Consider the following 57,671-nt stretch of genomic DNA (forward strand, 5'->3'; position numbering starts at 1 on the left):
AACGTTTTCAGCCGCAGGTGGTGGTAATGAATATCGGCAATGCAACCAACGATCTCTATGGCCCGATTATCATGGGAAAAGAGGATACCCAGCGCACGCTGAATATCCTGCCTGACGCAACGCTGGTTGCCTCACACATGGAGGCGATCAACCACTGTTTGCTGACGCGCGCAGAGCTGCGAGCCTGGACTACCGAACAGGGTATTGCTGACCAGGTGCTGATCCCGGAAGATGGTGACACAATGACGTTCTGAGCGTCGTGGCACTAACCCGGCACAATTGTGCTGTGAGGTCTCAACACTACGCTGCCACACAATAAGGGGAGAGGATGGCTGTTCTGAAAGTCGCGGTGCTGGCAACGGCCGGTTTTAGTCCGTTTCATTTTTCAGTTCCCTGTATTCTGTTCGGCTCAGCCCTGCCGCAGCCGGATCTGTTTCATGTTGATATCTGCGCACTGAAACCAGGCCCGGTCATCTCAGAGATGGGGTTGTCAATTACGGTGGAACAGGGTCTTGACCCGCTTGATCAGGCGGACATTATTATCGTGCCCTACTGGCATAATCCGGCTGAAAAACCTGCGCAGGCGCTGCTTGATAAGCTAGTGGCAGCCTGGCAGCGCGGCGCAGAGATCGTTGGACTATGTCTGGGCACTTACGTACTGGCTTATGCAGGTTTGCTCGATAAGCATCGTGCTGCCACTCACTGGGAATTTGAGCGTGACTTCAGCGAGCGCTTTCCGCAGGTTCACCTCGACAGTAATGCTCTTTATACCCGAGACGATCGTCTGATCACCTCTGCCGGCACCGCGGCGGGCATCGACTGCTGTCTGGATATCATCCGTCACCACTATGGCAGCGCCATGGCTAATCGGGTAGCCAGACGCATGGTGGTGCCGCCTTACCGTGAAGGCGGTCAGGCGCAGTTCATTGAGCGACCGGTTCCAGAAACAACGCGTGACAGTAAGATCAACGCGTTGCTGGCGTCCCTGCGACAGAATCTGGATCAGCCACAGGATCTTGACTCACTTTCGCGGACGCTTGGCATGAGCAGGCGAACGCTGACGCGTCATTTTCACAAGGCGACAGGCATGTCCCTGGGAGAGTGGCTGACAGCAGAGCGTCTGCAACGCAGCCAGCTATTACTCGAAACCACCGGCATCAGCATTGAATGTGTGGCAGAAGAGGCGGGTTTTGATTCGCCCGTGTCATTTCGTCAGCGTTTTAAATCCCGGTTTGGCGTCTCTCCCAGTGAGTGGCGCCGGACATTTCGGGGGCCGCATCCGGTGATGAGTGATGAGACATTACGACAGGACGATGAGTGACCAGGCCCGGATGAATTTCTGCGCCTGTGACTTTGCCTGCCGGAATATTCCCGCGTAATGACGGTCACTATTCCGGCAGAAATAAATGCGACTACAGCAGGAAATCATCCAGCGACTGGCCGTTTTCAATGGCCGCCTTAATTACGGAGGGCGTTCGGCCCTGACCCGTCCAGTAACGAACCTGACCATTTTCGTCATTGTAACGGTATTTCGCCGGACGCTTTGCGCGTTTCTTTTTGCCGGTTACCGAGGGGGATGCGCTATTCACCAGCTCCGCCGGGTTAATCCCTTCTTCCATTAACAGCTCCTGGTAGAACGCCAGTTTTTCTGCTTTCTCACGGGCTTCCGCTGCCCGCGCGTTTTCCTCTTCACGACGTTCATTTACCACGGTCTCTAATTTCTGGCGTAACTCTTCCAGCATATCTAAAGCCATATTGCGCGCCTCTGCACGAAGCGTGCGGATATTGTTCAGGCTGCTCAGGTTCTTACTCATAACAAATCCTCAAATACTCAACTTAATCAATGAAGTGCAAATTATTCAGCTGGCAAGGGTAACATTTACCCACGTGATATTTGAAGCGCTAGTGTAGCCTTATTCGCTATTAATCCTCTATTAAGGGTGCTAGTTGAACCAATAAAGAAGAAATTTTAAGCGAAATCTGCTGGTTAATTGCGGATTATCATTGTTGAAACAGGATTGTGGGATTTGCATTTTTGCTTTTGATTAACTGTGCTTAAATCAGTCAACAGGGTTTATTAAGGACAGGCATGAAGTTTCGCCAAAAAAATGAGGGTTCAGCGCCAAAAATCTCGCCGCTGCTAAGAAGTATTATCCTTTCAGGCGTATTGCTCAGCGTGGCGGTGATTGGCTTAAATGTGTGGACGCTGCGGGAAGACTGGAATGAAACCGTCGATAAAGCTGAAGATACGGCGGTTAATCTGTCGCTGTCACAGGCGCGCCAGGCGGACGATACTTTTTTGCAGACCGAGCTCTCTTTGCGCGAGGTGCAACGCGAGCTCGAAAAGCAGATTGCCACAACCGGTGTAGATGGCGAGTCGCTGAGCCAGACGATGCGCCTGTTGCAGAGCCACCTGCCACAACTACACGGCTTGTTCTACTATGATGCGCAGGGGAAATGGATAGCCACTTCTATGAGCCGGATACCGCCTGACATCAATAATTCCGATCGTGAATATTTCGATTATCACCGCACCAGCCCGCGCGATACCCTGCACGTCGGCCCGGTGCTTCGCAGCCGCACCACTCACGAGCTGGTGATCCCGGTTACGCTGCGTGTGAACGATGCCTTTAACGGCTTTCGGGGCGTCTTACTCGCCACCGTCAAAGTGGACTATTTCCGCCGTTTCTACAGCTATTATGAACTTAGCGAAGGCGATGTACTGGTACTGATGCTGGCAGACAGTACCGTGCTTTACGCCCGTCCGATGCCGGATAGCTACATCGGCAAAAACCTCTCAGTGAGTCCGCTTTTCCTCAGGATGCTGGCCCATGCGGATAAAGGCAGCGGTCAGTGGACCGCTGCGCTTGATGGTAAAAAACGCATCTTTGGCTTTGTCCGCTCACAGCGATACCCGCTGGTGGTGGCCGCGGGATATGACAAGCGCGCGCTGTTTAACCACTGGCTCAAAAGCTGGGTACATGATCTGATTCTGAGCCTGGCGCTGCTGATTGTTATTCTTTTACTGGGTGCATTTGTACTGCGTCAGGCACGGCATACGCTGCGTTATCAGCTTGAGCTGACCCGATTACGCGATGATCTGACCGCGGCTAATCGCGCACTGGAAAATCTGGCACAGAGTGATGGGCTGACGGGTGTTGCCAACCGGCGCCATTTTGATCACATGCTGACTGAATGCCTGCAGAACGCGGAGCGCAGTGGCCAGCCGGTGTCATTGATCCTGCTCGACATCGATTATTTTAAACGTTTCAACGATACCTACGGCCATGTGGCGGGTGACGACTGCCTGAAAAAAGTGGCTACTGTTCTGAAGAACGCCGCCCGCCGCAAAAACGAACTTACGGCCCGATATGGCGGCGAAGAGTTTGCCATTATTTTGCCCGGACAGCCGTTGTCAGCCGCGTTGAACTTCGCTGAATCGATCATAGACGCTGTTAACAGGCTCGATATTCCGCATCTCACCACGGAACTGCCGCAAAAGCACGTCACCCTGAGTGCAGGCTGCGCCGTCTATCTTGCTTCAGACTCACAACAGGAAAAAGAATCGCTGATAGCGCGCGCGGATGAGGCTTTGTATCACGCGAAACGGGCAGGGCGTAACCAGGCCATGTGTGAAGAACGTAGCGGCTGAGCATCCGTGATCAAATCCTGAATCCTGCCTGTGGCATGGTGACTGCTCAACTTAAACAGGGAGCGGCCATGTCAAACGATACCGGTTTCACTCATCTTGCTTTACAGGTACGGGATTTAGAGAAGAGCGTAGATTTTTATCAGCGTTATGCCGGGATGCAGGTGATACATCAGCGTGAACCTGGCATTCCTGAAGCACAGAAAGTGGCATGGCTGTCGGATTTAACCCGACCTTTTGCGCTGGTGCTGGTGCAATCTGACAACAATGAAGATACACCGCTGGGTCCATTTGGTCATATAGGCGTGGCCTGTAGCAGCCGTGAAGAGATAGATGAAAAAGTGGCACTCGCACGTCTCGAAGGTGTGTTGCGACGCGACGCGCAGCAATCTGGTGTGCCAGTCGGCTACTGGGCATTTTTTGCCGATCCTGATGGCAATACGCTTGAGCTCTCTTATGGTCAGCAGATCGGACTGGAAATTATCACAGCCCGCAACACACAATCGCTGAATAAATAAAGCGGTTGAGAGAACAGAATGAATCCCATTATCTGTTGCGTGACTGCGTAAAGCTTTTCAGTTATTGAGTTCAGGGTAACGCCTGAGCAGGATTATGGATGGAGAGACAATATCAAGATGAGAAAGGAAAGGGTACAGGCTGGCCGGTAATTGAGATGCTTGAGCCTGACGATTTATGGTGAAAAAACCGCCTGCCTGACGCAGGCGGTGTTTCATTATGCATACTGAATTAAATCAGGAAATCATCCAGCGATTTACCTGCATCAATGGCAGATTTAATAGCAGATGGGGTACGGCCCTGGCCAGTCCACTGCTTAACCTCACCATTTTCGTCGGTGTACTGATATTTAGCCGGACGAGGAGCGCGTTTTTTCTTCACGGCTGGTGCAGTCGGCATACCATTTAACAGTTCGTTAGGATCGATACCTTCCTGCAACAGTAATTCACGGTATTTTGCCAGTTTCTCAGCTTTTTCACGATTAGCTGCTTCAGAAGCCTGTGCTTCTTCACGTCGCTCACTCACCACAACCGACAGTTTTTCCAGCATTTCTTCCAGGGCAGCAAGGTCAAGCTCGCGAGCGTTTGCGCGAAGGGTACGGATATTATTCAAGCTGTTGAGAGTGTCACTCATCAAAGTCACCATAGTCATGTTCAGATAATAAAATACAGAGCGGGTTCACGCTGATGCTTTTCGTCAGACCTGCTTTTTTAAGATGCTTGCCTTCGAAGAATCAAAATACAGAACCGATAGTTCAACGCCAACATATTAATCGCTTTCTCAAAGAGTTTAAACTGTAATTAACGTAAGACCCTTAAACAAAAGTAAAGTTACTCTTTTTTTTACACTCTTCGCTCAAAATGTCAAAAAGGTGCCTCATCTGATGATGTTCAATAATTTAGTTACGTTATGGAAAAACCGGGCTTTCACGTCGCTTTTCCAGCGGAATCGCTTCGCTAATCACGGAGCTGCTTTGTTCCGATAGGCAGTCACCGTGCATACTTCTCCAGATAAAGCTGGATATGTCCATGAGGCCACCATAATAGGGTTGTAAAGGACGCATAGCAAAATTACTAAAAAATAACCATCAGGCGGCTGATTTATTCAGACTATATGTAAGGCCATGAAATCAGATTAATTTATCACTTAAATAACGTTCTGGTTAAGGCGATCATCACCAGACGGGTTATGGCTTGGTTTTAAAAGCCCGGAGAGACAAACCCCAGTAAAGGGGGATAAAACAGTCAGAATCACGCGTGGCCTGTATGACCCTGGATTGATTATTTACGGGCGTAATGACTTTTTAGCCGCCGTATGGGGCCAGAGAGGATGTCCGCTAATCAAGGCAACCTGAGCCACATCATCCGGGTACCATATTGCCTTATGCGCCGATGAAGCGGTAAACAGTGCGATCTCAATTGCCCTCAATACTTACTCACAAGCAAGCTAAACTGTATAAGAGACGCTATTGTCAGCGTTATAAGGGATTCTCAGGAGAGACTGGCGTGTTCAAAGGCAATAAAAAGTCATTACCGGTTCGCTACTGCAAAACGTGTAATAAACCGATGTCATGGCGAAAAAAGTGGGAACGATGCTGGGACGAGGTGTTGTATTGCTCGGAACGGTGCCGGCGGCAGCGTACTGATCGGCAAGAGGATGATACAGAAATAAAACCTGAACCTGACCTCTGACGCTGATCAAAGCTGGCCAGGGATTGACCTGGCCTCAGTCAGGGGAATGGGGCTATTGCTGTACCTCGATCTGTTGCCAGCCTCTTTTAAACATACAATCTTTAACCAGTATCTCTCGCTGGCTTTCATTGGCGTCGCTGGTGGAGTAATCGGTGTCAGTGGTTTTATATTTACTGTCTTTTGAGGTGTATTTACCGCTAACAACATTGTCAGGGGGTAAATCCCGCAGTGCCTGGGCCCGACAGGCTGTTTCCGCTATTGTTTCCTGCTGTTCAGATGCATCAGGCTTGACCCATTTATACTGCACACATCCGGTCAGACAGAGAGTAAATAACATCAGCATAAGAGGTTTCATAATCTGTTTCTCAGTGCTCCCCGCCTGAGTTGAGACGAGTGATTGAGTAAGGAAACCGATCGGCAGGGTTTCCTCACCACAAAAAAAGGGAAGAGTCATCCGACGTTAAAATGTCAGGCCGCCACCGATATAAGGACCATCGATCAGGGTATGACCCGGACGTCCATCTTTGCCATCAACACCCGCATAGCGATAGCCCACTTTTAAAACCAGTGGATCCACAGGTGACCAGCTGACACCGCCATTGGCCTCAACGAAATTCTTAACGCTGTTGGTCAGCTGTTCCGGGGCGGAATAACCTTCTCCATACAACGCAAAATTAGCGGGCAGATTGATTTTCACACCGCCGCCAACAGGAAACGCAACGCCGTTATCTCCTTTTTTGCCGCCGATGTAAGCGGCTTTAACGCCAGCCGTCAGCATCACAGGTCCAATTTCAAGGTTATAACCGGTACCCGCCTGACCAATCTGAACACCATCCGCCGTATTTTTGATCCACTGACCATCAACATAAAGCCCGCCGGATGAACGGCCGATTTCTGCGTCCAGCACCGAGGTGTTTTTACTTTGTTCGGCATTCAGGCCAATGGCCATGGCAGAGGAGGATGCACACAATAATAAGCCAAAGCCAATTACAGAAATTTTCATTGCTCAGTTTTCCCACAGAATCAGATTTTCAGGATAATGATTAAGATTGCTATTAAAGCAGGTTTACTTTTGCACAATCTCTTTAACATCGTGCTGTTGTAACTGATGCATGTTTCCATCCGTGTCTTTATAAGAGATCATGCCTGTTTCTTTATCTTTTGCGGGTTTGCCATGAGTCGTAATCATGTGCCCATCGTTGGTGGAGATCACATAATTGCTTGAGCAGGCGGAAAGGGACATAACAGAAGTTATCATCGCAATAGCAAAAGCGAATTTCTTGCCAGAATTAAAAGATGTCATTTTACTTTCCTGTCGTTTCTTTTTAAGAAGATGCGGCATTATTCGCTGTGATTGTTAAACGACATGCTAACAATCCGGCTGTTTGCCTCTTTATCAGGATGATAATGATCTGGATCAATATCATGGGTTGCTCAGGAGTATGCAACCATGGCGGGTATTGATTGTTTTGCGACCAGTACTTGCGGAAGCGAAGGCAGAAGGTTGTACTGAGAGAATCAGGAAGAAAACCAGCAAGGTAGAGGAAAAGAAACTTAAGCTCGAATCCGCAAAAATGAATCTGAAAGAAGGACAGGCTGATGCTCAAAGACTGAATTAAACTGATTTACTCGTAGGCTCACGCTGGCGAATCTCCGAACATCGGTAAATTCCGCATGTTCCTTTATCTCTTGTCAGTTTGGGTGGGCATCAGGCTATCACCACTCTCCTCTTCTTTTTATGCATTTTCAGACAGTATCAGGCAACATTCTTACCCTTTTAATGCCAGAAAGGGCTGCATTCCGAATGGGAGCCGTTGTCGATACACTGCATACTCAGCGTTACTGGGTTCTGTTAATATCATAGGGAACCAGGCATAAAAAAAACCACTCAGTTGAGTGGTTGTAAAAAGAAAAAAATAGTTAATGAGCAAAACTGCGATACATAATGTTTTAATACTGGGATATATCTATGCCAGGAAATAATATCCGTTAACAGACATGTTAGCTATGGGATTTATATGAAATGATGCAAAGTGAAAGCGTAACAATGACCATAATACACTGAATGTTAAAAATTCACCACTCACGTAACTGTTTATCGATTAATTTATTTTTTTAACAACATGGATTAAACTTTGATTGTTTTTCTGATGCGGATTTATCGTGCGCATCATGCTCATTACATTTTTAAAACACATGGAGGTAATCACTTTTCTTAAGATCCCGTTAAGATCTGCATCGTAAATTAGCCCGACAATTTTAACGGAGATAAATATGAAAAAGTTTCTTTTAGCAGCATTGTTTGCCGGTATGAGTTTTGGAGTTGCTGCACAGGAAGGTTTTGTTAATCCAGCAGGGCAGGGGTATTCTCAGGGCGGATTTAAAGGTCCGACACCCGGCGTCTCTTCTGTCGCTCAGGTTAAGACGCTGCGTGATGACGCATGGGTCGTTCTGGAAGGTAACATCATCAGACAAGTGGGGCATGAACTTTATGAGTTCAAAGATGCTACCGGAACGATTAATGTCGATATTGATGACAAGCGCTGGATGGGACAATCGTTATCACCGAGTGATAAAGTCCGTCTTGAAGGTGAAGTTGATAAAGACTGGAACAGTGTTGAGATTGATGTAAAAACGGTTCGGGTTCTTAAGTAATCCTTATTCGCTCATCACCTGGCGGTGGCCTGAAAATCAGGGCACTGCCATTGTGAAAATGATCCTTCCAGGACGCCTTTCTTTCATTACAGCGGCCGCAATTTAGTTACAACACCCTATTTGAGCAGATTACGTTACCGGCGCTATCCTGCCAGATTGGTTTTTTTGATTAAACCTGAACGGAGCCGTTCTGTGAATCCGAGTGCTCATTGACTAGCCGCCCCGCACGGCCCGAAGGGCCGTAGTAGTTATTTACGGCATATTGAATGATGTAACTAAATGGATGCTCTCTGCTAGAGTGCGGGAATGATTCAACATTCTCCACATCCGCCTTTAACTGTTGAACCCGCGCCTGGAAGACCCCCCATTTAATGCGCTGTTGACCTGCCGTTGACCCTGACGGCAGTTTTCTTCTGCCTGCCCGATGCCAGATCAAAAACCGAAACGAGTATCATTTATAGAATGAGTGCTTCTTACTTTTAGGCAGGGCGTGATATGGCAATTAATATGGGCAGTACCTACCGAATCCTAGGCTATCAGCCATCGGTAAATCCCGCCTGGCGCCAGAAATTACTGACAATGGGCATGCTTCCCGGCGCAGTTATTGAGGTCATTCGCGTGGCGCCAATGGGCGACCCAGTGCAGATCTCTACCCGCCGTGTCAGCCTGGCGGTGCGGCAGCGTGACCTGGACGACATCATCCTGGAGGAAATCGTCTGATGAAGAAGATAACCATCGGGCTGATTGGTAACCCCAACACTGGCAAAACCACGCTGTTTAATCAGCTCACCGGTGCCCGACAGCGGGTCGGGAACTGGGCTGGCGTCACGGTTGAGCGCAAAGAAGGTCAATTTTTTACCGCGCAGTCAGATGTCAGGCTTATCGATCTGCCAGGCACCCGATCGCTGACAACACTATCTGCTGAAAGTTCGATAGATGAGAGCATCGCCTGCCAGTATCTCTATCAGGATCATGCCGATGTGGTGATTAATGTCGTCGATGCCTCCAGTCTGGAAAGTAATCTGTTCCTGACCTTTCAGCTGCTGGAACTGGGCGTGCCCTGCATTGTCGCCCTGAACATGCAGGATATTGCCACCAGCCAGAACATCACTATAGATGTCGCAGCGCTGTCAGCTCATCTGGGATGTCCGGTCGTTTCACTGACCTCAACCAAAGGTGATGGCCTTGCCCAGCTCAAAGCGCTGATTGACCAGCCCCATATTTACCGCGCACCGGAACGGGTACGTTATCCGGCTGCGATTGAAACGGCCATTGAGCAGCTTTGCCAACAGATGCCCGCCGCCATAGCCCCACAAAAACGCTACTGGCTGGCCTTGCAACTGCTGGAAGGGGATATCAACAGTCAGAAACTTTGTCCGGCGCTGGTTCCGCATTTGTCCGAGATTATGCAGCAGGCCGGTGGAGAGACCGGCGTACAGATTGCCGATTATCGCTATCGCACCATCAATGCGCTTTGCGCGGCAGTGAGTAACATTCATCACGCAATGCCCGCAGGTCTGACCCGCAGGATCGATAAAATTGTGCTGAACCGCTGGCTGGGCATTCCGATATTCCTGGCAGTGATGTATGTGATGTTTGTTCTTTCAATTAACATTGGTGCCGCGCTACAGCCACTGTTCGACAGCAGTTCGGTGGCGATATTCATTCATGGTGCGCAATGGCTGGGCTATGTCTGCCACTTCCCTGACTGGCTGACGGTTTTCCTGGCGCAGGGTATCGGTGCCGGTATCAATACCGTGCTGCCGATCATTCCGCAGATTGGCCTGATGTTCCTGTTCCTCGCTTTCCTTGAAGACTCCGGCTACATGGCGCGCGCCGCTTTTGTGATGGATCGTCTGATGCAGTCACTGGGCCTGCCGGGAAAATCCTTTGTGCCGCTGATTGTCGGCTTTGGCTGTAATGTCCCGTCGGTCATGGGGACACGGACGCTGGATACACCGCGTGAGCGTCTGCTGACGGTGTTGATTGCGCCTTTTATGTCATGTGGCGCACGGCTGGCGATTTTTGCGGTTTTCGCTGCGGCATTCTTTAACACCCACAGTTCCAGCCTGGTTTTCTCCCTCTATCTGCTGGGAATTGTGGTGGCCATCGCGACCGGGCTGGTGCTTAAGCATACCCTGCTGGGCGGAGAAGCCTCGCCGTTTATCATGGAGTTGCCGGTCTATCACCGGCCTCACCTCAAAAGCCTGCTGTTGCAGACCTGGCAACGGCTGAAAATGTTTGTGGTGCGAGCCGGACAGGTGATTATCCTGGTGAGCATGCTGATTGGCGTACTGAGCAGTTTTGCCTTTAATGGCCAGATGGTTAATGACATTAACCACTCTGCGCTGGCGGCGACCAGCAAAGCGATCACCCCCGTGCTGTTGCCGATTGGGGTCACTCAGGATAACTGGCAGGCAACAGTGGGGCTGGTGAGCGGCATCATGGCGAAAGAGGTCGTGGTCGGCACGCTCAACAGCCTTTACACCACAGAGGCAATCCAGAGCAGTCCATTTGATCCGCAGGCTTTTGACCTGCCTGGTGAGCTTAAAGAGGCGCTGACAGAGACCTGGGCGGGGTTAACGGCTGCCTTCAGAATTGATGCGCTGGCCCATCCCATCGATGCCAGTAAAGGCGATGGTGAGATGGCGACTGGTTCGATGGGCGTGATGTCTGCCAAATTTGGCAGTGGTTTTGCCGCTTACAGTTACTTAATTTTTGTCCTGCTCTATGTTCCCTGCGTCTCGGTCATGGGGGCTATTGCGCGGGAAGCCGGTAAAAAATGGATGATGTTCTCATTCTTCTGGGGACTCAACATCGCCTACACCACGGCCACGCTGTTTTACCAGACCGTCACTTTTGCCGACCATCCTGCATTCAGTGCGACCTGCCTGATAAGCGTGCTGGTGCTGAACGGAATCATCCTGCTGGCATTGCGAAAAGCGGGAAGCCGGGTGCAGTCAATACCGGTCATGCTCAGGGAGGAAAAGGGGAGTTGCAGCGGCTGCCACGGCGGCTGTGATAAGCAGAAAGGCTTTGCCCGGTAAAAATAAGTACTGATGGCATTCACTCTTTCCGCTGCCGGCGATTCCTGGCCGCAGCGGACAGGTGAGGATTGTCCTGTTGATTATTCTTACGATTTGAAGCCAGAATAGTGGGATGATTAGCGTATGAGCAGTGACAAAGGCAACATGACAATTAACCCGGCCAGAAGCATTATCCTGCCCGCTGAAGGCAGATGTTTACCAAAGCAACTCTGACCATGCACTGCAGCATGCCCTTATTATGGATAGCGGCTCCTGTTTTGCAGACAGATTCGCAGCATGCGGTATGGCAGTAAGAATAAATCAACTAAATCAGCCGGATGAGCGCTGTTGATCCCCGCTTCAGCGTTCATCCGTACCGGCTTACACACAGGCTGTCCACTTTTTCTGTGGATAACTTCAGCCTGAAAAAGGACTTTATTCTCTTTTCAGGAGCCATCAGCCAGGATAATCAGGGTCACCATATTGCTCCATAAACTCCACCATGGCACCTTTGTGTGCATCCACATGGCGAATATAGCGCATCAGTGTTTCTGGTTTTTTCCACGTGCCTTCCTGCATGATCCTGGCAATCGGATAACCTTTATCTGCCATATCCTGCGCAGCTCCTACCCTGGCGCTGTGGCCACTCCAGCCGGTGTAGCGATTTTTGTTGGCCTTTACTGCGCCCTCTTTTCCGGCAGTGCGCCATGCCCGGCTAAAAATCTGTTCCAGTGCCCTTGTGCTCATCGGCTTTTCGGCAATCAGTGGCCGGCCAGACCGATGTACTGCAGTAAACAGCCAGGCATCGGGCTGGCTGGATAGCCCGGACGCTTCAATCCACTCTTCCAGTCGCTGAGTTGAACGGGCGCTGAGCGCCTTAATCAATCCGCCGGTCTGCACAATAGTTTTTGTCCATGCCACATCCAGAATGATGCGACCATCACCGGCACGCATCACATCCCGCACCCGCAAACGCGACAGTTCACTGATACGCAGTAGCGTTGCATAAGCCACATGTAAAAAAGCCAGATCGCGAAGCGCCTGAAGGTTATCAGAACCTGACCATTCTTCATCCAGCGCCAGTAGATCACTCAGCCTGAAGGGCACGGCCTGGCCTGCCCGCTCTCCGTTGATCACCGCCACACGATTTATCTTCTTCATCGTACGGAAAACCAGCGGAGAGACATTGGGCACCGGCAGCCCGGCGTTACGGTGTAACATCGAAATTAACGCCGCGTGTGAAGTGACGGTTGAGGAGGCCCGGCCGCTTTCAGCCAGAAAAGAGAGATAGTCACGCAAATCGTCTGCGCTCATCGGCAGGAAGCTGCGCTGGTTATCTTCCGACCAGCGATTGCAGATTCGCATTACGCTAAGCAGCTGTCGCCAGGTGTTAGGTGAGAAAGCCTCTTTATCCTGAACGAACTGCCGGAGCCGCTCGGTGATATCGCTATTCCGGTCAACCGTCAGAGGGGTTAACGGCACTAACTCACTCATATTTGCTCACTTATCAACCAAAGACGCCGATGATCGCGCTACGTTAATTCTGAGAACTAAGCAGGGGGATAACCGGTCAGAATTTACGTAGCGTTGTCATTTTCAAGGAGAACTTTACTGCTATCCATCTTAACCTAGCACCATCCCTATGTCATGACTTCGTATAAGAACAATTATACGAAGTCAGTATGGCGTAACTGATCCCGTCTGGCTTTTAACGGATTGACGCTCATCGCAGTCAGTCAGGGAAGGTACAGGTCACACGCTTTATCGATAGCTGAACGTAACTCACTGCGAGTTGTTCAAGTGAAACCACGATGCAAAAAAATGTCTCAAACTAAGTCGCGTTTAAACCAGGGTATGAACGGTTTAATCATTATTTAAATAAATCAGCGCATCACGATGCTTTATTTTTCCAGCGCAATAATGAACAGGACCATCAAAATAGAGATGTTGAAAAATGGCAGACGACGTTAATTAGTTAGTCAGTTAAATTAATAAATCATAAAAAGATTCCATATAACACTGCTCAAAGGCAATACCCTTTGAAAGTTTTTATAGAGTACATAAATTAAACACTACTTCCCGATATTACGTTCATAGCTCTGAACAGGCGACATGGCATTTACGCTACCAAAAGAGATCCAGGCATTAACCCTCAGAACAAAAAACTAAATACCAGCTTATCGCCGATTTAAATACCAGGCAACACTTCTTTTCATCTATCTTGTTCCCCTGCATATCAAAAGCGTCGATAAGTATATGCATCAGCTTTTTAATCGAATAAAGCGGCTAATGTATTTATCGCAGCAGTATTATTCTGGCTGATCAGCCGGATTAAGACGTATTAACGAGTTATACACATTTTATGGCGGCGTCTGGAAGAACGCACAGAACGCTGGCTTCACCCAGGGTAAACATGAGGATATTTTCATGAAAAAAACGTTATTATCGCTGTGCCTTTTAGGTCTTTCCTTCGCCCCAGTTGTTACGCAGGCACAACAGTCCGTGACCTGTGTCAGAGCCTCAGAGCAGGATGTGGCCAACCTGTTTGACGCCTGGAATGACTCTCTGGCAACCGGTGATGCAACAAAAGTCTCTGAATTATATGTCAGCGATGCCGTTTTGCTGCCGACCATTTCAAATCAGGTACGTCTGACCGATCAGGAACGTATCGATTATTTTAAAGATTTCCTGAAAAAAGGGCCGAGCGGTAAAATTGATTCCCGGACTATCAGAATTGGTTGTAATAAAGCGATTGATACCGGCGTTTATACATTTACTTTTAAAGATAACACGCACGTCACAGCACGTTACACCTTCACTTATGTCTGGGATGGTAAGGGCTGGAAAATCTCAACCCATCACTCTTCAGCTATGCCAGAGCCTGTAAGCAAGCCTTAACAGACGCGCTGATGAAAAAATAGCCAGCGTCATGATGTGATGCTGGCTCTTTTCCCTTTACGCAAAAATAAACGTTCGGGCTTGAAGATAATAACGCCTGGCTCATACTTAATAAATGGCAATTAATATCCTTCGCATTTAGCGTGTCTGTTTCCTGTATCACGGACAGTATAAGTGCTATTAAATGGCCAGCGTCAGTTTCTCATCCGAATAAAATGAAATCTGTCGGTTTGGTGTTTCCATTTCAGGCTGATCAATTCCCAAACGCAAATATCTGCCCATGAAATAGCGGTTTTACACTCCATTTCCATTGCCTATCTGCCAGATGAAGGTCGGATCGGTGCCGTTCACCTCCCAGTCACCCACGTTACGTAGCTTGTAGATCACCGGATTGTGCGACGACACCGTTCGTGCATTACGCCAGTGGCGGTCGAGTGCCTTGCTGACTCGGGTATCAGATGCACCCAGCGCATTGAAGAATTCTGTTGCCGCACGCGTCACCAGCTCAACGGCCACCGCCTGTGCCTGAGCGGACTCTACTTCGGCCAGCACGTTTGCCGCATGAAGCTGTGCCTCATCTGCGCCACTAAGTTGCAGCTCAAATGCCCGCTGCAACGAGTGGGTCGCCCGGTCGACGGCGGCTTCGGCTGCCCATGCCCAGCTGCTTATCTGACCGACCACCTGCAACACCTGCACATCCTGCTTCACCTGCGAAGCATTACCATGACTGTAAATGCGTTTACGCTGCGCCACACCCCGAGCAGCATCGCGCACCACCGCCCGCCCGATGCCCGCCAGCGTGGCCAGTAAGACATGCTGATAGAATGCCGTCTGATAGCGGAAACGCTCACTGAAATCATAGACATGGGGCAGTTCAACCCGGGCCTGATGAAAGCGCGTCGTACCACTGCCGGTCAGTCGCTGCCCGAAGCCATCCCAGTCATCATCGCGCTCCACCTCATTCTGGTGGGTGTTCACCAGGGCAATCACGTCACGACCGTTATCTGCGCGCTGAGCATAGACATCAATCCAGTCTGCATAGAGCGTGCCGGTGCTGTAGAACTTCTCACCGCTGATCCGCCATCCCCCCTCATCGGGAGAAACCTGAGTGTTGACCTCACCCAGCTTAACCGCGCCGATCTCGCTCCAGCCGCTGCCCACCAGCTCACCGTCCACAAAGCGGCGGAACCAGCGACGCCGATCCTCACTGGCTGGCTGGTTCAGGCGATCCTCAATAAATGCGAAGTGCGCACGCAGCGCCTGTGGCAGGTTGGAATCTGCCTCAGCCAGTTCGGTCAGCAGAGCAAATAACTGCGGCAGCGAAACCCCAAAGCCGCCTTCTTCTTTAGGGATACGCAGGGTGCCAAAGCGCGCCGCTTTCAGCCAGCGAATCGGTTCATGCAACAGTGTGCGTTCGGTTTCACGGGCACTTGCCCCCTCAGCGATGCGGGCGAACAGCGGCCTGAAATGCTGAACCAGTTCGTCAAATTCGGTACGATTTAATTCAGACATGATCCTCTCCTGAGTCGGGTTGTTCATCGATGTCCTGTCGGGTCGGTTCAAAACGAATGATTAACAGGAAAATAATCGGGATAAGTGCGGCCAGTGAGACAATCCAGAACATATTGGTGCCGTAACGCGCCTGCAAAATTGGCAGAATAAACAGCGCCAGCGCGCTGCCCACACCGGAGAGCGAACGACTAAAGCCGACACCGGTGGCGCGTATGTGGGTCGGGTAGGAGAGCGCCGGATAGATCATCAACTGCGCGCCGGGTCCGAATCCCTCTGCAAAGAGCCATAAACCCAGCATCAGCACCGCAAACACCACGCCAGCTGTCGCCTGCGGATGACCGATCAATGCCAGCGAAATCAGTGCGATAAACTGCAGCGCAAATCCGGCGATCGCGACATGCCGTGAGGGAAATTTCCACGCCAGTCGCATCCCCAACAGCCCGCCGGTAAAGGCGAACAATGCATTCAGTCCCAGCGAGGCAGAGATAGTTTCAAATACGCCCGCGCCGAGAAATTGCGCCAGGATAGAGGGCAGGAAGAAAGCGATGGCGGTGTATTCAAATGAAATACAGACGTTCATCACCGCACTGACGACCGTGCGCTCCAGATAAGGCTTCTGAAACAGTACGCGGAAACGCACTTTCGGCTTCGCTTTCACCGCATCGGTTTTAGCGGGCGGCTCCTCATGCGCAACAATGCCGTAAGAGTCACGCAGAATACGCACCGCACCGCTCAGGTCGCCCTGATTCGCCGCCCACAGCGGTGACTCATTCATAAACTTACTGCGCACCGCAATAATCAGTAGCGCCGGTACGGCGCCAAACAGCAGCGAGGCGCGCCACAGCCAGTCGATATGTTCGGCGGGCAGCAGGAAATAGAGTGCAAAAATAATAAAGAAGCAGGCAGACGAAGCGGCATACCACATCGGGCACCAGGCTGCGAGGCGCGATGCTTTATTGCCCTTGCCGGAGAACTTAGAGAATTCTGCCAGATAGGCCATGGCAACCGGCAGATCGATCCCGACGCCGATGCCCATCAGAAAACGGGCACCAATCAACACCCAGACGTTGGGGGCCAGACCTGCCGCAATGGCGGAGACGACAAAAAACAGCATGTCCGCCATAAACACTGAGTAACGGCCATATTTATCGGTCAGCCAGCCGCCGACCAGATTACCCACAATGGTGCCGATCATGATTGACGACGTCACCAGGCCCGTGAGTACCGGGGTTAAACCAAACTCCTTCACCACATCATCAATGCCGTAGGAGAGGGTAGTGAGATCGTAGGCATCAAGAAACACGCCGCCCAGCGCCAGGAAAACAATCCAGCGCGCATAGCTGTTTTTTTCGGTGTTACTGTTAATCAGCCGGGCCACATCACTCACCGATCGAACCGGTTGAGAGTGAGGCGGTGGCGCAGTTAAGGTGTTGTCAATTTCTAATGTACTCATCGTATCCTCGTTATTATATTCAGCAGGTAGCGAGGGTTTTATATGAATTACTTGCATAGTTAACAACCAACAAAATCAGATAACTATTATAATTAATTCAATAAGATAGGATTATATCTCACCCACACCAGACCCCGCATGAAATATAAAATTCATCCGGTAGCGTTCAGCGAAATGTTGTTTTTTATACTGCTGAAACGGGTGAAGTTTCAGCAGTATATGGCAGACCTGTTTAGCAACGGTTAACAGCAATGACCGGTCCGGTAATGCCTGTCATCAACCGGCGACAAGACGTACTCTTATCTCTTTGCACTTTGCTATGCGCCGGTTATTCATGCCGGACAGCCAGCCGTCTCTGTTATGAAACTTCCACCCTTGCTGCTCGCTGTTCCACATCCGCACTCCGGCGATAACCGGCACCCGGATGCGGCAACGCCAGCCGTGGCCCCTGGCCAAATAACTTTTCACGCAGCGTACCGGGCTGATACTCCTGCTTGTAGACGCCACGCTTTTGCAGTTCCGGCACCAGCAGTTCCACCACGTCAGTAAAGGTTTCGTGCGTCACGGCGTAGGCGAGGTTAAAACCATCGACATCTGTCTCTTCGACCCAGCTTTGCAGCTCATCGGCCACCGTTTCGGCGCTGCCCACCAGCAGCGGGCCAAATCCGCCGATGCCCACCCAGTCTGCCAGTCCCTGCACCGTCCACTGGCGGTTGGGATCGGCAGTGGAGAATGTCTCAACCGCCGACTGAATCGCATTGGTGTGCAGATGTTTCAGTACCTGATCCGGCTGATACTGCCCGAAATCAATGCCGGTCCAGCCTGAGATCAGCGCCAGCGCGCCTTCGTAACTGACATAGCGCTTGTACTCCTGCCATTTGGCCTGCGCCGCCAGGTCGGTTTCGCCAACAATGACTGTCTGCAGGTTGAAGATCAGTATGGAGCGGGGATCGCGTCCCGCTTCAGCGGCTCTCCGGCGAATATCCGTCACGGTTTTCTTCAGCAGAACTTTCGAAGGTGCCGCCACGAACACGCATTCGGCATGCTCCGCCGCAAACGCTTTACCGCGGCTGGAGGCGCCCGCCTGATATAGTACCGGCGTGCGCTGCGGCGAAGGTTCACACAGATGGATGCCGGGCACCTGGAAGAATTTACCCTGATGATTTATCGGATGGATTTTATTCGGGTCGCTGAAAATATGACGTTCACGATCGCGCAGGACCGCGCCATCTTCCCAGCTTCCCTCCAGCAGCTTATAGATAACCTGCAGATATTCATCGGCATAGTCGTAGCGCGCATCGTGATCGGTCTGGGCCTGATGTCCAATATTACGCGCACCGCTTTCCAGATAGGAGGTTACAATATTCCAGCCAATGCGGCCTTTGGTCAGATGATCCAGCGTCGAGATCCGCCGCGCAAACGGGTAGGGGTGTTCAAACGACAGTGAGGCGGTCAGGCCAAAGCCCAGATGTTCCGTCACCAGCGCCATCGGCGTGATTAACGCCAGCGGATCGTTTACCGGCACCTGCGTGGCGTGCCGAATCGCGGCCTGGTTATTGCCATTGAGCACGTCGTAGACCCCAAGCACATCAGCAATAAACAGTCCATCAAACCTGCCGCGCTCCAGCAGGCGTGCTAAGTCGGTCCAGTACTCCAGATCTTTGTACTGCCAGGAGCGATCCCGGGGATGCGCCCATAAGCCGGGCGATTGATGACCGACACAGTTCATATCGAAAGCATTCAGGCGAATTTCACGTTGCGATGACATAGCGACTCCTGGGCGGATGCGGCAATCGCTTGCCGTCCACCTTTTAGTGATTGTTCCGGAAGGGTGATTCAGTAGATGAGTGAGCCGGGACATCGCTCGCTGAGGGGCAGCGGCGTAGTGGAGAGTAGCTGCCGTGCTACGGACTCAGCATGTTCTGCAACCTGCGGTAATCCCATGAGTTCGCCAAAGCGACCACGCGCGGCAGGCCCGGCTACATAGAGATGAGGATTGGCATCACCCTGCGCATTCAGCGTCTGTGACAGCGCGTTAACCTGGATGCCCAGCGCCAGCGGGTCGGGCTGAATCACGCCGTCGCCGTGGAGCTGGCGCAGCAGCGCGTTACTTTTAAGCAGTGCGTTGTGCGCTGGCCCGGTGGTGACAATCACTTTTTCCACCACCCGGATTTCTGATTGCGCTCCACGCCGGCGCAGCGTCAGCTGAAGATTGTTTCCCACCGCTTCCGCGCCCATCAGACGCGCCGCCAGCAGTGACAACTGACCGCTCGCCTGCTGCTGGTTGAGTATCTGGCTTACCTGCGGGGCAATCCGGTAGCGGTGAACATCCCACCAGGGGCGTAGATGGTGCAGAAAACGCTGCTGCTCATGCAGTGAAAGGCTCTGCCAGATACGCTGGCCGTTACGGCGGATATCATCCAGCACCAGCTGCCAGGGGAGATTTAACGCGGCTGCCTGTTTTACCTCCTGACGCACCCGATGTAACCAGCCACGTGCGCTGGCGGGCTGTGGCTGACTGTAATCCAGGGTGTAGCTCTCATCGCTGCCGCTCAGGTTGGCTCGCGGCAGCTGTCCACGGCGTGAGAAGGCGGTAATCTCTCCGCGATGCTGCTGGCGATGCAGCGATGCCACCACATCGGACATGGTCAGGCCTGAACCTATAATCGCTACCCGATCGTCAGGTGCGACCTGTGCCAGCGCGCCATTCTGCCAGGGATTGGCAATCAACCCCGGATGCCCCTGTAAGGGCTTCAGCAGCGCAGGCAGGTCCGGCGGTGGATGGCTGATGGCCAGCACCACCTGATCGGCCCGGATCTTCTGCCCTGAGGCTGTTGTGACTACGCCATCCTGCAGCGCAACCGCGCTGTCACGCAGATGACTAAGTTTTACCGGCGAATGCTGCTGCTGATGCACAAACTGCGTATTGACCCAGCGACCAAACTCACCGCGTTGCGGGTAGACATTGCCGTCACGCCACAACGCGTCCGGGTCGGCCTGAAAGGCGGGCGATGCGCGATAGTCGCGGTCAAATATGCCCTCCTCATCCCCTGCAAGCTGCATTCTGGCGGCTGGCACATTGATGCGGTGGGCCGGATCGGTGGTGCCGTATGCCACACCCTGAGCAAGCTGCGCTCGTGGTTCAATCACCGTCACGTGCCACCCTGCCTGGCCAGCCCGGGCCAGATGGATCGCCAGCGCGGTGCCGGTAAAACCACCGCCGATAATGACTATCTGCTGCTGTGACATAAGCGAACCTTCTCTTCTGTTAACTGGCGCTGGCCTGTTTATCAGGACGACGGTCGCCGCCAATGGTTTCACCAAAAGGACCGGTGTTCACGCTGCGCTGTCTCTTTTCGGCGTTGGCAGCCAGCGGTAACAGCGGCATCACCAGTTCAGCGAAGCGGTGCGCCTCTTCAAGGTGCGGATAGCCGGAGAAAATAAAGTTCTCGATCCCCAGCGCCTGATACTCCCGGATGCGATCGGCTACCTGCTGCGGACTCCCCACCAGCGCAGTACCCGCACCGCCGCGCACCAGGCCGACGCCTGCCCAGAGATTGGGACCAATGCGCAGGCTGTCTCGCGAGCCCTGATGCAGCGCGCTCATCCGCGCCTGTCCGGCTGAGTCCATGCGGGCAAAGATCTTCTGTGCGGCGGCAATGGTCTCTTCATCCAGATGAGAAATCAGCCGCTCGGCCGCCGCCCAGGCTTCCTCTTCGGTTTCACGGACAATGACATGCAACCGGATGCCGTAGGAGAGGCTACGGCCACTCTCCTGCGCCCGCTGACGAACCACCGCCAGTTTTTCCGCTACCTGTTCAACCGGCTCACCCCACGTCAGATAAGTGTCGATCTGATTCGCCGCAACGTCGATAGCGGCATCAGACGAGCCACCAAAATAGAGCGGTGGGCCATTTTCCTGCACCGGCGGAAAGAGGATCTCAGCGCCTTCCACGCGGATGTGATCACCCGAAAAATCGACCTTCTCGCCTTTCAGCAGGCGGGAGTAGACCTCAAGAAACTCTCTGGTCACCTGATAGCGCTCTTCATGACTCAGAAAGATGCCGTCACCTTTGTTCTCAACCGGATCGCCGCCCGTGACCACGTTAATCAATAACCGTCCGCCAGAAAGCCGATCCAGCGTAGCCGCCATACGCGCCGCCAGGCTTGGCGGTTGCAGGCCAGGACGTACGGCTACTAAATAGCGCAGCTTTTTGGTGATCGGTGCCAGTGCAGAGGCGACCAGCCAGGAATCCTCGCAGCTCTTACCGGTCGGGATTAATACACCGTAGTAGCCCAGATTATCTGCCGCCAGCGCAACCTGCTGTAAATAGGGTAAATCGACTGCTCTGCCGCCTTCGGTGGTGCCAAGATAGCGCCCATCGCCATGGGTGGGCAGAAACCAGAAGAGGTTGAGGTTTTCCTGTGTCGCATGACTCATTAGCAGATTCCTTTATAACGATATTTGAATTTAATACATAGGCATAAATTCTTTAGTTATATAGCTTTTAGCAGGATGCGTGCCAGTCTGCTACTTAATATTTATCTCATTAATTCAACGATATATTCATAATTTCGCTTGATGCATATTGCTGCATTTGCGACAGGTAAAGTTACAGCCTGCTGCATTGGCAACAATCCGGTCCGGTTAGCCTCTCGTTTCCGCGTTAGCCACGCGGTATGGTCATGGCTTTCCAGTTAACCCGGTAAATGAGATGCAAATTACTAGCCCTGAGTTGATTGACCCCGCATCGCGCGCCTTTAAAAGCGTGCTGGATCAGCTTGCGCCTACCGACGCGACGGTGCTGATCATTGGTGAAACCGGCACCGGCAAAGAGGTGATGGCGCGCTATCTGCATCATCACAGCGCCCGCAGCAGACAGCCATTTCTGGCGGTCAACTGCGGTGCCCTCACTGAGAGTCTGGCGGAGTCGGAGCTCTTTGGTCATGAGAAAGGGGCATTTACCGGCGCACAGGATCGGCATCGCGGCTGGTTTGAGGCGGCAGAGGGCGGGACGCTGCTGCTGGATGAAGTCGGTGAACTGAGTGCGTCGCTGCAGGTGAAGCTGCTGCGCGTGCTGCAGGAGCGCGAGATTACCCGTGTGGGTTCCTCCCGGGCTGTAAAGGTCAATGTGCGGGTCATTGCGGCCACCAACCGCGACCTGGCGGTGGCGATTCGTGAACGGCGGTTCCGGGAAGATCTCTACTACCGGCTGAATGTGGCCAGCGTCACTCTGCCGCCGCTGCGCCAGCGATGCGAAGATATCCCGGTCCTGGCTACTCACTTCCTGCAGCTCTATGCGCGCCGTCTGGGCCGACCTCAGTTACGTCTCAGTGAAGATGCTGTCGCCACGCTGATGGACTACAGCTGGCCGGGCAACATCCGCGAGCTGGAGAACACCCTGCATAATGCCGTCCTGCTCAGCAAAACCTCGCTGGTCACACCGCAGCAGCTCCGGCTGAATAATCTGACGGGGAGCGAGCTGCCACCGGGAGAGGAGGCGCTGGATCAGTTTTTACGGCAGCAGATGCAGCAGAGCGAAACACCGCTCTATCCCCGGGTGATTGAGGCGCTGATAAAGAATGCGCTGGAACTCACTCAGGGCAATCAACTGCAGGCCGCCGCGCTGCTTGGCATCAGTCGTCATACGCTGCGCACCCAACTGGGCCATCTGGGGGTGATTAAACCGCGCCGCACTTCACTGAGTCAGCGCGACACTTCTCTGAATCAGCAGCCCGAACGGGAGCGGGAACTGCGCATCGGTTATCAGAAATTTGGCAACCTCGGCATCCTGAAAGCGCGCCAGTCACTTGAACAGCAGCTGGCCGATCGGGGCGTCAGCGTGCTGTGGAGTGAGTTTCCTGCGGGTCCGCAGCTTCTGCATGCGCTGAGCCAACAGGAGATCGATTTCGGCACGACCGGTGAAGTTCCCCCCTTGTTTGCGCAGGCCAGCAACAGCCCGATGGTTTATGTTGCCTGGGAACCCGCCGCGCCGCAGAGCGTGGCACTGCTGGTACCGAACAGCAGCCCGGTTCAGCAGATTGGCGATCTCAGAGGAAAACGCATCGCCGTGAATCGTGGTTCCAACGTTCACTATCTGCTGCTGCAGATTCTGGATGAAGCGGGTTTAGGGCTGGATGATGTGCGCATCGTCTATGCACCGCCCAAATATCCGCTGACGCCCAGCGATCTCAACGCAGTGGATGCCTGGATGATGTGGGATCCGCTGCTCAGCGATGCAGAGAACAGCGGACAGTTCAGGGTGATCGCTGATGGCACCGGCCGGGTCAATAATCATCAGTTTTACCTTGCCGAACGCGGGTTCGCCGCGCAGTCGGGCGATCTGCTGCAGGTTCTGCTCACCGCGCTGGAGCAGACTGGCCGCTACATCGATGCACACCGTGCTGAAGCCGCTGCGTTGCTCTCAACCGAACTCGGGATATCAGCGCCTTCACTGATGCATGCCTTAGCGCGGCGCAGCCACCAGACCCAGCGCATGAACTTAGCCATCATTCGGGAACAGCAGACCATCGCTGACCGCTTCTATGCACTGGGGCTATTGAGTCGCGCCATTCGGGTACGTGAGTCGGTCTGGCATCCATAGCGTTTTTTTCGCTAAGCATCGAACATTTGATCGCTAAGCGCTTCAACCTGCGTTTGTTATGTTGCGCTGACAACAACCAGACTCAGGAATGAGAGATGAAAAGAGTTTTGCTTAGCGCAATGATTATTGCCGCCCAGGCGGGATTAGCGTTCAACACCCAGGCTGCAGCAGAGAAGCCCGAAACAGTTAACATTGGTTTTCAGAAAGCCAATATCTTCGCCCTGCTGAAATATCGCGGCACGCTGGATCAGGAATTTAAGAAACAGGGGATTGCGGTTCACTGGATTGAGTTCCCGGCTGGGCCGCAGATGCTGGAAGGCCTTAACATCGGCAGTATCGATCTGGCCGCAACTGGCGACGCGCCACCGACTTTTGCTCAGGCCGCACAGGCCGATCTGGTTTATCTGGCACATTCTCCCGCCAACCCCAAAACTGAGGCGATTGTGGTGCCCGCCGACTCCCCCATTAAAAGCGTGGCGGATCTCAAAGGCAAACGCGTGGCGCTGAATAAAGGCTCTGACGTTAACTATCTGCTGGTCACTGCGCTGGAACAGGCGGGGCTGAGCTATAAAGACATTACACCGGTCTATCTGCCACCCGCGGATGCGCGTGCCGCTTTCCAGCGCGGTGCAGTGGATGCCTGGGTAATCTGGGATCCTTACTACGCAGAAGTTGAAACCAACGCCCACGCGCGGCTGATTAAAAATGCCGAAGGCCTGGTGCCACACTACACCTTCTATCTTGCCAGCCGTAAGTTTGCGGAAACCTGGCCGCAAATTGCCAGCCAGGTGGTGGATGAGCTTGGGTCGCTAAGTACCTGGGCCAATCAACATCAGGAAGAGGCGGCAAAAATCATGTCCACCTCAACCGGTCTGCCGCAGCCGATCTGGCAACGGGCGCTGGCAAGGATGCCGTTCGGGGCTGAGCGGATGACACCTGAAGTCTTCACGCAGCAGCAGGCTCTGGCCGATAAGTTTACCCAGATTGGTCTGTTACCAGTGAAGGTCGATATCCGCAGTGCAACCTGGTCGCTGGATAAGAAATAGGGGGAGGCGGGCGGCGGCTGATTAGGGGAACCTTCGCCTGACGGCTGATAACGTCATCGCCTGGAGTTAATCAAGTGCAGGCAGATTAGCGTGACGTGTTATCCGCGCATCAGCCTGGGCAGATAAGGTCCTGTCACCGACGTTCAGCTCATCCTCGCTGAAAACGGTTTAACGTCCTGATGGTGCTGTAAGAAAGATGCCCTTTACATTAGTAAAGGGCATCGATTAACCTGTATTAAGAACATATTTCCTGAGGCTCCGAAAAAAATCATCTATTTCAGTCTGTATTTCAGACAGATAGCTTCATTACTTCGCTATTTTTTCTTGTATACATCAGCGGTACCTTTAATTTTGTTATTCGTATTGGCTGAGGTCAGCACGAACACATCGCCGCCTTTTTTATCGGCCATTTCTGATAGCTCCGCTTTTGCATCTGAAGGGCTGGTCTCACCTGATGTTGAGATATCGCCTATCTTTTCATACTGATCCTTCACTTTCATAAAATCATTCTTTGACATCATTTCGGCAGCAAATGAGCCAAACGATAAAGAGCAAATAACCACACCAAAAATTAATTTTTTCATATACGTATCCTCGGAATGTTACAAAAGACGATTAGAATTCGTAACTACATTTAAAACATAGCATATTCAATGCAAACAGCTATTTCAAAAGCTTATTTACGATCCTGTTTTGTGATAACCGATCAGTAATTTAATTAACCACCCATCGTGTTTTCAGGGTAATTTCAAATCAGGGCTTATTACAAATTCAGGCCGCTCATAACTGTTCTGATTAACTTCTTCTGAAAGGGGGCAAACGGTTAATCGATGGAAAGTTAAGGATATATTTATCATCATCAGTGATCCAGGTAGAGGTAATGCACCCAGCTGGTCATTCTCAGCAAAATTTTACGCATGACCGAAACATGCGTGAAGTGGTCAGAATAGACCGCAACCTGAGCAAATATGCCGTCTGGCAATGCATCAACGTCCTGATTTGGGTTTAATTCAATTATGGCTAATACGCCGTCAGAACCTGAAGCAAGGCTCAGTGATTGCACCGTTCCCTGTGCCTGATAAGCTCCGCCTGGAACCACTGGCAAAACTCTGAGCAGTTTTCCTGAGAATACCTGTCCCGGAAGGGCATTAAAAACGACCTCTGCTTCATCTCCCGCCGTGAGGCGAAGCAGGGAATTTTGTCTGAACTGAGCAATGATTTGACGTTTTTGTACAGGAATGAATATCATGACCGGGCGCAGCGGCAGGGCGGCTGCGTAGCTTCCGGGACGGATTAAGACCTGAGTGACATAACCATCACTGGGTGCGCGAACAACCGTCTGATCCAGGTTATACCGGGCTTCTGCTAATTGCGCGCGCAGACTGGCTATCTGGGATTGTTCTCCTCCTGATACACTGTTCAACTGGCTTCTGAGCTGCTCCTGTTCCGCCAGAGAACCTTTTACCAGGGCATCCTGCGCCAGAAATACCTGTCTGGCATTATCAATATCACGTTCGGAGAATGGATTGACTTTTGCCTTACTGCCTTTGAGATAGCGTTGATAGTCCAGAAATAATCTATCCCGCTCAGCAGATACATGGGTTGTGTAGGCAACGGCTTCGCTTAATTGTCCTTTCATCGCTTCAATATTGTTAATAGCAGTGCTCAGGTCGGCTTGTAATCTTTCGACGCGGACCTTATAACGTGTCTGATCCAGGGTGAAGAGCATTTCTCCCTTTTTAATAAGCACTTCTTTTTTATCAGTAACTTCATTTACGACGCCGGTCACTTGTGGGGTAACAGGAATCGCGACAACCGCTTTTTGTGCCAGTGACGTATAGGGATGGTTATAATTCATTAGCAGAATTAGCGCGCTGACCAGAAAAACGCCACCGAGGGCCGCTGTTGGCACTGTCCATTTATTGACGGGTATGCGAAATATTTTAAAAACAGCCCAGGCTATCGCAACGTAGCTTAAAATAATGAGCAGATCCATATCATCGCTCCGGTCGCAGCGGTTTCGAATCAGCCTGTAAACGCTCCAGTTCTGCTACGCGCTGCTGCAGTTCCAGTAATGAAGTGTATTGACTCTGCATCCCCCAGCCGCGCTCAGGACGATAAAGAGTGGCCCAGATCCACAGGAAAGGCCATATGACATGCAGTGTAAACAAACTTACCCAACCTGCAACGTGAATGGCATCGGCATGAGGATGATTACGGGACTTTGCGATTAAATAGGGAATATCATGAAGAACGATAATTCCATAAAAAATAATTATGAAAACGAAGATCAGCATACCCAAAGCAAAATAGTTAAGGAACATAGGTGCCTCTGCTAAATTGGAATGCGAAGTGAAATTAGAACGTCTGCAAGAATGTTTCTATTCGTAAAAGAGTTAACCTGACACACCTTGTTGACAGACGCAATACCAGAAAGTCATGCAGCGCTCAGGGATTTGAGGCACTTCAGCGAGGACGTAGTTGGGCAATACTGTTCATTGGTGATGATTTTAGTGGATTTATTACACTTTAAACGCAGGATTATTCCTCTTTATTTTGAGTCGTTAACCTCCATGATATTGGTAACTGATTGATTTGATTTTATTAAAATAACATGACACGTTGATCACAGATTTGTATTTCTAAAGCTTTATTTAAAAAAATATCTTTATACTTATTAACTATCCTGTCCCGACGTTGTTGCGAATTATCCGATCCATTATTTACTGGAAAATAATAGATCTCCGTTTGATAGTAGATTTTATGATCCTGACTTATTGAAATTTAACGCTTAATGATGAGATTAACTATCATGGCCTCAGGAAAGACCAGCGAATACATAGCCCTGAGATTGAATCCTTCTTCAACAGAACGCCCTGAAAAGTTCAGGTTACTCTGTTCTTACACGAGTCCATACTTTGTCGGATAAGCCGGATAGTGCTCATGTAAACCCCAACAAAAGATGGTCTTCTGTCTGGATCATTCCCTTTGTCACGCTGCTCATCGGTGCCTTTTTATTGTATTACCATAAAAGCCAGCAGGGACCTCTGGTGATTCTGATGACCGAAAACGCACAGGGGATTAAGGCAGGTAAAACCGTAATAAAAAACCGCAACATTGATGTGGGTGTCGTTGAAAGTACCGAGCTTACTGACGATCTTAAGCACGTCGAGATCAAGGTTCGCATGCACACTGGTATGCAAAAACTATTGAACGGCAATAGCGCTTTTTGGGTGGTCAGGCCTGAAATTGGATTCGAGGGGATAACGGGCTTAAGTACCTTGTTCTCAGGCGCCTATATAGCTTTACAGCCAGGTTCTCCGGGGCCAGCGCCGGAACGCTATCGGCTGTCAGATGCGCCTCCCCAGGCCTCACCGAATGCAAAGGGGATCAGAATCACGCTTAATAGTCGTGAAGCGGGGCAACTCATGCCGGGCTACCCGGTTCTGTTTCGCGGCCTGCGTGTCGGGTCAGTCGAGAACAGCCGGTTTGATATGGAAAAAAGGATGATGCGTTATCAGGTTTTTATCGCTTCGCCCTTTGATCAGCTTGTCACCTCAAACGTTCGTTTCTGGAAGAATAGTGGGATTGCTGTGGATTTATCCTCATCCGGGATGCGCGTGGAGATGGGCTCCATCACCACATTATTAAGTGGCGGGGTCAGTTTTGACCTGCCTGAAGGCGTGGCCCTGGGCCAGCCGGTTAAGGGCGTAGCAACTTATACTCTTTATGACGATCTGCGAAGCATCGCGAATTCTCGTTATACCGAACACCTCGACTTCGTGATGTTCTTTTCCGATTCTGTTCGCGGACTTCAGGCAGGCGCGCCTGTCGAGTTTCGTGGAATACGCCTGGGGACGGTTGCTCAGGTTCCTTTTAACTCACCAGAGATAACCCAGAATTTTCGCAGCCATTATGAGGTTCCCGTACTGATTCACATTGAACCCCAGAGATTCATGAGCGGTATGAGGGAAGACTTTGACCTGGAGAAAAAGCTACAGCTGGGTAAAAAACAGGGGTTAAGAGGCTCCCTGAAAACAGGCAGTCTGCTTTCCGGTTCGCTGTTTATCGACTTAGACTATTATGCAAATGTTGCACCCGACAAAGGACCGGATATCGTCGCGGGTTACAAAGTCATCCCCACAACGCCTGGTGGTTTAAACCAGATACAGCAAAAGATTGTGGCTATAGTGGATAAGATGAACAGCCTTCCGCTTCGGCCACTGATTTCAGTTGCGACCGGTACGCTAAAACAAAGTCAGCGCACCATGACAGAAATACAAAAATCGCTCAGGCATATTGATGGATTTATCAGCAGCCCTGCAATGAAAACACTGTCTGAGGATATGCAGCAAAGCCTGCAACAGCTCAGCCGCAGCATAAAAGGTATTCAGCCTGGATCGCCCGTATATCAAAAATTGACGGGGGATATGCAGCGCCTGGACCTTGTGCTCAGAGAATTGCAGCCGCTTCTCAAGACCTTAGATAATAAAAGCAACGCGCTGATTATTCAGGATGCTGCAACTGACGATCCTGTTCCTGTCGGCGCGAAAAAGAGAAATGAAAAATAACCCCATCTTCCGGCATTTCAAATGGCTCATTCAGCCTTTGCAGTTCATCAAACATAGCCATTTGTATCTACCGAAAGAGACTGGTTATCAGGTCTTGAGGCTGCTACTATAAAGACCTTTTAAGCAGTCCTGGAGGCTCTATGCCAAACATTATTTTAAGCGATACCAGCGCCAGCGTAAGCGAACTGAAGAAAAACCCGATGGCCACGGTTAATGCAGGTGACGGTTATCCTGTCGCCATTCTTAACCGCAACCAGCCTGCATTCTATTGCGTCCCGGCTGAGCTTTATGAACAAATGCTTGATGCCCTTGACGATCAGGAACTGGTTAAGCTGGTCAGTGAACGCAGCGGCCAGCGTCTGCTTGATGTCGATTTGGATGCGCTTTTGTGAGTTATACCGTCAAATTCAGGGAAGAGGCTTTTAAAGAGTGGCAGAAGCTGGACAAATCTCTCCAGCAGCAGTTTGCCAAAAAACTGAAGAAATGTTGTGATAATCCCCATATTCCTTCTGCCAGACTACGTGGGATTAAAGACTGCTATAAAATCAAACTCAGAGCGTCCGGGTTTCGCCTGGTTTATCAGGTAATAGACGACCAGCTGGTGATTGCCGTTGTTGCTGTGGGTAAACGCGAGCGCAGCGATGTTTATCATCTTGCCAGTGAAAGGATGCGGTAGGGAGGGAGGGAGGGCTGTGTCCGATGAGTATTGACGTAATTCAAGCGATATTGAAAATCAGACATCTTATTTAACATAATTAGTATTATTCGCACTTCTGCAGATGGCCAATTTGGTAGTGTCACTTGATAGCAGAAATGGCAAGCTATCAGCTTCAGATGGGAAGGGATGAAGACGGTCAGGTGAAAGGGTATAGCCGGTGCATCAGCACCGGGTTTATCCTGCCCCGAAGGGGCTACCGTCATGGCAGTTCGCGCGATGCAAAAAGGCAGCTCAAGCTTCCTCTGGTTCGCTTATCTCAATACTGGTTATGTGCAGTCCGGCATGTGACATCATGCTGACCAGCTTATCAATTGAAAAGCAGTTGATCCGACCTCCTGCCAGCTCGGACACTCTGGGCTGTGAAACGCCCAGCGCAGCAGCAGCAGTGGCCTGATTCAGGCCATTACGTTTAATCCAGCTATTCAGGCGGCCTACTAACTCGGCGCGGAGTTTCATATTTTCCGCCTGCTCTGGCGTTTCGCTAAGAGCGTCCCACACATTATCAAAAGTCTGAATATTCATTTTTTACGCTCCTCAACCAATCGGCGATAACGATTTCGGGCAAGTTCTACGTCACTCTGGCTGGTCTTTTGTGTCTTTTTCTGGAAACAGTGCAGCACATACACGGCTTCTTCAAATTTGGCGACATACATGATCCGGAAAATGCCGTCATTACCCCGGATTCGGATTTCACGTGCTCCCTGACCTACCGTAGCAAAATGCTTCCAGTCGTCCGGCTCCAGTCCCTGCTGGATCAGGTCAAGCTGATACCCTGATGCGGTCCGGGCCTCTTCCGGGAAAGCCCGTAGATCCTCAAGACTGCTGTCAATAAAACTGATTTTCTTACGCATCATCACCTCATTATACGAAATTTCGTATATTGTGCAATTTCTGCATTACTCATGCACCCATACAAACCCGTAACCACTGCTTCCCTACCATGTAGTTTCCTGCTGTTTTGTCCATGGCCTACATTGCCCTGATAAAATCCAGCATCGCCTTGATCCGGCGCTGGCTTTGAGACATTCTTCAAAATCGTTGAGATAGTAAGCCGGTGTATAGCGCACCCGGTTAAACTCCAGCGTCAGCGTATTACCGGTGACAACCTCAGCTGCAATGCCCAGCAGGGAAAGCTGTATAAACGCCATATCCACCGTGACAGGATCAATATCAAATCAACTGACGGACATCTGAACTGATGGATTAAATCCGGCTTCAATCAGGCAATCTGCATAAGGTAGCATCGGTCATGTGGGTGTAATTAAGCAGGCGGAAGTAACGCACACCGATACGGGCATAAATGTCCGTTATCCCGCCGCAGTACATTTCTGCAAACATGAACGTTTCACAGTCCCCGTTCTCATTGCATGCCTGTTTCAGCGGATAGAGTCTCCCCAGCGCATCAGTAAGCGATGAAAGAGATGGGCAAGCCCGTATCAGAGTGCATGATGGTGGCTGCGCACGGCTGGGATGTGGGTGGAGCAAAACGTGCAGACATGAAAACTGCATTTATTACCCGCAAAGGACAGGCACTCTACCCGCTGGCACCTGCACCCGATCTAATCGTCAGTGATATTGGCGAGCTGACTGCAAAGATAAAACCGCTTTGCTGACCCGCCGTTTACCGCAAATACTTTAATGCCGCGAGAGTTACTCGCTGCCCGAAAAGGCTAATAAAAGGCGCAGTTGATGCGCAAACGCTAACGTCATTCTTAAATCAGGGCTTAACCACAATACACAGCAGGCCGATGACAATAATCACTACGCCCGCCAGGCTGTGCCAGCTGAACGCCTCATGGAATACCGGCAGACAGACAGCCACCAGCCACACCAGCACATAACTGAGGCTGAGCAGCGGATAGACGCGGTTCAGCGGAAAATAGCGCAGCGCCCTAATCCAGCAGAGCATCGAAATTCCATAAGCACCCAGCCCGGCCAGCAGCAGCAATGCGGGCAGCAGGGCAACAGCAGGCAGCGACGTTATGCTGCTGACATCGGGCAGTCGCGGCATCGCCCAGCGCATCATCAGCTGTGCCGCTGAGACCAGCAGCACGCTGCATGCGACCCATCCATACCCTTTCATAGCTGGCTCGCCATCAGCGCCACACCCGTCACCACCAATAGCGTGCCGGCGATCTGGCGCAGCGTCAGGCGCTCGCGCCAGAGGATGCGTCCTGCCAGCGCAACGAAAATGAAGTTAAGGCTCAGCATCGGATAGGCCTGGCTGACAGGCACCCGCTGCAGGACCAGCAGCCAGAGAAGCATCGCGACACCCAGCAACAGCACGCTCACCCCAATCCAGCTTAAGCGGACCCGGCGCGATGCCGCGTGAGTCGCCTGTTTCTGGCACAGTTGCGCGCTGCAACTGAGCAGACTGACCAGTACAATCAGCAGCAGCATCACTTCATCTGACTGTAATAGAGGCAGACCAGCCTGCCCTGGCGATAGACGGCGTCCGGCACCGGAACATCCTCGCCGATATCACTGTGTACTGAATCAACCAGCAACAGCAGTGATACGCTTCCCGTACGGCGATGATCGGCAAGCCAGCCGCCGAAGTCCGCCTGAGAGACAAAGCGGGATTGCGCATCCGGGTAGCTCAGCCCATATTCCAGCTCGCCTTTGGTGTCATAGAAGCCGATATCGCTACGTTGCAGATGCCAGGCTGCGGCAGATGCCACGCCGGGATTGTCCGCCAGGATAAAGTGACTTGAGGCCAGACGCAGGCTGATCGTCGAGACAAAACGCTGCGGCTGTTTGGCGTCGCGGATTTTATCCGGGATTGCCGTACCAATAAACAGGGCGACGCCCAGCGGGCAAAGCGCGGCCGCCAGCCAGCGGCGCTGTGCAGAGCGGCAGCTATATGCGCCCACCAGCCCCCAGATGAGAAATGCCAGTGCCCCCAGCGCAAGCTTCAGCATCTCGTGCGTGGCGAACAGCGGATGATGCGTCACACTCCAGGGAGCGAGCACCAGCACGACCGTTGCCAGGGTAATGATGCCGAAAATCAGGTTGAGCCCGCCATTGACTGTTAATGCGCGCCCTGCCCGCTGTGCGGCGTTCAGGCCATAGTGCGCCATCAGCAGCGACAGCGGCACAAAACAGGGCAGGATATAGGTTGGCAGCTTGCCTTTCGCCAGGCTGAAAAACAGCAGCGGCATCACCGTCCAGCTCAGCAGATAGAGCGCGCCGGGATGCTGCTGACGCTCGCGCCAGCCGGTCATCAATGCGCCCGGTAACAGCGCCAGCCACGGCAGCGTTCCCAGCAGCAGAACCGGCAGGTAATACCAGAAAGGCGCTTTGTGCTGGGCATTGTCCTCAGCAAAGCGCTGAATATGCTCAACCCAGAAGAAGTAGTGCCAGAAATCCGGTGCCTGATGATAGATCGCCAGCGCCCAGGGTGCGCTGATCGCCGCGGCTGAGAGTAGAGCCAGCGGACCGAAGCAGAGCAGTTCGCGCAGTCGCTGCCGCCAGATCGCCCAAGGCAGAATCGCCAGCACAGGCACTGCCAGCGCCAGAAAGCCTTTGGTCATAAACCCCATGCCGCAGGCGAGACCCAGCAGCAGATAGCCGCCCGCCCGCCCGGCGCGTCCGCTGGCCTCCGTCGCCAGCCAGAAGCTGCACATCGCGGCAGCCAGCCAGAGCATCAGCATCGGATCGAGCACCGCATAGGTGCCAACGCCATAGACCAGCAGCGAACTGAGGAAAATAATCGTGCCGACGGCAGCCGTGCGTGCCGAACCAAACAACCGCCTGCCGAGCCAGTAGATCAGCACGGCGGTCATCGCCGTGGAGAATATCGATCCCGCCCGCACGCCAAAGTTGTTGTGGCCAAACAGCCACTGACCCAGCGAGTTGACCCAGTAACCCGCAATTGGTTTTTCAAAATAGCGCAGACCGAAGAAGTGTGGCGTCACCCAGTTACCGGTTGCCAGCATCTCCCGGCTGATCTCCGCATAACGGGTCTCATCCGGCTGCCAGAGATCGCGGAACATCGGCGGAAGCAGGTAATAGAGAATAAAAAAGCTGAAAAAAAGTAGCCACTTCGTGTTGTTACGTATCCGCACTAGTTCGCCTCTTCAGTCAGTTTCTGGCAGCCCAGCCACCCTTCCCGTCCGGGGATTTCGCCTCTGACCACCCTGCCCACCGGCAAGGTACTTAGATCGTCGGGCAGCAGCTCGCTTAACGGACAGAACTGAATGCCGTGACGGTCCGCAGCAGCCAGCAGCTGGTCAAAGTCCGGGTAGCCGATAATCCCTTCGACTTCGGCATGCACGGTGTAGACCGCCCCATCATCAGAAGAGAGCATTTTCGCCAGAATGTAGTCGTTATAGCCTTCTGCGCTGACCTCGCGGCCAACCACTTCATCCCATGTGGGCAACGTCACCGGAATCTGTACGGTACCGATCTGTCCATCCGGCAGCATGGGCCGGAACGGGCCGCTGCCGCGACAGTCGCTGTTGTAGTGAAAGCCAAAGTCCTGTTTGGCGGCGATCACCCGGCCATCGGCTCGCCAGCCCGCGACGGCCGAACAGCTGACAGGATGACCGAGTATCTCACTCAGCGTTTCGGTGCCACGTGCTATCTGCTCAACCAGCTTATCCTGCGGCCAGACACCGGCCCAGGTCTGCCAGGCAAAATGGTCCCAGGCGTGCAGACCGACTTCGTGCTGACGAGTGGCGTCCTGCATGATGTGCCGCAATCTCCGTCCCATCTGTTTTCCCGGCCAGGCCGTTCCGGCGAGCAGGATGTCCCAGCCATAGAGAGACGCGGCGCGGGAGCGCAGCATCTTCATAAGAAACGCCGGTTTCACCAGCCGCCAGAGATGGCGGCCCATGTTGTCTGGTCCCACGCTGAAGAAAAAGCTGCCCCGCACCGCATGACGCCGGAACAGCTCAAGCAGCGCCGGCACGCCCTGCTTCGTGCCGCGCCAGGTATCTACGTCAATCCGCAGACCGATCTTCTTCATCACTTATCAGCCTGTGGCTCAACGGTGCGCAGGAAGAAGTCGAGCGTGTTGTCGATAGTGACATCCATCGTCACGGTCGGTGTCCAGCCGAGCAGGCGACGCGCATTGCGGATAGCCGGTTTACGGTGCTCCACATCCTGATAGCCTTTGCCGTAGTAGCTGCTGCTTTCTACTTCGCGGAAACCGGCAAACGGCGGGAACTGGCTGCGCAGCGGATGACGTTCAAAGCTGGCCAGCAGCTGCTCGGCCAGCTCTTTGATACTGGCTTCGTTGTCCGGATTACCGATATTGATGATCTGACCATCACAATTCAGCTGTTTGTTTTCGATAATGCGGAATAGCGCCTCAACGCCATCCTGAATATCGGTAAAGCAGCGCTTCTGTTTGCCGCCGTCAATCAGCTTAATGGGCGAGCCTTCTACCAGGTTAAGAATGAGCTGGGTTATCGCGCGGGAACTGCCGATGCGCGCTGCATTAAGGTTATCCAGACGCGGTCCCATCCAGTTGAACGGACGGAACAGGGTAAAACGCAGCCCCTCTTTTTCGCCGTAGGCCCAGATAACGCGGTCCAGCAGCTGTTTGGATACCGAGTAGATCCAGCGCTGTTTGTTGATCGGCCCGACGACCAGATTAGAGCAATCCTCATCGAAGCTGTCATCGGTACACATGCCGTAAACTTCTGAAGTGGATGGGAAAATGATGCGCTTCTGATACTTCACACAGTCGCGAATGATTTTCAGGTTCTCTTCGAAATCGAGCTCAAACACGCGCAGTGGATTGCGGGTGTACTCAATTGGCGTGGCGATGGCTACCAGCGGCAGGATGACGTCGCATTTTTTGATGTGATACTCAATCCATTCGGAATGGATAGCGATATCCCCTTCGACGAAATGGAAGCGCGGATGATCCAGGAAGCGGCTGATCGCGTCTGAACTGATATCCAGGCCATAGACCTCGAAATGCTCATCCTGTAACAAACGCTCAGTGAGATGATTACCGATAAAGCCGTTAACGCCAAGGATCAGCACGCGGGTACGACGTTGCAGCGCTGACTGCGGTTTTGAATAGAGCAGTGCGCCAGGGACGATGCCCAGACTCTGCGCCAGCTGGCTGCCATTCATGTAAACGCCATGCTCGGACTGGCCGGTCTGGATTTCCAGCGCGCCCTCGCCACAGGCGATCAGGAATGGCTGCTTAGAAAGTACCGTCCCTGGCTTTGCCTGATGCTGCTGCGGATGAACCCGGCTCTTCCAGACGATAAATTTAACCGAACCGGCAAAGGCGAATGCGCCAGGCCAGGGATCGGTAACCGCTCTGACCAGATTATGAATCGTCTGAGCAGGCTGATTCCAGTCAATGCGGCCATCTTCAGCCGTGCGACGATCTACCCGTGTCGCCTGACTTTCATCCTGTGGCCACTCACTCACTTCACCCTCACGCAGGCGAGGTAAAACGTCGCCGAGCAACTGCTCTGCAGCCTGGGTTAGTTTACGATGCAGCGTCAGCGCGTTGTCCTGATTTTCAATAGCGACCTTCTGCTGCGCCAGAATGTTACCGGCATCCGCGCGCTTAACCATGCGATGTAGCGTAACGCCCGTTTCAGTTTCGCCGTTGACCAGCGCCCAGTTCAGCGGTGCCCGGCCGCGGTATTTTGGCAGCAGCGAGCCGTGCAGGTTAAAAGCACCCTTTTGAGCGCATTGCAGGATCTCATCGCTCAGCAGATGGCGATAGTAGAAGGAGAAGATCATCTCTGGCGCCATGGTGCGGATGCGGTCAAGCCAGATCGGGTGATTCGCCTCGTCGGGTGCATAGACCGGAATGCCATGCTCTGCCGCCAGACGGGCGACTGAGCCGAAAAAGTGGTTTTCGGTCGCCACATCGTTGTGAGTAAAAATGGCGGTGATCTCATAGCCTGCACTCAGCAGCGCATTGATGCCGACACAGCCCATGTCGTGATAGGCGAAAACAACGGTCTTCATGATTGAATATCCTGTACTGAAGGCTCTTCTGGAGCGTGAACAATGCGTTGAACGAAATAGCGCGGACGCGCCCGAACGTCGTTATAAATGCGCCCGATGTACTCCCCGAGCAGTCCCATACCCACAAACTGGGCGCCGATAAACATGAACAGCACGGCGAACAATACGAAGACGCCGTCACCCGCCCAGGCCGCGCCAAAAAAGAGTCGCAACACGATCAACACCAAAGAGAAGGCGAAGCCGGAGAGCGCAATCAGGCTGCCGACCACGCTGAGCAATCGCAGCGGCGTGGTGGTCAGACAGGTCACCAGGTCGTACATGAGGTTAATCAGGCGCATAAAGCTGTATTTCGAATCGCCAAAAGCGCGCTCGGCATGGATCACCGGCAGCTCAATGGTGTGTCGGGCAAAGGTGTTGGCCAGGATCGGAATAAAAGTGCTGCGTTCGTGACAGTTGAGCATCGCCTCGACGATGTGGCGACGGTAGGCGCGCAGCATGCAGCCGTAATCGCCCATCGCCTTGCCAGTGACCCGCTGAATCAGCCGGTTGAGCGTGCGCGAGGCCTTCCGACGGAACCAGCTGTCCTGGCGCTGCTGACGGACGGTACCCACCACGTCATAACCCTGACGTGCGGCGTCTACCAGCCGCGGGATCTCTTCCGGCGGGTTCTGCAGATCGGCATCCAGCGTAATAATCAGATCGCCACGAACCTGGCTGAATCCGGCCATGATGGCGGAATGCTGACCGTAGTTGCGGTTGAGCAGCACGCCGGTTATCCGGCTGCCGGGAACGGTGGCGGCCTGTTCAATCAGTTCGGCAGAACGATCGCTGCTGCCGTCATCCACCAGCAGAATTTCATACTCAATCTTAATTGAGTCACAGGCGGCGCAGGTGCGCTGAAGCAGCTCCGGCAGACTCTCCTGCTCGTTATAGACCGGGATGACCACGGAGAGCATGTTGATCGGTTTGATATCGCGCATCTCAGGCTCCGGCAATGTCATGTAAAGCCTGAATCACACGTTCGACATCCTGATCCGTCATTGACGGAAACAGTGGAATCGAACACATCTGCTGGCTGTTAAGTTCACTGGCGGGAAGACGTAAATCGGGATAGTGCTCGCGATAATATTTATGGGTATGCGCCGCACGGAAATGCAATCCGCTGCCGATATCCCGCGTCTTCAGTGCCTGCATAAAGGCATCGCGCGACAGACCGCAGCGCTGTTCATCAATGCGAATAATAAACAGGTGCCACGCATGCTGATGTGGCCAGGCGGGCAGTGACAGCGGCGTGAACGGCAGCGTGCGCAGCGCTTCAAGATAGCGTTCAGCAATCTCACGGCGGCGGGCAATAAAGCCCGGCAGTTTCTGTAACTGCACCAGCGCAATCGCCGCGCTGATATCGGGCAGATTATATTTAAAGCCCGGCATCATGACTTCCGCCTGCGGCAGACGCCCCTGGGTATGACGATCAAACGCATCCACCGCCAGGCCATGAAACTTCAGGCTGCGTATACGATCGGCGAGAGTGGCGTCATCGGTCACCACCAGGCCCCCTTCCGCGCAGGTGATATTCTTGATGGCGTGGAAAGAGAAAATCGCCGTACCACGATGCCCGATCGGTTTTTGGTGATATGTGGTGCCCACCGCGTGAGCCGCATCTTCAATAATGGCAATCCCACGCTGCTCAGCCAGTTGATAGATTGACGCGAGATCGGCAGGTGCACCAGCGTAATGCACCGGAATAATCGCGCGGGTGCGGGGCGTAATCGCCTGCGCTATCCGGTCCGGCGTGACCATCAGGTTGTCGGGATCCACATCAATCATCACCGGCGTGGCACCCAGAAGCGTGATCAGGTTCAGGGTAGAGACCCAGGTCATGGACGGCGTGATCACCTCATCGCCAGGCCCGATCCCCATCGCCATCAGCGTGACATGCATTCCGGCAGTGGCAGAGCTTACTGCAATGGCGTGCTGGTTGCCGGTCATCTGAACAAAGGCCTGCTCCAGTTCGGCGCATTTTGCCCCGGTCGTTATCCAGCCAGAGTCAAATACCGCTTTAACAGCAGCCAGCTCTTCATCACCGAATGAAGGCCGGGAAAATGGCAAAAAATCCATGCTAAAACTCCTGCAGATCAAACCCATAAGCTGTCGCGCGTTGTTAATCAGGCACAACGCCAGAAAATAATCGAAATAGCGAATGACTCACAGTCGGCCAGGGTGTTATCGACACCACGCTTTCCCGTTCTGGAATTAAGGTTACCGGACTGCTAATACAAACTACCGTATGAAAGTTAACTGAACATTAAATGAAGAGTGTGAATTGAAATAAAATCAAGGGAGGGCAAGTTAAGGATTTCAGAAAAAGTTCACTATTAAATGGCTAATAATAGCCCTGACCTCAACTCTTTTTGATTTATTGATATTTTGTTTAAAATCAGCAGACTCTGTCAGTCACCAGAGCAGGATTCAGCTCATCCGAATGAAGTCACTTCTGGAAAGAAAAATTAACACGCTGAAATTGCTGGGCTAAATTCAGTCTGCTACTCACAGTATCACATCGAAAAAAATAGCGCTCCGCTCATCTCAGGATGAATCACAGATTAATAAAGCCGTCTTAATGTATTCTTAATATTTTTCGTTATTAATGTTCTGCCCTTGCAATAATCATTACACTTTGGTGATTCTCAGGTGACAGTCAGTTAATATCTGTCAGATTATCTGTGCCTGTAAGGTAAAAACAGTGCTAAAAAAAGTGAATAGGATCGCGGTTTCAGGCGTTAACGTTGGGTCTGCCTAAAAAAGAGAAAATAGTGATGATGCGTGCCGCCTGTTTATGCACTCTGTTAGCCCTGCTCAGCCCGGTGCTTTACGCCGCGCCGGTAACCTATGCCATTACCCCCGATAAAACGTCGATAGGCCTTTCATGGCGCGCCTTTGGTCACCAATTTTCGCAGGCCAGACTGCAGGGTGTGAGCGGCACGGTGACACTCAATCCTGATGAAGACCGTGACGATCGTATTGAAGTGACTATTCCGGTAGGGACACTGGTGGCCTCGAACAGCCTGTTAACCTGGCAACTGAAAAGTAATCTGTTTTTTGATGCAGAGCATTACCCAAACATTCACTTTGTCAGTAGTCGCTTGGCCTCACTGGGTGGCGGCAATTACCGTATTTTTGGTGTGCTGACGGTTAAAAATGTCAGCCGGCCAGTCGTGATGCTGGCCTCGCTGGACAGCGGAAAGACAATTGATCCGGCTTCAGGTTCGCTGGCGCTACATGCCTCCACCGCCATCTCCCGCTCAGCCTTCGGAATGGATCGGCTGGTCGGGGTGGTTGATGATCGCGTCAACATTGCGCTGGCCATTGCCGCGCAGGGCAGAAAGCCGCTGTAACGGTAACCGCTGAAGGGTCCGATTAACTGAGTGCTGTCTGCAATGTTTCCGCTGTTGCAGCCAGTTGAGCCGGTGGGTTGCGGCCAATCAGCACATATTGATAGCCGTCACGCTTCCACCAGGCCAGCTGCATGCCATGGCGCTTTTCATGGGCGATGGGATTCGCGCTGTCCGGCTCAGGCGAGATACAGAGCGCCATCGGGCCATAATCAGCATGCAGCCAGGCGATTTGTGCAATCGACGTCCGTTCGTAGCGCAGGATCCGCACCATTTTCAGTTCAGCCCCTGGCAGGCTGAGTTGCTGTTGATGCAGCTGCAATCCTAAATCGAGTCGGGTACGGTCCAGCCCCCTTTGCAGCATGGCGGCGTCATCAGGCGTATCGGCCAGCGTTTCAGCACTGTAGAGCGACATATAACGCGCCTCCAGATCGCGGATATTCTGGCTTTCATCTTTCTCATCATCTTCCGGTCTTGCCAGGAAACCGATGCCACTGCCCACCAGCAAAAAGCTGACAGACGCAGCAATCAGTGCCCGACGGCTGTAGCCTTTGGCTGGCATTGACTCTGGTGCCGTGATGGCTGCCAGTTGCTGTGCCATTCTGGCCTGCGGTGCCTGTTCCAGCAGCGGCGCAAAAGCCTGTTCAAAATCGAGATTACTGTGCTGTAAATGCTCAACCCGTGCCGACAGTTCGGGATCCCCTGCCATCGCCTGCTCAAACTGCACGGCTTCCTGTGGCGTCATCTCACCATCCAGCCAGGCAACGATTGCCTCATCGCGCCACGGTGGCGTAAAAGTTTCCCTGTTCATCTCCGTTTCTCCTGCGGTGCGGGCGAGGTCGCCGGCTGTCTGGCCAGCGTGGCACGTGCGGCGGCCAGACGGCTCATAATAGTGCCAATGGGAACCGAGAGCGTCTCTGCCGCCTCTTGATAGGTCAGACCTTCGACATACACCAGAAACAGTGCATTACGCTGCGCCTCGGGTAAGGCGTTAACCTGTAGCATAATGCGCTGGAAATGGCGGTTGTCGTCGCTGTTGGTGTGGTTGTCTGCGGCCAGCAGCGCATCGGGATCCACGAATCCCTGTCCCTGCCGGACCTTTCGCGCCCGTAAATCACTGGCCCAGATGGAGTGAAGGATCGAAAAAAGCCATCGATCAATGCGTGTGCCCGGCGTGAACTGCGCGCTGCGTTCCAGCGCGCGTACGCAGGTTGACTGCACCAGCTCTTCTGCCATGTCACGGTTGTGTGACAGCACATAGCCGTAACGCCAGAGCCGCGTCAGATGTTCCGCAAGGTGCTGACGGATGTCACTGTGAGTGATTTTTCGCTCCTCCCTTCCGCATCAGACCTCGGGGTGGCCATTGATCGCGGCCTGCAGATCGCGATATTCCTCGCAGTCTGTACCACAAATCCCGGCAATGGTTTTTAACTGTTCGCGCGCCAGATCCGGACGCCCTTTGATCATCCAGGCTTCGCCCAGATATTCACGCACTTTAGCGTAACGGGGATCAAGTGCAATGGCGCGCTGATAATAGCCAATGCCCTCGTCCGTGCGGCCCAGTTTACGGGTGGCGTAACCACGATAGTTCCAGGCTTCACGGGTATCCTGATTTTTCAGCGTATCCAGCAGGTTCAGCGCCGCCTGATATTCGCCCTTTTTCGCCAGATGCCAGGCATAGCGGGTTTTATCGTCGTCACTCAGCTTGCTGGTCTTCTCAGGCACACAACTTTTAGTGTGACTGTCATAGACCTGACCTTTGGGGCAGTCAGGCGTCTTTTTATCACTGTCATTGTCGCCCATCGCCATACTCAGCGGAGAGTGCAGCATCAGCAGCAGTGCCGGAACGGCAAGCAGAGAAAAACCAGAATGCGTTGTCATAATTTATCCTTATCGGGTCTGTGAGACAGGCGATAAAGCCCGCCGGATGCAGTCCGCTAGCGCGGCGCTGTACGGTAAACAGCTCAGCGCCGGTTTCTATTCGATAAAAATAAAATTATTTTTTGCCAGGGTGCCACGCTGAATCAGAACGGTAGTTTTTCCACCGCACAGAAACGCCGTTCCGCCAGGGAGATCACTGCAGCTTCCGCAATCGCCTGGGCTTTCAGTCCATCCTCAAGGCCAGGAAGATCGTCAACCTGCTCACCGTTCAGCGATCGGATAAACGCATCCAGATGAGCATAGTAAGTTGGCTGCACCCGGCTGAACCAGTCGGGCAACAAGCCTGGCTGCTGAATCTGCGCACCCTGATAGCAGCTGACGCCGCGCTGTGGCTGAGAGGCTGATTCCAGCATCCCGTGCGGTCCCATCACACTGATGCGTTCATCGTAGCCATAGCCGGTGCGGCGGACATTATCGAGCTGTGCCAGCGCCCCGCCCTGCAGCCGCAATAGCAACGTGCTGGTGTCCACGTCGTCAAATTCGCTGATCGAGAGCAGAGCCAGCGCTGCACCCATCGCTGCCACCTCGGTCACCTCCTCTTCAGTCAGCCAGCGCAACAGGTCAAAAAAGTGGATAGCCTGATCGCGCATCTGTCCCCCGGACGCCTGAAGATAGGCCAGCGGCGGCATGGCTGAGGAGCGGCAGACCATCTGAATCAGTTCCGCCGGGCCGATCCGCCCCTGGCGGAGTTGTTGCTTCAGCTGCTGATGGCTGACATCAAAACGGCGATTAAACCCTACTGTAACCGGCACGTTGTAAGGAAGAACATTAGCCACGGCAGAGCGGGCCCGCTCAAGAGAGAGATCGACCGGTTTTTCACAGTAAATAGCTTTACCGGCGCGGGCTGCTGCTTCCAGTAAGTCAGCATGTGTCGGCGTCGCGCTGGCGATCAGCACCATATCAATCTGCTCATCATTTATCGCCTCAGTGACAGACGCGGCCCGGGCACCAAAGCGGGTCGCAAAGGCAGCGGCGCGAGTGGGTTCTGCATCCGCGACCCATACCAACTCAACTCCGGGGTGCGCCTGAAGATTCGCGGCATGAACTTCACCAATAAAGCCACACCCCAGCAGGGCAACACGTTGCTTTTTATTCATTTTTTTGAACTCCATCATAGTCCGGCAGAAAGATGCATCTGCAGGATAACGCTGCGTTTTACACTGGCGGCACGGTGTTTTGAGGTGTTTACCTCACAGGAGAGCGGCATGTCGCTGAAAGAGGTCGCCCGACGGGCAGGTGTGGGACTGGCAACCGTGGATCGGGTGCTCAATGAACGTGGCGGCGTCTCGCCGGAGACGGTTCACAGGGTGCTGCAGGCAGCACGTGAAGTCGGGCTGAAGCGGATCCTGCCGGAGGAGCATCGTCATCCGTGGCAGATAGAACTGCTGCTGAGCAGCAACGATTCGTTTTTCTTTAAGCAGCTGGCACAGGATTTTACTGAGGTTTCCTCGCATCTGGGCTATCGCCGGTTAACGCTGCGCCGCACTTTTGTCCCCGAGGCTCAGCCAGAACGACTGGCAAAGCTTATCAGGCAGGGCGGTGAAACGCGGGATGGTCTGATCGTTTTTGCCCATGAACATCCGGCGATCTATGAGGCGCTGGACCATTGCCAGGCACGTGGCGTACCGGTGCTCTCACTGGTCACCGATTTACCCGGTGCCGCCCGGCTCTGTCATGTGGGGATCAATCAGTTGCAGGCAGGACGTACAGCCGCTCAGCTGATGGGCAAAATGCTGCATCAACCCGGTGAGGTGTTGATGGTCAGTGGGCACCAGGATTACAGCGCACATCGTCAGCGTATTGAAGGGTTCCGTGACCTGATAACCAGTCGGTTTCCCCATCTTCAGTTACGTGAAGTTCTGGCCGCCCAGGAAAATCGCGACACCCTCAGTAAGTTGCTGGAGAAGCAGCTGGTACAGAGCGGTCATCTCCAGGGCATTTATAACACCGGGCTGGGGAATACCGAGATCGGGCAGGCGCTGGCACGACATCGTCGGCTGAATCAGTGCATCTGGATTACTCATGAGCTTTACGCCACCACCCGCACGCTGATGGCGCAGCAGAGCGTTGCGCTGACACTGGATCAAAACACCCGGCAGCATGCCCAGCTCGCGCTGCAGCTGATGCTGAATTATCTGGAGCAGGGAGAGAAACCCGATATCTACATTAACGGAAAAGTGGATTTCATCATTTATACGGCAGAAAACTGTCTTTAAAGATTGCCCGTTGTGTCATATCCACCGGTAAAGAAATATGCTTTACCTGCCGTCGATCATTGCATTCAGCACTATTTCCCGCGCGAGACAGTGCCCGGGAAAGTGGCTCACTGGCTCAGAAGTGCATAGGAAATAGCCTGCCACAGATAATCTGATCGCAGTGACAAGCTGAAACCGCCCCTTTATGTCAGATAAAAAATCTAACTATCATCTAAATATTAAAATATAAATCTATATATGCATTTTTTATGGTTTTAATATTCAGATGCAGAGTGATGACGTTAATATCGTATCCGACTGAACAAACAGCGAAGTGAAACGGGTGAATTAATGTACGACAGAGGTGCGGAAACAGAGCAGGAATAACACTCGCTGTCCTGAACGGTTAACCATTAAAAGCGTACTTTGCAGAATTGATCAATATCAAAACTTAATGGGTTTTTATCGTCATATTTCTATTGGGTTTCACTTTCTGCCAGGTTGATGCTAAGTTCTCGTCGGTTTAAAACAGGGCAGTATGAAGAACCGTTTCACTGATATTACGGCCACCCTGAATTTTTCCTGCGCCAGTACGGTGCCTGACTAATTAATGAGCGTCTGATTTGGAAAAGTGTTTATATCCGGTGCGTACCAGAACTGAGAGAGTGCTGCACGCGGTGGTATTCGAAGTTGTCGCTAATGTGCTGGTTTTCTTTATCCTGATTATTTTTACCTCCGCAGCACCATCGCAGTCGTTGTTGCTTACATTGGTCTCATCGACTCTGGCTATGGGATGGAACTACCTGTTCAACCTGATGTTTGACAGTGTTCAGCTAAGAACAGGATTTAAAAAGAACTTGCGAATGAGATGCCTCCATGCCGTTCTGTTTGAGGCGGGTCTGTTATTAGTGTTAATCCCCTTTGCAGCATGGTGGCTGGATATTACGCTATTCTCAGCGTTGAGACTTGAATCCGGACTGGTGCTATTTTTTCTGACCTATGCTTTTCTGTTCAATTTGTTATGGGATTGGGGAAGATCAGCAAAATCAATGAAGATATTAAATTAATGTATCATGCCATTAAAATTTACTTTCAGAAATTAACCTTTCGCTTAGCCGGCTAATGGAACTTCGCGTGCGAGTGATCGCGCCCGAATGTATCCGATGCGTAAGGAAACAAGTATATCTGGTGTCAGGAGCCGCTTACTCTCGCCTGGCAGCATTGATATAACGGCGCGTCTGCATAAATTAAGTTCAGACTGCGTATAAGCTCATTTCACAGGTTAAATCAGCAAGAATATTATGGACAAAGTCTACTATCTGAATAAGTTAAGGAACTGCCCGTCAACCGATATTCTGGATATCGTAACAAGCTATATGCGGAAAAAACTTCCTGGTGACGACCTCTCTTCATTTGAAGGCGCTTACGATCATCGTAAAGCCGAACTAATAATGAATGAAACCTACAGTGAAGTTCCTTCAGAAGTATGGAGACTGGTGTGCTGAGGCGAAAAAAGGAGGGCAGGATCACTCATAACCCATTATCTGCTGAGGGCTGATCACCCTGCAGATCATCAATTCCTGATAATCCTGGCGCGATGCATTTTGATCTCCGTCGGGCAGAATCGGTGAACAGATAAATCAGAGCATCACCTTTAGTGCTGTGATGCTCTGTCATTCTCAACAAACGCACGACATACAGCGCTGTAAGAAATAGTAAGACAAACCTGCCAGGCCACTGTAAACCGTTTTAAATATGACGCCAAAACTGGCTTCGTCTATTGTATTCAGAAAAGCTCGTACAAATACTACCTTCCGGACTCACACGACTACGATAATGATTATCTGTTCAGGCTATATGCTGCCAATATAGCTCATGATCCACCAGCACCGACCCGGTACGGCAAATCGTGTCAGGGTGATAAAAAAGCTGCTCAGTCGTTAAGCAAGGGTGTATTAAGCTGATTCAGATGATGCAATACCATTACTTTTAAATGTTGTTCGCCCGAACAGGGAGCATGCAGGCGAACAAAACGGGAATTCATTTCAGATGGTCACGATGATACAGAGCCCACTGCTCAATCCTTTCTCCAGAGGGTAGCAGGCAATAGGTTGTTATACCTGCCGAAGATTTTTCCTGGACCTGCTGACCACCGCGATTAACGCAATATTCACTGGCTGGATTACGCATTGTTAAACGCTGCGGTTCCTTGCTGTGCGGTGTGCAGGCGATAAGTAGTGAAGCCAGTAACATCAGTGAAACTCCTGCTAACCTGTTTGTGACGAACATAAAACCTCTCTTAACCTTATTTTTGTGAATTAATCATTTACCCTCCAGTGGTGTGATTAAGTCTGATAGCACAACAACGACTTTATCAGTAATCCTCCTTTCTCCTGCCACATGTTAACCTCAGGGGTGACAATCATCATGTTTCCATTCTGCCGTCCACTCTGCACTCACCACTATGGGTAGCGATATATAATTATAGCGTGCTGCCACTAAACCCGCGCTTAACAACCTTACGCGACACATAAGCAGACAGACCTTTAATGCAGTGATTAAAATGAATAAAGCCAAAATTAGAATGCATGTGACGATAATTAACAAAAAACCCATTATTACAATCGATGCATTATCTTAATTTTTAATGGAAATTCCTCGCGAATACGGCTTCGTCTTTAACGTTTACTTAAAACAGGCACACTTGCGATGCCTTTACATAAATCCTTTTCCCGCTGCATAATCCCGCAACATTTGTATGCGCACTGCCATTAATGGGATCAATAAAACCTACAATTTATTGGTATCGCTTAAATATCGCTGCTGCTTAACACCTGAATAACAACTCATGATTCAGGTGCCATTTAACGATCACACTATCAATAAAATCTTAAGGAAGAGTGACTGAGATGAATAATAAATTCCCGCGAAATAAAATCGCAAAAGCATTAATGCTGGCAAGTGGGATGGGGGTTGTGCCTCTGATTAGCTATGCTGCAGTCATCGGAAGCCAGACAGGCAATGAGATCATCTTAACTGATGGCACCACGCTGATTGCCGACCAGTCATCTGGCGACGGTTATTATGGCATCCTGGTTAATGGCGCTACCGCCGCAACGGTTACCATCGGCAGCGGCAGCACAGTTCGCGTGTCAGATGCTGAACGTTATGCAAAAGGGATTTTTATTGAAGCGGCAAACAGTGAATTTACTGCAGATAAGTTAACCCTCAACGTTTCCGGTAAAACAGCGGTCGGCATTGAGTTCGGCGGAAAAAATGTAACCGCCAGTTTAGGATCAGGTTCCTCGGTCACCACGGTAGCATCAGGTGATTCTTTCGCAGAGGGCGTCGTTGTCAGCAATAGTTCCTCGCTGCAGGCAAACAACCTGCAAATAAGCACCCAGGGCACTGGCGGAACGGCTCTGCGCGTCAGCGGTTACGGAAGTCACGCCAGTCTGGGCGACGACAGTAATTTACAGACGAATGGTCTTAACAGTAATGCCGTTCAGGTTGATAACCTGACCGGTGAGTCGATTAATGGCGTGGCCACGTTGAAAGCAAATGCATTGACGATCAACACCCTTGGCAATAATTCGCAGGGTATTAATATCCAGGATAATGGTTCGGTTGATCTGGGCAGCAACTCGACCATTATTACCACTGGGGATCTTTCTGCTGGCATCTGGAGCTGGGGTGAGCTGAAGGCCGATCATCTGACAATCAGTACTGCGGGTGAGACCTCTGCAGGTCTGTCAGGCCGTGACAACAGCCTGTCAAACATTGGTGCTGGTAGCGTGATCTCCTCTGATCAGACTGGCGGCATTGTGACTATGGGCGACAATGCCATCGTTAACTTCATTGGCAGTGAAGAAGAACGCAATACGGTCTATTCAGCAGGTTTTTATGGCGTATCCGCACAGTCAACCGGCGCAACCATTAATCTGCAGAACACCGATATTATGATGAAAAATGTGGATACCATGACCCTGGGTATTTGGTCCACAAGCGGTGGCACAGTTAACGGTGATGCAGTGACCATTACCGGTCCGGAGAATGCCACAGGTGTCTTCGCCATGGCTGGTGGTAAAGCGAATCTTACGGGTGATTTGACCATTGATATGGGCTCTCCGAATGGGATAGCCATGGCTACGCAATATGATGATGGTTATGCAGCAGGTGTCATCACCACCGACGTAAAAGCGCAGATCGTTGGTAGCGTTTTATCCCGGGCCGGACTCATCGACCTCAATCTGACATCGGGTTCACTCTGGTCTGGCAGCGCCAGCAGCGATAACGTCAATAATGGCCATCTGAACGTTAATCTGACCGACAGCACCTGGAATGTATCGCGAACATCCAATGTCGATAATCTGACATTGAGTAACTCGCTGGTTGACCTCTCTGCAGCCTCGGATGACGCAACCTATTCAACATTGACTATCGCCAACCTCAGCGGCAGCGGCGACTTCGCCTTGCGCACCAATCTGGCAGGCGATGGTGCTGGCGTGAATAACATTGGCGATAAAGTTGTGGTGACAGAGAGTAGTTCCGGTGATTACGGTCTGACCATACAGAACCGCGGCAGTGCCGTCACCACTGGCAACGAAGTACTGACTGTGGTTGAAACGACTGATGGCATCGCCACCTTTAAAGGTAACGCCGACGTGGAACTTGGTGGCTATGTTTACTCGGTCAATAAGCAAGGCAACAACTGGGTACTCTCCTCACCTAAAGCACCAGAAACCCCTGAAGCAGATGATCCGGCCGTTATCCCTGCGGATGAGCCTGCCGCGACTCCTGCTAATGAGCCTGCCGCAACTCCTGCTAATGAGCCTGCCGCGACTCCAGCCGATAACGGTGGCACGGCGCCTGCCGGGCAAGACAACGCAACTTCCCCTATTACCAGCACGGCCAACGCAGGGGCTAACTTCCTCAACACTGGCTATCTGATGAACTATGCCGAAATGCAGACGCTGATGCAGCGTATGGGTGATGTTCGTCAGGGTAAGACAGCCGGGAATGTCTGGCTGCGCGCTATAGATGGACGGTTCAGCGGCTTTGATAATGGCAAGCTGAGCCGTTTCAGCCTGAACTACACCGGTTATCAGTTTGGGGTCGATAAACGTTTGTCCGATGAAATTCCGATCTATCTGGGCCTGTTCATGGGGGTAACTGAAGGATCGCCTCATTACCAAAATGGTAACGGCAACATCCGTTCTGAGCATTATGGCTTCTACACCACCTGGGTAAATGATGCCGGTTTCTATGTTGATGGCGTTGTGAAAGTCAACCGGCTAAGGAATCAGTTCAATGTTCACGATACACAGAATAACCAGGTATCCGGTAACGGTGTCTCCTCAGGTCTGAGCGGATCGCTTGAGGCGGGCAAAAAGTTCAGCTTCTCTGATCGGCTGGCAGGTTTTTATCTTGAACCACAACTACAGCTGACAGCAGGTCATCAGGATGGTGCTTCCGTAGGTGCGTCTAATGGTCTCAATATCACACTTTCAAGCTACAAATCACTGATGAGCCGGGCAAGCGTGCTGGCAGGGTATGAAATCAATCAGAGCAATTACAAACTCAACACCTATGTAAAAACGGGTGTAATGCGCGAGTATGCCGGGGATGCTGCTTATGCTCTGAACGGATCAAATGAACGTCTTTCCTTTAAAGGAAATGGCTGGAATAACGGCGTCGGCCTGAGTGCCCAAATCAGCAGCCATACGCTCTTCCTGGAGGCCGATATGGTAGACGGAAAACGTTTTAACCAACGTCAGGTTAATGCTGGCTACCGTTTTAGTTTTTAGAATCAACGTGCAGCAAGCGCTCGTATAACAGGAGGTGTTAATGAAAAAAACATTATGGATGCTGCTGGCCTTGATCTGCTCAGGATCCGCTTTCGCACGGCAGGAGTCCACCATCGCAGAAGCAAAAAACATGCGAGACGAACGTCATGTTACCCTTACCGGTACGATTAGTGGACGGGCTGACGATGACCACTACTGGTTACAGGACTCAACGGGTCGTATCCGTATTGATGTCGACGAGGATGACGAAGACGACGACGGCTTCCTTATTGGTAAAAAGGTACGGATAACGGGTGAGGTAGATCGCGATGACGGGCATAGCGAAATCGATGTTGATCGGCTCTTCATTCTGAAATAATTCCGGACTTCTGTGTAAAAAAGCCAGCTGTAGCGCTGGCTTTTTTACATTCAGGGCAGGTTTTACTTTTCGCGAAACGCTTCCTGTACGCGCAACAGAGGACGCAACAGATATTGCAGCAGGCTCTTCTCGCCCGTACGAATATCAACGGTGGCCGTCATACCGGGAATCACCCGTAGTTCCTGACTGCCGCTTTTCGTCAGCGTATTATTTTCCGTTAATACCATTACCCGGTAATAAGTATCATCGACGCCTGGCCTGCGGGCAGCTTTACTTTCCTCATCTTTTAGCGCGCCCGAACTGATACTTTGAACATGTCCGGTCAGGCCGCCATAAATCGAATAGTCATAGGCAGAAATTTTTACCACAGCTTCCTGACCGGGTGCCAGAAAAGCCACATCAGAGGGCCGGATACGGGTTTCCACCAGCAGCTGGTCATCCAATGGTGTCACCTCCATTATTGCGGCACCAGGCTGGATCACACCGCCAAGCGTATTGATTTTAATACTGTTAACAATGCCTCGTACTGGCGTGCGAACTTCAGTACGCTCAAGCGTATCATGGCGGCCATGGGCAGTTTCCTGCAGGCTTGTCATCTCAACATCGACTTTGGACAGTTCATCGTTAGCCTCGTTACGGTAGCGGTTTTTTCGCTCGGTAATTTGCAATTCGGCATCATTCATCTGACGCTCAAGTTTCAGAACCTCAGTTTTTGACAGCAGCGATCTGGCTGAGAGCTGTCGCGCCATTTCAAGCTCTTTCTGCAGCAATGTTTTTGACTTCAGATAGCCTTCAATTGACTCATTTACCGCCCTTTTGCGTAGTTTCCAGGCATCGGTTTCACGGGTAACCAGTTCAGGTACTTTCATGACCTCTGGCGGGAACACAAGCTCGCTGCCGGTCGCTTCTGCTTCAAGACGCGCGGCCTGGGCTTTCAGTGCCAGCAGGCGGTTAGCGCTTTCGCGGAAGGAGGCTTCGGCGCGCGTGGGATCGATTTTGGCCACAACCTGACCTTTTTCAACCGTATCGCCTTCATGCACCATTAACTCCTGCAAAATACCGCCCTCAAGGCTTTGCAAAACCTGTTCGCGGGAACTGGGAACAATTTTGGCTGACCCGGTTGTCACCTCTTCGATGTTGAAATTGGCGGCCCAGACGATTACCAGCACCATTAACGCCACGCTGCCCCAGGCAATAAATAGCCAGCCTTCCCAGCGATCCTGACGGGCGGCCCTCACCATGTCACTGGCTGTATGTTCGGTCAGGCGCTTTTGATCAACGTTTTTATCAGGGGACAGGCTGCTCATACTGTTACCTCGCCAGATTGTGGCTGACGCTCTGTGCTTATCTCAACGCCAGCATGTTTCGCTGCGTTACGCAGCACCGATGCGGCCGGGATCTTCCCGCTGTTTAATAAACCGATAATCTCTTCACGCGGCCCATCAGCTACTTTGATGCCTTCATCCATCACAATCACCCGATCAACGTATTTCAGCACTGCCGGACGGTGGGTCACGATAATCACGGTTCGGCCTTCCATTGCCGGGATGAGCGCCTGCAGGATAGTGCGTTCCGACCCCATATCCATCCCCGATGTAGGTTCGTCCAGTAGCAGAACATCCGGATTCGACAGAATGGCGCGAGCCAGGGCTATCGCCTGCTTTTGTCCACCGGAAAAGTTTTCACCACGCTCACTGACAGGCATACCAAAGCCCATGGGATGGGCCGCGACAATATCACTCACCCCGGTCATTTTGGCAGCGGCCATCAGTTCTTCGTCGCTGGCATAGGGTGCTCCCATCACCAGGTTGTCACGCAGCGAACCATACATAAAACGTGGTTCCTGATTGACCAGCGCGATACGCGTCCGTAATTCCACCGGCTCGACCTGGCCTATATCTACGCCAGCAATGGTGATCGTGCCTGTTGTGGGTGGATATAGCCCAACCAGCATGCGCAGCAGCGAAGATTTACCGCTGCCCATTTTGCCCAGTATGGCAACCCGCTCGCCCTGACAGAACCGGACATCTAGCTGCTCAACGATGGCCGGTAAATCGTCTTTATAACGTAATGAAACGCCCTGACAGACAATCCCGGTCTGGCTGCCCTGGGGAAGCTGCACATAAACCTTCTCATTATCGCGTTCAGCAGGGGCCTGCATCACTTTATTGAGGATGGCCAGCGAGGTTTTTGCCTGCTGAATACGCAATCCCAGCGCGGCAAGCGTTGCTATGGGCATTATGGCGCGCCCCATCAGGGTCATAGTGGCAATGATGCCTCCCATTGAGATATCACCATCACCGACCAGATAAGCACCCCAGACCAGCAGAATAACGGTACCAAACTGCTGGGTCGTCTGAATGACGCTTGAGCCCATAGTGGCAAGGAACCGCGATTTCATATTCACTGCAGAGAGTTTTACGCTGGCAACATCGTGTTTAGAGGCGACCAGGTTTTCAGCACGCAGAACTTTAATGGTTTCAAGATTATCCAGTGATTCAATAACCAGACCGTAACGGTTACTGCCTATTTTCATTGACTCTTCAGCGTGGCGTTTCAAAGGGATCTGCATCAGCAGCACCATCGCCACGATGACCACTAATATCAGGATCACACACCAGACCAGTGGCCCGGCAACCAGATGGATTACAACCAGGAAGAGTAAAACAAAGGGTAAGTCAGCAACCGTCGTTAAAGCGGCTGACGTAGTAAGCTCGCGGACGCTGTCAAAGCTTTGCATGACATTGCCAAATGCACCGCTGGATTGGGCTCGACCCGACATTTTGCCGTTCAGCACGTGACGAAAAAGTTGTGCGCCTAACACCAGATCGATCTTTTTACCGGCGCGATCGGTAATCCAGGCCCGACCCAGCCGTGCAGCCAGTTCAAACAGCAACGCCAGACTCACGCCGATAGCCATCGTCCAGAGTGTTACGTAGGTCTGGTTAGGCAGTACCCGGTTATAAACCGTCATGGTGAATACGGACATCGCCAGAACGAGCAGGTTAATAACGACTGACAATGCGGCGGCTTCAAAGATATAACGTTTGAATCCCCACAAAGTATTCCAGAACCAGTGCCCTTTACCGACATGGACAATGTCATCGGCACGATGATCAAGATAAGACTTAGGTCGCAGCAGCAACAACTCGCCGCTATAGTGCTGAGCCAGGCGAGCGAAATCGACCTCAACAGGCTGGCTGCCCAGTGCGGGATCGATAATGGCGCACTTCTTTTCGCTACACTGTGTCAGCACGCAGTAGCCCGTTTCCAGACGCATGATGGCGGGGAGAACAAAGCTTTTCACATCCGTCAGGTCAATCTTCTGCCAGGCAGCACTCATGCCGCGGCTCAGCAGCGTGCGCAATGCCCAGTCATTCTGGGCGCTGATATCAGCGTCTGGTGGAAATGCAGGCATACCCACACGTAAAGCATTTAGCGTAAGCCGGACGTCAAACAGGCGCAGTGCGCTTTGCAGTGCAACCAGCAAAGTCTCCTGCGTATCTGATGGCGATCTGGATAACACTCTGTTTTCAGCATTCAGTTCAGAGCCAGCAGGCTCAAATTGTATATCAGTCACAATGGCGTCCCCTGGACAACTAATTCATTCTGGTCTGGCGGCAAAGCATGACAGCGGCCAGAAATACTCGTTTTTTACGTCAGCGTGATTAGTGCACCGCTTCGATGGTATTCGCTGGTAAAGCGTTAACCTTCTGCACCAGTTGGCTGGTTTTACCCAGTGCCGCAACGATGTTCCATTGCGCAGCCAGGTACTGCATCTGCTGCTCCTGATAACTTGCGAGACTGGTGTAATAGTCGGTAGCAAACGAGATTAAATCCGTTAACGGACGCTGCCCCGCGAAGAACTGTACTTCCCCCGCTTTCCAGGTTTTCAACGCGGTTTCTGACTGTCTCTGTAATGCATTGAGCTGGCGTTCACGAAGCGGTAAGGAGACCCACAGCTGATCCAGCTGCTGTTTCAATGTCCGGAGTGTTGCATCCTGATCCGCCTCTGCGGCAATGAGTCGCTGAGTTTCAGCTTTGGCATTTGCCCTGCCAGCCCCACCATCCCAAAGATTGATATCGCTGCTCACCTGTAACGTCACCGCTTTAAACGGTTCCATTTCACCGTTGCGCTTTGGACTGTCCATACTCAGTTGCACACTCCATTTCGGCCTGTTCCACTTAGAGGCCAGATCCACTGCGGCTCTCGCCTCCTCTTTACGCTCGCGTGAGACCGCCCAGTTGGGATTTTCTTTCAGTACCTGTTGTGCCTGTGCCAGCGACGCGGGCAACAGACCCGCTTTTTTCAGATCGGGCAGGCCTCTGGTGATAACAATCTCGTGGTTCAGCAGCGAGCTGAGTTGCTGCTGCGCCTGTATATAGGTGGTGTAGCTCATTTCACGACTGGCAATCACCGAATTGAGGCGAGTCGCAACCTGATTGATCTCAGAAGCTCTGCCGCTATCAATACTGGCAATATTCTTTACCCGATTAAGCAGATCCTGCAGTGCGTTAATTTCTTTATCCAGTACAGCGACAACTGTGGCATTAGTGGCTGCAGAGGTAAAAAGAGAAAGCACCTGCTCGTTGAGATTTTCGCGCGTGACATTTACCTGAGCCTGCTGCATGGAATAAGCAGCCTGCTTTCCGGCAACGCTCGCATCAGTACGTCCGTGATCGTAAAGTAATTTACTTACAGTGATATGCGGGGAGACCGGGTTATTCTCATAACCGGGTTGACCTGAATATCCTGATGCGCTGATACCCGTGCTGACCTGAAAACCATCAGCGGCTTTTGCCTGATCGATATCATACATAGCACCGGTGCTGTTTGATAAAGCAGACTTTACCGACGGATGGTCGGCTGTCATACGAATCATTTCAATAAAGTCCGTTGCATGGGCATTTAACAGGGGATTAAAAAATAGCAATCCCGCAATTAAACCATGCAGCGAACATCTGGATTTTGTAGTGAACAAGTTTTTTTTCATAGTTAACTCAAAATAACAAATAAAGTGGGATGGCTAATTTTCTCTGTCGCTAATTCAATGCTGCGACCGGAACTGTTTTAACCGCCCGACATGTCATATGGCAACGTTAATTCTGCTAAAAAGAAATATTTAGGTTTTACATGCTGCTCACATGCCTTTATTTATTCTTTTCATCTGTTAAATCAGATCTGGGGCTCACCTGATGGGCCTGCCTTAAACAGGCCCATCAGGTGAGTTTGATGTGAAAAAAAGCTGGCGATGACCGAAGTCATCGCCAGTTCTATCAGATAACGTTTAAGCCATGCTGGATTAACAGCTTGACAGTGGTGTCATCATTATTGGTATAGACGTCATAATTAACGCCATTTTCAGTTTGTGCGGCTGAATCCGTCCATTCTGATTTTCCAATATTAACGGTATCAGTTGCATTACTATTGTTTGAACTTCCCACATCTCCCGTAATATGTAATGTGTTCGCTTCACTACCATTATCTTTAGTAATTTCGAGCACATCGCTGGCGCTGATAAATAATGTCTGCGCCGTGTTATTACCCAGATGGATAGCTTCAATTCCACTAATTTTGCCTGATACCGTTCCGAGTTCTAAATCGTTATTAGAATCCCAGACCAGCGTATCGTGACCTTCTCCTCCTTTCACACTGCTAAAATGAGTACTGTTAATGACGATAGTATCATCGCCCTCTTTTGCATCGACGGAATTCGCGCCGCGTGCATCCAGTACATCATTACCTGAAGTGCCATTAAGATCGTACTGAGCAGGTTGATACTCAATATGCGTCGATCCCGTTTCAGACGTCAGTCCCAGTGTCTCGTTCAGATCAACTAAGCGGCCTTTTATTGCTGAGCCATCGCCGTCGCCCACGCCCTGATCGGTCCAGGTCACGTAGAGCTGACCGCCCGCCAGGAAGGTCGCATCGACTTCAACCTGCTCACCATAGGTCAGCTGGTTGATCTGGATCTGCTGACCCACTTTATTACCCGCAGCATCAAAGTACTGTGCGTAGATACCGCTGGTACCTGCACCCGGCGCGATGTCGGTTGTTGACAGGAAAACGGCAATAAAGCTGCCGTCAGCCTGACTGACCACCCTCGCCATGTGCTGATCGCCAGCCGTCGTGGTGTTGATCAGGAATTCGCTGGTCAGCGCCGTACCGTCTGCCGCGTAGATGCGGCCCCAGACGCTGTAACCGTTCTGATCCGGTCCGCTGGTATCGTTAGAGTCCCAGGTCACCACGTAGTTACCGTTTTGCAGCGCACTGACTGCGGATGACGCCTGATTGTTAGTCAGGGTCTGGTTCGCTACGAAGCTGCCTGTTACAGCATGCGTTGACGGATCATAAACTGACACACCAACATCATATCCGGTGGCTTTAATCGCATAAGTAATCGCAACCTGGCCATTTTCCAGCGTTGTAACAGATGGCAACGGCTCCCATTCAGGAATGATGGCATTTGCGTTCAGGGTCGTGGTTGCCAGCACGGTCTCCGCCGTGACCGGCGTGCCGTTTGCGTCATACTGACGGCCATAAACCGTCCAGTTGCCGTTCAGGCTCGCTTCCCAAACCACCAGATAACCGCCGTCTTCCAGCGAAGTGATCACCGGAACGCGCATTTTGCTGGCGGCGGTGCTGGAGTCTACATTGTACTCTGCGCCATAAGTCACGACGCCGTTCAC

Annotated in this window: 53 protein-coding genes and 1 pseudogene (2 of these 54 running past the window's edge); 21 read left to right on the plus strand and 33 right to left on the minus strand. The window is 52.0% G+C overall.

Going from position 1 to position 57,671, the window contains the following annotated elements; translation table 11 throughout:
* Positions 1-254, plus strand: partial view of an MBL fold metallo-hydrolase gene (locus ACO6VX_RS13690; protein WP_010257042.1) — the final stretch only. It extends 526 nt beyond the left edge of the window; the window shows 254 of its 780 coding nt (coding positions 527-780); its start codon lies off the left edge, out of view; the stop codon is at positions 252-254.
* Between the two features lie 74 nt (positions 255-328).
* Positions 329-1,321: a GlxA family transcriptional regulator gene (locus ACO6VX_RS13695; protein ID WP_010257045.1), complete on the plus strand. Its 993-nt coding sequence runs from the start codon at positions 329-331 to the stop codon at positions 1,319-1,321.
* 91 nt (positions 1,322-1,412) lie between these two features.
* On the opposite strand, the gene ACO6VX_RS13700 is transcribed toward ACO6VX_RS13695, so the two are convergent.
* Entirely contained in the window at positions 1,413-1,814 is a 402-nt protein-coding gene (locus ACO6VX_RS13700) for an H-NS family nucleoid-associated regulatory protein (protein WP_010257048.1), read from the minus strand.
* A gap of 275 nt (positions 1,815-2,089) precedes the next feature.
* Here ACO6VX_RS13700 and ACO6VX_RS13705 point away from each other — a divergent pair, with 275 nt between their 5' ends.
* Positions 2,090-3,652 (plus strand): sensor domain-containing diguanylate cyclase, encoded by a 1,563-nt coding sequence (locus ACO6VX_RS13705; RefSeq protein WP_033770124.1) that lies wholly within the window; start codon positions 2,090-2,092, stop codon positions 3,650-3,652.
* 68 nt (positions 3,653-3,720) lie between these two features.
* Positions 3,721-4,167, plus strand: coding sequence for a VOC family protein (locus ACO6VX_RS13710; RefSeq protein WP_159227255.1), 447 nt, complete (start codon positions 3,721-3,723; stop codon positions 4,165-4,167).
* Positions 4,168-4,396: 229 nt separating this feature from the next.
* Here the strand turns inward: ACO6VX_RS13710 and ACO6VX_RS13715 are convergent, their stop codons facing one another.
* Positions 4,397-4,798 (minus strand): H-NS family nucleoid-associated regulatory protein, encoded by a 402-nt coding sequence (locus tag ACO6VX_RS13715; protein ID WP_010257055.1) that lies wholly within the window; start codon positions 4,796-4,798, stop codon positions 4,397-4,399.
* Between the two features lie 872 nt (positions 4,799-5,670).
* On the opposite strand from ACO6VX_RS13715, the gene ACO6VX_RS13720 reads away from it, so the two are divergent.
* Positions 5,671-5,856, plus strand: a complete 186-nt coding sequence (locus tag ACO6VX_RS13720) for a DUF2256 domain-containing protein (RefSeq protein WP_010671932.1) — start codon at positions 5,671-5,673, stop codon at positions 5,854-5,856.
* 52 nt (positions 5,857-5,908) lie between these two features.
* Here the strand turns inward: ACO6VX_RS13720 and ACO6VX_RS13725 are convergent, their stop codons facing one another.
* From ACO6VX_RS13725 to ACO6VX_RS13735, 3 genes are all read right to left on the minus strand, one after another.
* Complete coding sequence (locus ACO6VX_RS13725) at positions 5,909-6,211, minus strand: hypothetical protein (protein WP_010257059.1); 303 nt, start codon at positions 6,209-6,211, stop codon at positions 5,909-5,911.
* A 105-nt stretch (positions 6,212-6,316) separates the two neighbouring features.
* Complete coding sequence (locus ACO6VX_RS13730; protein WP_033770122.1) at positions 6,317-6,859, minus strand: YfaZ family outer membrane protein; 543 nt, start codon at positions 6,857-6,859, stop codon at positions 6,317-6,319.
* Positions 6,860-6,922: 63 nt separating this feature from the next.
* Positions 6,923-7,159 carry a YgdI/YgdR family lipoprotein gene (locus ACO6VX_RS13735; RefSeq protein WP_010257065.1) on the minus strand — a complete coding sequence of 79 codons (237 nt, stop codon included), beginning with the start codon at positions 7,157-7,159 and terminating at the stop codon, positions 6,923-6,925.
* A gap of 971 nt (positions 7,160-8,130) precedes the next feature.
* On the opposite strand from ACO6VX_RS13735, the gene ACO6VX_RS13740 reads away from it, so the two are divergent.
* From ACO6VX_RS13740 to feoB, 3 genes are all read left to right on the plus strand, one after another.
* The gene (locus ACO6VX_RS13740) at positions 8,131-8,511 is read left to right on the plus strand and encodes a YgiW/YdeI family stress tolerance OB fold protein (RefSeq protein ID WP_010257071.1); all 381 of its coding nucleotides are present in this window, start codon (positions 8,131-8,133) and stop codon (positions 8,509-8,511) included.
* 495 nt (positions 8,512-9,006) lie between these two features.
* Positions 9,007-9,231, plus strand: coding sequence for a ferrous iron transporter A (gene feoA / locus ACO6VX_RS13745; RefSeq protein ID WP_033781080.1), 225 nt, complete (start codon positions 9,007-9,009; stop codon positions 9,229-9,231).
* The gene (feoB, locus tag ACO6VX_RS13750) at positions 9,231-11,558 is read left to right on the plus strand and encodes a Fe(2+) transporter permease subunit FeoB (RefSeq protein ID WP_422431641.1); all 2,328 of its coding nucleotides are present in this window, start codon (positions 9,231-9,233) and stop codon (positions 11,556-11,558) included. Before feoA ends, feoB begins: the two co-directional genes overlap by 1 nt.
* Positions 11,559-11,993: 435 nt before the next feature.
* Here feoB and ACO6VX_RS13755 read toward each other — a convergent pair whose 3' ends face one another.
* Positions 11,994-13,031: a tyrosine-type recombinase/integrase gene (locus ACO6VX_RS13755; protein ID WP_089415106.1), complete on the minus strand. Its 1,038-nt coding sequence runs from the start codon at positions 13,029-13,031 to the stop codon at positions 11,994-11,996.
* Positions 13,032-13,964: 933 nt separating this feature from the next.
* On the opposite strand from ACO6VX_RS13755, the gene ACO6VX_RS13760 reads away from it, so the two are divergent.
* Complete coding sequence (locus ACO6VX_RS13760) at positions 13,965-14,435, plus strand: SgcJ/EcaC family oxidoreductase (protein ID WP_061703002.1); 471 nt, start codon at positions 13,965-13,967, stop codon at positions 14,433-14,435.
* 294 nt (positions 14,436-14,729) lie between these two features.
* Here ACO6VX_RS13760 and ACO6VX_RS13765 read toward each other — a convergent pair whose 3' ends face one another.
* The 5 genes from ACO6VX_RS13765 to ssuD all read right to left on the minus strand — a co-directional run bounded on the left by ACO6VX_RS13765 (position 14,730) and on the right by ssuD (position 21,841).
* Positions 14,730-15,947 carry a monooxygenase gene (locus tag ACO6VX_RS13765; RefSeq protein ID WP_122459962.1) on the minus strand — a complete coding sequence of 406 codons (1,218 nt, stop codon included), beginning with the start codon at positions 15,945-15,947 and terminating at the stop codon, positions 14,730-14,732.
* Positions 15,940-17,400, minus strand: a complete 1,461-nt coding sequence (locus tag ACO6VX_RS13770; protein ID WP_033781082.1) for an MFS transporter — start codon at positions 17,398-17,400, stop codon at positions 15,940-15,942. The genes ACO6VX_RS13765 and ACO6VX_RS13770 overlap by 8 nt, the downstream gene beginning before the upstream one ends.
* Before the next feature lie 358 nt (positions 17,401-17,758).
* The gene (locus ACO6VX_RS13775; protein WP_111534866.1) at positions 17,759-19,168 is read right to left on the minus strand and encodes an LLM class flavin-dependent oxidoreductase; all 1,410 of its coding nucleotides are present in this window, start codon (positions 19,166-19,168) and stop codon (positions 17,759-17,761) included.
* Positions 19,169-19,236: 68 nt separating this feature from the next.
* Complete coding sequence (locus ACO6VX_RS13780) at positions 19,237-20,649, minus strand: FAD/NAD(P)-binding protein (protein WP_182500968.1); 1,413 nt, start codon at positions 20,647-20,649, stop codon at positions 19,237-19,239.
* A gap of 19 nt (positions 20,650-20,668) precedes the next feature.
* Entirely contained in the window at positions 20,669-21,841 is a 1,173-nt protein-coding gene (ssuD, locus tag ACO6VX_RS13785; protein WP_033759967.1) for an FMNH2-dependent alkanesulfonate monooxygenase, read from the minus strand.
* Positions 21,842-22,115: 274 nt separating this feature from the next.
* Here ssuD and ACO6VX_RS13790 point away from each other — a divergent pair, with 274 nt between their 5' ends.
* On the plus strand, positions 22,116-24,005 hold the full coding sequence (locus ACO6VX_RS13790) for a sigma-54-dependent Fis family transcriptional regulator (RefSeq protein ID WP_323170425.1): 1,890 nt from the start codon (positions 22,116-22,118) through the stop codon (positions 24,003-24,005).
* Between the two features lie 119 nt (positions 24,006-24,124).
* Positions 24,125-25,051: a sulfonate ABC transporter substrate-binding protein gene (locus ACO6VX_RS13795; RefSeq protein WP_170933491.1), complete on the plus strand. Its 927-nt coding sequence runs from the start codon at positions 24,125-24,127 to the stop codon at positions 25,049-25,051.
* A gap of 314 nt (positions 25,052-25,365) precedes the next feature.
* Here ACO6VX_RS13795 and yahO read toward each other — a convergent pair whose 3' ends face one another.
* The 3 genes from yahO to ACO6VX_RS13810 all read right to left on the minus strand — a co-directional run bounded on the left by yahO (position 25,366) and on the right by ACO6VX_RS13810 (position 27,375).
* On the minus strand, positions 25,366-25,635 hold the full coding sequence (gene yahO, locus ACO6VX_RS13800; protein WP_010257103.1) for a DUF1471 family periplasmic protein YahO: 270 nt from the start codon (positions 25,633-25,635) through the stop codon (positions 25,366-25,368).
* A gap of 275 nt (positions 25,636-25,910) precedes the next feature.
* The gene (locus ACO6VX_RS13805) at positions 25,911-27,047 is read right to left on the minus strand and encodes an HlyD family secretion protein (RefSeq protein ID WP_122459968.1); all 1,137 of its coding nucleotides are present in this window, start codon (positions 27,045-27,047) and stop codon (positions 25,911-25,913) included.
* 1 nt (position 27,048) lies between these two features.
* Positions 27,049-27,375: a DUF3302 domain-containing protein gene (locus tag ACO6VX_RS13810; protein ID WP_010257107.1), complete on the minus strand. Its 327-nt coding sequence runs from the start codon at positions 27,373-27,375 to the stop codon at positions 27,049-27,051.
* Positions 27,376-27,969: 594 nt separating this feature from the next.
* On the opposite strand from ACO6VX_RS13810, the gene pqiB reads away from it, so the two are divergent.
* The 3 genes from pqiB (at position 27,970) to ACO6VX_RS13825 (ending at position 30,298) form a co-directional block, all read left to right on the plus strand.
* Positions 27,970-29,622, plus strand: a complete 1,653-nt coding sequence (pqiB, locus tag ACO6VX_RS13815; protein ID WP_192073353.1) for an intermembrane transport protein PqiB — start codon at positions 27,970-27,972, stop codon at positions 29,620-29,622.
* A 140-nt stretch (positions 29,623-29,762) separates the two neighbouring features.
* Positions 29,763-30,014: a type II toxin-antitoxin system Phd/YefM family antitoxin gene (locus tag ACO6VX_RS13820; protein WP_039387444.1), complete on the plus strand. Its 252-nt coding sequence runs from the start codon at positions 29,763-29,765 to the stop codon at positions 30,012-30,014.
* Positions 30,011-30,298 carry a type II toxin-antitoxin system RelE family toxin gene (locus tag ACO6VX_RS13825; RefSeq protein WP_010257115.1) on the plus strand — a complete coding sequence of 96 codons (288 nt, stop codon included), beginning with the start codon at positions 30,011-30,013 and terminating at the stop codon, positions 30,296-30,298. Before ACO6VX_RS13820 ends, ACO6VX_RS13825 begins: the two co-directional genes overlap by 4 nt.
* A gap of 273 nt (positions 30,299-30,571) precedes the next feature.
* Here ACO6VX_RS13825 and ACO6VX_RS13830 read toward each other — a convergent pair whose 3' ends face one another.
* The 3 genes and pseudogenes from ACO6VX_RS13830 to ACO6VX_RS13840 all read right to left on the minus strand — a co-directional run.
* Positions 30,572-30,862: a helix-turn-helix domain-containing protein gene (locus ACO6VX_RS13830; protein WP_022624282.1), complete on the minus strand. Its 291-nt coding sequence runs from the start codon at positions 30,860-30,862 to the stop codon at positions 30,572-30,574.
* Positions 30,859-31,191 (minus strand): type II toxin-antitoxin system RelE/ParE family toxin, encoded by a 333-nt coding sequence (locus ACO6VX_RS13835; RefSeq protein WP_031292300.1) that lies wholly within the window; start codon positions 31,189-31,191, stop codon positions 30,859-30,861. Before ACO6VX_RS13835 ends, ACO6VX_RS13830 begins: the two co-directional genes overlap by 4 nt.
* A gap of 118 nt (positions 31,192-31,309) precedes the next feature.
* Positions 31,310-31,584: pseudogene (locus ACO6VX_RS13840) on the minus strand (SAM-dependent DNA methyltransferase); the annotation flags it as partial.
* Between the two features lie 177 nt (positions 31,585-31,761).
* Between ACO6VX_RS13840 and ACO6VX_RS13845 the strand changes: the two are divergent.
* Complete coding sequence (locus ACO6VX_RS13845; RefSeq protein ID WP_241773195.1) at positions 31,762-31,953, plus strand: hypothetical protein; 192 nt, start codon at positions 31,762-31,764, stop codon at positions 31,951-31,953.
* Positions 31,954-32,057: 104 nt separating this feature from the next.
* Here the strand turns inward: ACO6VX_RS13845 and arnF are convergent, their stop codons facing one another.
* Genes arnF through arnB form a run of 7 tightly spaced genes read right to left on the minus strand, consistent with a single transcriptional unit; the run spans position 32,058 to position 39,406 of the window.
* Positions 32,058-32,423, minus strand: coding sequence for a 4-amino-4-deoxy-L-arabinose-phosphoundecaprenol flippase subunit ArnF (gene arnF, locus ACO6VX_RS13850; RefSeq protein WP_022624285.1), 366 nt, complete (start codon positions 32,421-32,423; stop codon positions 32,058-32,060).
* On the minus strand, positions 32,420-32,740 hold the full coding sequence (arnE, locus tag ACO6VX_RS13855; protein WP_022624286.1) for a 4-amino-4-deoxy-L-arabinose-phosphoundecaprenol flippase subunit ArnE: 321 nt from the start codon (positions 32,738-32,740) through the stop codon (positions 32,420-32,422). The genes arnF and arnE overlap by 4 nt, the downstream gene beginning before the upstream one ends.
* Positions 32,740-34,407, minus strand: a complete 1,668-nt coding sequence (gene arnT / locus ACO6VX_RS13860; RefSeq protein ID WP_422431652.1) for a lipid IV(A) 4-amino-4-deoxy-L-arabinosyltransferase — start codon at positions 34,405-34,407, stop codon at positions 32,740-32,742. The genes arnE and arnT overlap by 1 nt, the downstream gene beginning before the upstream one ends.
* A complete protein-coding gene (arnD, locus tag ACO6VX_RS13865; protein ID WP_022624288.1) occupies positions 34,407-35,309 on the minus strand; it encodes a 4-deoxy-4-formamido-L-arabinose-phosphoundecaprenol deformylase in 903 nt (300 codons plus the stop codon). Before arnD ends, arnT begins: the two co-directional genes overlap by 1 nt.
* Entirely contained in the window at positions 35,309-37,288 is a 1,980-nt protein-coding gene (gene arnA, locus ACO6VX_RS13870) for a bifunctional UDP-4-amino-4-deoxy-L-arabinose formyltransferase/UDP-glucuronic acid oxidase ArnA (protein WP_397325150.1), read from the minus strand. The genes arnD and arnA overlap by 1 nt, the downstream gene beginning before the upstream one ends.
* The gene (gene arnC, locus ACO6VX_RS13875; protein ID WP_010257142.1) at positions 37,285-38,268 is read right to left on the minus strand and encodes an undecaprenyl-phosphate 4-deoxy-4-formamido-L-arabinose transferase; all 984 of its coding nucleotides are present in this window, start codon (positions 38,266-38,268) and stop codon (positions 37,285-37,287) included. Before arnC ends, arnA begins: the two co-directional genes overlap by 4 nt.
* 1 nt (position 38,269) lies before the next feature.
* Positions 38,270-39,406 carry a UDP-4-amino-4-deoxy-L-arabinose aminotransferase gene (gene arnB / locus ACO6VX_RS13880; protein WP_060678748.1) on the minus strand — a complete coding sequence of 379 codons (1,137 nt, stop codon included), beginning with the start codon at positions 39,404-39,406 and terminating at the stop codon, positions 38,270-38,272.
* A gap of 698 nt (positions 39,407-40,104) precedes the next feature.
* Between arnB and ACO6VX_RS13885 the strand changes: the two genes are divergently transcribed.
* Positions 40,105-40,683 (plus strand): YceI family protein, encoded by a 579-nt coding sequence (locus tag ACO6VX_RS13885; protein ID WP_167430598.1) that lies wholly within the window; start codon positions 40,105-40,107, stop codon positions 40,681-40,683.
* Between the two features lie 22 nt (positions 40,684-40,705).
* Here the strand turns inward: ACO6VX_RS13885 and ACO6VX_RS13890 are convergent, their stop codons facing one another.
* The 4 genes from ACO6VX_RS13890 to ACO6VX_RS13905 all read right to left on the minus strand — a co-directional run bounded on the left by ACO6VX_RS13890 (position 40,706) and on the right by ACO6VX_RS13905 (position 43,718).
* Entirely contained in the window at positions 40,706-41,491 is a 786-nt protein-coding gene (locus ACO6VX_RS13890) for an anti-sigma factor family protein (protein ID WP_422431655.1), read from the minus strand.
* Positions 41,488-41,937, minus strand: a complete 450-nt coding sequence (locus ACO6VX_RS13895; protein ID WP_010257152.1) for a sigma-70 family RNA polymerase sigma factor — start codon at positions 41,935-41,937, stop codon at positions 41,488-41,490. The genes ACO6VX_RS13890 and ACO6VX_RS13895 overlap by 4 nt, the downstream gene beginning before the upstream one ends.
* Positions 41,938-42,024: 87 nt before the next feature.
* Complete coding sequence (locus tag ACO6VX_RS13900) at positions 42,025-42,561, minus strand: tetratricopeptide repeat protein (RefSeq protein WP_022624294.1); 537 nt, start codon at positions 42,559-42,561, stop codon at positions 42,025-42,027.
* Positions 42,562-42,704: 143 nt separating this feature from the next.
* A complete protein-coding gene (locus tag ACO6VX_RS13905) occupies positions 42,705-43,718 on the minus strand; it encodes a Gfo/Idh/MocA family oxidoreductase (protein WP_422431657.1) in 1,014 nt (337 codons plus the stop codon).
* Positions 43,719-43,826: 108 nt separating this feature from the next.
* On the opposite strand from ACO6VX_RS13905, the gene ACO6VX_RS13910 reads away from it, so the two are divergent.
* The 3 genes from ACO6VX_RS13910 (at position 43,827) to ACO6VX_RS13920 (ending at position 46,321) form a co-directional block, all read left to right on the plus strand.
* Complete coding sequence (locus ACO6VX_RS13910; RefSeq protein WP_422431659.1) at positions 43,827-44,837, plus strand: LacI family DNA-binding transcriptional regulator; 1,011 nt, start codon at positions 43,827-43,829, stop codon at positions 44,835-44,837.
* A 602-nt stretch (positions 44,838-45,439) separates the two neighbouring features.
* A complete protein-coding gene (locus ACO6VX_RS13915; protein ID WP_022624297.1) occupies positions 45,440-45,883 on the plus strand; it encodes a PACE efflux transporter in 444 nt (147 codons plus the stop codon).
* Positions 45,884-46,117: 234 nt separating this feature from the next.
* Positions 46,118-46,321, plus strand: a complete 204-nt coding sequence (locus ACO6VX_RS13920; protein WP_010257166.1) for an Hha/YmoA family nucleoid-associated regulatory protein — start codon at positions 46,118-46,120, stop codon at positions 46,319-46,321.
* A 535-nt stretch (positions 46,322-46,856) separates the two neighbouring features.
* On the opposite strand, the gene ACO6VX_RS13925 is transcribed toward ACO6VX_RS13920, so the two are convergent.
* Positions 46,857-47,069, minus strand: a complete 213-nt coding sequence (locus ACO6VX_RS13925; RefSeq protein WP_223566314.1) for a DUF333 domain-containing protein — start codon at positions 47,067-47,069, stop codon at positions 46,857-46,859.
* Positions 47,070-47,725: 656 nt separating this feature from the next.
* Here ACO6VX_RS13925 and ACO6VX_RS13930 point away from each other — a divergent pair.
* Positions 47,726-50,623: an autotransporter outer membrane beta-barrel domain-containing protein gene (locus ACO6VX_RS13930; protein WP_422431662.1), complete on the plus strand. Its 2,898-nt coding sequence runs from the start codon at positions 47,726-47,728 to the stop codon at positions 50,621-50,623.
* Between the two features lie 40 nt (positions 50,624-50,663).
* Entirely contained in the window at positions 50,664-50,981 is a 318-nt protein-coding gene (locus tag ACO6VX_RS13935) for a NirD/YgiW/YdeI family stress tolerance protein (RefSeq protein WP_033760000.1), read from the plus strand.
* A gap of 62 nt (positions 50,982-51,043) precedes the next feature.
* On the opposite strand, the gene ACO6VX_RS13940 is transcribed toward ACO6VX_RS13935, so the two are convergent.
* From ACO6VX_RS13940 to ACO6VX_RS13955, 4 genes are all read right to left on the minus strand, one after another.
* Positions 51,044-52,288, minus strand: coding sequence for an HlyD family type I secretion periplasmic adaptor subunit (locus ACO6VX_RS13940; protein WP_010257175.1), 1,245 nt, complete (start codon positions 52,286-52,288; stop codon positions 51,044-51,046).
* Positions 52,285-54,561 (minus strand): type I secretion system permease/ATPase, encoded by a 2,277-nt coding sequence (locus ACO6VX_RS13945; protein ID WP_309600721.1) that lies wholly within the window; start codon positions 54,559-54,561, stop codon positions 52,285-52,287. The genes ACO6VX_RS13940 and ACO6VX_RS13945 overlap by 4 nt, the downstream gene beginning before the upstream one ends.
* 88 nt (positions 54,562-54,649) lie before the next feature.
* On the minus strand, positions 54,650-55,864 hold the full coding sequence (locus ACO6VX_RS13950; RefSeq protein ID WP_071778629.1) for a TolC family protein: 1,215 nt from the start codon (positions 55,862-55,864) through the stop codon (positions 54,650-54,652).
* A gap of 394 nt (positions 55,865-56,258) precedes the next feature.
* Positions 56,259-57,671 carry the 3' portion of a beta strand repeat-containing protein gene (locus tag ACO6VX_RS13955; RefSeq protein WP_422431665.1) on the minus strand. The gene runs 2,568 nt beyond the window's last position, so the window shows 1,413 of its 3,981 coding nt (coding positions 2,569-3,981); the start codon falls outside the window, past its right edge — the gene reads right to left on this strand; its stop codon occupies positions 56,259-56,261.

The sequence above is a fragment of the Pantoea sp. BJFS-204 genome, from assembly GCF_049310725.1.
Taxonomy (GTDB): domain Bacteria; phylum Pseudomonadota; class Gammaproteobacteria; order Enterobacterales; family Enterobacteriaceae; genus Pantoea; species Pantoea agglomerans.

Excerpts from the sequence above, each read along its gene's own strand:
- ACO6VX_RS13695 (WP_010257045.1), top strand. The coding sequence starts at position 329 with ATGGCTGTTCTGAAAGTCGCGGTGCTGGCAACGGCCGGTTTTAGTCCG.
- ACO6VX_RS13700 (WP_010257048.1), bottom strand. The coding sequence starts at position 1,814 with ATGAGTAAGAACCTGAGCAGCCTGAACAATATCCGCACGCTTCGTGCA.
- ACO6VX_RS13705 (WP_033770124.1), top strand. The coding sequence starts at position 2,090 with ATGAAGTTTCGCCAAAAAAATGAGGGTTCAGCGCCAAAAATCTCGCCG.
- ACO6VX_RS13710 (WP_159227255.1), top strand. The coding sequence starts at position 3,721 with ATGTCAAACGATACCGGTTTCACTCATCTTGCTTTACAGGTACGGGAT.
- ACO6VX_RS13715 (WP_010257055.1), bottom strand. The coding sequence starts at position 4,798 with ATGAGTGACACTCTCAACAGCTTGAATAATATCCGTACCCTTCGCGCA.
- ACO6VX_RS13725 (WP_010257059.1), bottom strand. The coding sequence starts at position 6,211 with ATGAAACCTCTTATGCTGATGTTATTTACTCTCTGTCTGACCGGATGT.
- ACO6VX_RS13730 (WP_033770122.1), bottom strand. The coding sequence starts at position 6,859 with ATGAAAATTTCTGTAATTGGCTTTGGCTTATTATTGTGTGCATCCTCC.
- ACO6VX_RS13735 (WP_010257065.1), bottom strand. The coding sequence starts at position 7,159 with ATGACATCTTTTAATTCTGGCAAGAAATTCGCTTTTGCTATTGCGATG.
- ACO6VX_RS13740 (WP_010257071.1), top strand. The coding sequence starts at position 8,131 with ATGAAAAAGTTTCTTTTAGCAGCATTGTTTGCCGGTATGAGTTTTGGA.
- feoA (WP_033781080.1), top strand. The coding sequence starts at position 9,007 with ATGGCAATTAATATGGGCAGTACCTACCGAATCCTAGGCTATCAGCCA.
- feoB (WP_422431641.1), top strand. The coding sequence starts at position 9,231 with ATGAAGAAGATAACCATCGGGCTGATTGGTAACCCCAACACTGGCAAA.
- ACO6VX_RS13755 (WP_089415106.1), bottom strand. The coding sequence starts at position 13,031 with ATGAGTGAGTTAGTGCCGTTAACCCCTCTGACGGTTGACCGGAATAGC.
- ACO6VX_RS13760 (WP_061703002.1), top strand. The coding sequence starts at position 13,965 with ATGAAAAAAACGTTATTATCGCTGTGCCTTTTAGGTCTTTCCTTCGCC.
- ACO6VX_RS13765 (WP_122459962.1), bottom strand. The coding sequence starts at position 15,947 with ATGTCTGAATTAAATCGTACCGAATTTGACGAACTGGTTCAGCATTTC.
- ACO6VX_RS13770 (WP_033781082.1), bottom strand. The coding sequence starts at position 17,400 with ATGAGTACATTAGAAATTGACAACACCTTAACTGCGCCACCGCCTCAC.
- ACO6VX_RS13775 (WP_111534866.1), bottom strand. The coding sequence starts at position 19,168 with ATGTCATCGCAACGTGAAATTCGCCTGAATGCTTTCGATATGAACTGT.
- ACO6VX_RS13780 (WP_182500968.1), bottom strand. The coding sequence starts at position 20,649 with ATGTCACAGCAGCAGATAGTCATTATCGGCGGTGGTTTTACCGGCACC.
- ssuD (WP_033759967.1), bottom strand. The coding sequence starts at position 21,841 with ATGAGTCATGCGACACAGGAAAACCTCAACCTCTTCTGGTTTCTGCCC.
- ACO6VX_RS13790 (WP_323170425.1), top strand. The coding sequence starts at position 22,116 with ATGCAAATTACTAGCCCTGAGTTGATTGACCCCGCATCGCGCGCCTTT.
- ACO6VX_RS13795 (WP_170933491.1), top strand. The coding sequence starts at position 24,125 with ATGATTATTGCCGCCCAGGCGGGATTAGCGTTCAACACCCAGGCTGCA.
- yahO (WP_010257103.1), bottom strand. The coding sequence starts at position 25,635 with ATGAAAAAATTAATTTTTGGTGTGGTTATTTGCTCTTTATCGTTTGGC.
- ACO6VX_RS13805 (WP_122459968.1), bottom strand. The coding sequence starts at position 27,047 with ATGGATCTGCTCATTATTTTAAGCTACGTTGCGATAGCCTGGGCTGTT.
- ACO6VX_RS13810 (WP_010257107.1), bottom strand. The coding sequence starts at position 27,375 with ATGTTCCTTAACTATTTTGCTTTGGGTATGCTGATCTTCGTTTTCATA.
- ACO6VX_RS13820 (WP_039387444.1), top strand. The coding sequence starts at position 29,763 with ATGCCAAACATTATTTTAAGCGATACCAGCGCCAGCGTAAGCGAACTG.
- ACO6VX_RS13830 (WP_022624282.1), bottom strand. The coding sequence starts at position 30,862 with ATGAATATTCAGACTTTTGATAATGTGTGGGACGCTCTTAGCGAAACG.
- ACO6VX_RS13835 (WP_031292300.1), bottom strand. The coding sequence starts at position 31,191 with ATGCGTAAGAAAATCAGTTTTATTGACAGCAGTCTTGAGGATCTACGG.
- ACO6VX_RS13845 (WP_241773195.1), top strand. The coding sequence starts at position 31,762 with ATGGGCAAGCCCGTATCAGAGTGCATGATGGTGGCTGCGCACGGCTGG.
- arnF (WP_022624285.1), bottom strand. The coding sequence starts at position 32,423 with ATGAAAGGGTATGGATGGGTCGCATGCAGCGTGCTGCTGGTCTCAGCG.
- arnE (WP_022624286.1), bottom strand. The coding sequence starts at position 32,740 with ATGCTGCTGCTGATTGTACTGGTCAGTCTGCTCAGTTGCAGCGCGCAA.
- arnD (WP_022624288.1), bottom strand. The coding sequence starts at position 35,309 with ATGAAGAAGATCGGTCTGCGGATTGACGTAGATACCTGGCGCGGCACG.
- arnA (WP_397325150.1), bottom strand. The coding sequence starts at position 37,288 with ATGAAGACCGTTGTTTTCGCCTATCACGACATGGGCTGTGTCGGCATC.
- arnC (WP_010257142.1), bottom strand. The coding sequence starts at position 38,268 with ATGCGCGATATCAAACCGATCAACATGCTCTCCGTGGTCATCCCGGTC.
- arnB (WP_060678748.1), bottom strand. The coding sequence starts at position 39,406 with ATGGATTTTTTGCCATTTTCCCGGCCTTCATTCGGTGATGAAGAGCTG.
- ACO6VX_RS13885 (WP_167430598.1), top strand. The coding sequence starts at position 40,105 with ATGATGCGTGCCGCCTGTTTATGCACTCTGTTAGCCCTGCTCAGCCCG.
- ACO6VX_RS13890 (WP_422431655.1), bottom strand. The coding sequence starts at position 41,491 with ATGAACAGGGAAACTTTTACGCCACCGTGGCGCGATGAGGCAATCGTT.
- ACO6VX_RS13900 (WP_022624294.1), bottom strand. The coding sequence starts at position 42,561 with ATGACAACGCATTCTGGTTTTTCTCTGCTTGCCGTTCCGGCACTGCTG.
- ACO6VX_RS13905 (WP_422431657.1), bottom strand. The coding sequence starts at position 43,718 with ATGAATAAAAAGCAACGTGTTGCCCTGCTGGGGTGTGGCTTTATTGGT.
- ACO6VX_RS13910 (WP_422431659.1), top strand. The coding sequence starts at position 43,827 with ATGTCGCTGAAAGAGGTCGCCCGACGGGCAGGTGTGGGACTGGCAACC.
- ACO6VX_RS13920 (WP_010257166.1), top strand. The coding sequence starts at position 46,118 with ATGGACAAAGTCTACTATCTGAATAAGTTAAGGAACTGCCCGTCAACC.
- ACO6VX_RS13925 (WP_223566314.1), bottom strand. The coding sequence starts at position 47,069 with ATGTTACTGGCTTCACTACTTATCGCCTGCACACCGCACAGCAAGGAA.
- ACO6VX_RS13930 (WP_422431662.1), top strand. The coding sequence starts at position 47,726 with ATGAATAATAAATTCCCGCGAAATAAAATCGCAAAAGCATTAATGCTG.
- ACO6VX_RS13935 (WP_033760000.1), top strand. The coding sequence starts at position 50,664 with ATGAAAAAAACATTATGGATGCTGCTGGCCTTGATCTGCTCAGGATCC.
- ACO6VX_RS13940 (WP_010257175.1), bottom strand. The coding sequence starts at position 52,288 with ATGAGCAGCCTGTCCCCTGATAAAAACGTTGATCAAAAGCGCCTGACC.
- ACO6VX_RS13950 (WP_071778629.1), bottom strand. The coding sequence starts at position 55,864 with ATGATTCGTATGACAGCCGACCATCCGTCGGTAAAGTCTGCTTTATCA.